Here is a 53,358-nt window from a genome sequence, read left to right on the forward strand (position 1 = left end):
GCCACCAGATGTCCGTACGCCCCCAGATACGGCTGCAGGTCGGTCACCGGCTTACCGTCCTTGCTCACGCTCAGCGTCAGCTTGCTCGCCTGGCCGGGCACGAGATCACCCGCCAGGGAGACCGTGTAGCCGTCCACCTCAGCCGTACGAGCCACCGGGGCAAGAGGCTGCGGCTTGTAATCCCCCGCGACCAGCAGATCCGCACCCAGCGTCAGATTACCGCCGCCCACCGGAGCGAAGTCCGCGAACGCCCGGTACACGCCCGGATCCGCCAGCGTCAGCCGCACCGACCACGCCCCGTCCCCGTCCTGGACGGGGTGCAGGTGCTGGAAGCTCGCCAGATCCCGCGACACCACGATGAAATGCAGCTTCTTGTCATGCTCGACCTGGTAATCGGTCACCGGCCTGCCATCAGGGCCGGTCACCGTGAAGCGGAAGTCGGTCGGCTCGCCGGCCTTGACGGTGGTCAACGGGTTCAGGGTGTAACCGTTCTCGGACACTTGAAGCCCCCTAGGGGTATCGCTCTTCGTCTGTTCGTGCTCGCCTTGCGGGGCCATCCCGGCGTGGTCCTCTTGCGGGGCCATTGCGGCGTGGTCCTCTTGCGGAGCCATTGCGGCGTGGTCCTCGACCTGCGCCGGGGCCGCCGTCGGGCCGACCACCTGGCCCACGCCCAGGGCGCCGCCGAAGACGACGGTCAGCCCCAGGACGTAGGCGCCGAGCTTGGCGGCGGCGTTCATGCCTGGCCCGCCAGCTCGTATCCGGCCTCCTCGACCGCGGCGGCGATCTCCGCGCGGCCGGGGCCTTCGCTGTTGACCGTCAGCAGGCCGCCGGCCAGGTCCACCTCCACGGAGGTGATCCCCGCGACCCCGCTGACCTCTTCCTTCACCGAGCTCACGCAGTGGCCGCAGGTCATGCCCTTGACGATGTAGGTGGTGGTGCTCATGACGTCTCCCTCTTTGTAGTTTAACACCCTACCCCCCTAGGGTATCCAGAAGGGTTTTTGGGGATTCAGCCGACAGGATCGCTCTCGCGTACGGCCGGCCTGCGCATGAGAGCGGCCGTGAGCGCCGCGCCCAGGACGGCCACCACCGCGGCGCCCGTGAAGGCGGCCTGGAAGCCGAGCTGCTCCTGGGAGGTGGCCAGCGCGGTCATGACGGCCAGGCCCAGCGCGGAGCCGACCTGGTAGGTCGTGTTGACGATGCCGGAGGCGAGGCCCGCCTCCTCCGGGCGGGCGCCCGACATGGCCGACATCATCGCCGGGATGTACGCCAGGGACATCCCGACCGCCGCGATCAGGCTCGCGGGGAGCACGTTCGTGGCGAACCCGCCGGTGAAACCGAGCCCGGCCACCCCGGCCGCCAGCACCGCCAGCCCGACCACGATGAGCGGCTTGGCCCCGAACCTACCCAGCAGCCTTGCGGTGATGCCGATCATGAAGATCATGATCGCCACGGTCATCGGCAGCAGCGCCGCGCCACTGGCGAACGCGCCGTACCCGAGGACCTGCTGCAGGTAGAGGTTGAGGAAGTACCACATGGGAATCCAGGCCGCGCCGAGCAGGGCCATGGCCAGGTTGGAGGTGGCCAGGCCGGGCGTGCGCCAGATGGCCAGGGGCATGAGCGGCTCTCTGACCGTACGCTGCACGAACAGGAACAGGGCGAGCAGCGCCGCGCCACCGAGTCCGGCCGGCCAGTTCGCGGCGACGATGGCGTACACGACGAGCGCGATGCCCGCGGTGACGGACGCGGCGCCCACGAGGTCGACGGATCCGCGCTTGCCGCGCACGGCGGGCAGCAGCCTGGTGGCCGCCAGCGTGGCCAGGCCGATCGGGACGTAGATGATGAAGACCCAGGGCCAGCTCAGATACTCGGTGATCACGCCACCGAGGAACACGCCCGCGGTGCCACCCGCCGGGGCGGCGGCGCCGTACAGTGCCATGGCCTTGCCCAGCTCGCGGGCGTTGTGGCCGAAGAGCATCATGAGCAGCGCCATGGCGGCGGGCGCGATCAGCGCCCCGCCGATGCCCTGCACGGCACGCCCGGCCACCTCGACCCAGGCGGTGGTGGCAGCGGCGGCGACCACGGATCCGGCGATCAGGACCGCCCATCCCGTGACGAACACCCTGCGCGCCCCGAACAGGTCGGCCAGCCGTCCGCCGAGCAGCAACAATCCGCCGAAGGCGACCACGTAGGCGTTGAACACCCACTGCAACCCGCCGTCGGAGAAGCCTAAGTCGCGCTGCATGTCGGGGAGCGCGACGCCGATGATGGAGGTATCCATGATCACCATGAACTGTGCCGCCGCGAGCACGATGAGCGCCCACCAGCGTCTTTCGTCAGCCATGACGTGACCCCTTCCTTCCTTACTACCCCCAGGGGGTATATCTGGGAACGGCGAGGAACGTAACACACCCCCCTGGGGTATGTCCAGTTCGAAGTCATGCGCGCCCGGGCGCGATATTTGGCATGATCGAGCTGTTGCCTGACGGGTGGCCCCCTGAGTGGAGGGGGATGGACACGGAGAGGAATCCGAGATGTCGTGGGGGATGGGGTTAACGCGCCTCACCTGGGGCTGACCACTCGTTCTCCGCGCATTCCGCGCATCTGGTCTGTGCGCAACACAGGGAGCGCAGCCATCCCTTGCTAGGCTGCATGTCAACCGTTGGGTCTCACCCCGGCAGGTGAGGCCGTCGAAGAAGTGGGGTCACACCGTGAAGAAGCTGCTCGTTCTGGCGCTGATCGCCCTTGGGGGGTTGCTGATCTGGCGTAAGGTGCAGGCCGACCGCGCAGAGCTCGATCTCTGGACCGAGGCGACCGGCAGCGAGAACTAACCGACCGGCGAGGCGATGAGTGACGTCGTCCCCATCAAGCTGGTGTGCCTGGACCTGGCAGGCACCACAGTCGGTGACATCGCCATGGTCGAGCGCGCCTTTGCCGAGGCGATCGCGACCCAGGGCATAGTGCCCGGGACCGGAGCATACGCGCGTGCCATGGTTCACGTGCACCGGTCCCGGGGCTGCCCCAAGATCGATGTCTTCCGTGGGATCTTCCCCGGGAACGAGGCCCAGGCACAAGCGGCGAACCTGACGTTCGAGCGCTCCTACGAGGGCACTCTGGAGCGGGCGGGTCTCGTCCCCGTGCCCGGAGTTCTGGAGGTCCTCGACAAACTCCGCGGCACCGGCATCAAGCTCGCCCTGATCACCGGCTTCAGCCGCACCACCCTGAGCCGAATCCTGAGCGTCCTCGGCTGGCACGACAAGATCGACCTGGCCATCTCCCCCGAAGACGCCGGCGGCCGCGGCCGCCCCTGGCCGGACATGGTCCTGCACGCGGTGCTGCGCCTCGGGGCGGAGGACGTCCGCCAGGTGGCCGTCATCGGCGACTCCGAAAGCGACATGCTCTGCGGCAGGCGCGCGGGGGCGTCGATCGTGGCGGGGGTGATGACCGGAGTCCACAGCCGGGAGCGCCTTCTGAAGGGCGGCGCGACCCACATCCTTGACTCGATCACCGACTTCCCTAGTTTGGTACTGAGCGATGACCTTGGTACGACGCAGGTAGCTTCGTCCGCCCGGTAAGCTATCTTCGTCGAAGGGGCCTTAGCTCAGTTGGCAGAGCGCCTGCTTTGCAAGCAGGAAGTCAGGAGTTCGAATCTCCTAGGCTCCACTCATATGAAAGCCCAGGTCAACGGCCTGGGCTTTCGATCTTTGTGGGGCCTGGTTTTGGGGCCGTGCCCGTTACGTGCCCGATGGCTTCTTGGCCAGTGCGCCGCGGGCGAGCGCATCAAGCTTGCGCGCCACTTCGCGCTGGCGCTCGTCGGTGGAGTGCTGGTAGACGAGCGCCGCCCGGGTGCTGGAGTGCCCCATGCGGGTCATCAGCTCTCGGGTGGACGCGCCCGTGCTGGCAGCCAGGGTGTTGCCGGTGTGCCGCAGGTCGTGGAAGTGGATCTTCGACACGCCCGCGTCTTCGAGCGCCTTGGCCCAGACGCGGCGGTTGAAGTTGGTGTTGCGGAGCGCCCCGTTGTCGGGTCCGGCGAAGATCAAGCCTTCCGGTCCGTCCTGGGTGAAGTCCTTCACGTGGGCGCGCAGCTCATCAATGATCAGGTCCGGGATGACGACAGTTCGCCTGCCCGCGTGTGACTTCGGCTCGGTGAAGACGAGGCCCTTCCCAGTGATCTGGATCAGCTGGCGTTCGATACGGACCGTTCTGGCGTCGAGGTCGAGGTCCCGCCGCTGAAGTCCGGTCAGCTCGCCCCAGCGCAGGCTGGCGAAGGTGGCCAGCAGGATGAGTGCCCGGTAGCGGTGTTCGATGACATCGACGATGCGGTAGACCTCTTCCACGGTCAGGACAGGCCGTTCGGGAGACCGCTCCTGGCCGGCCCCCTTGATCCGGCAGGGGTTGCGTTTGATGAGCAGGTCATCCACAGCTGTGGACAGAACGGCTTTCAGTAGCCGGTACGCCTTGGCCATGGTTACCTCGCTGACCCCCTGCTCAAGCAGTGCCTTCCGCCAGCGTCGGACGTGCGGTTCCTTGATCGCGTTGAGCCGCTTCTCCCCGAAGGTCGGCGCGATGTGCTGGCGCAGCAAGTACCCGTACAGCTCCACCGTGCGCGGGCGCAGCTTGGGCCGCTCGTCGATCCAGTCTTGCGCGTACTTGCCGAAAGCGATCTTCCCGGCGTCCGGGTCGATCCATTCGTCATCGAGAATCTGCGCCTCGATCTTCGTTAGCCAGACCTCCGCGTCGGTCTTGGTCGCAAAGGTCTCTGGAGCCGGACGGTCCATACCATCCGGGCCGGGATAGCGGGCCTGGAATCGGCCGGACGGCAGCTTGCGCACCCGGCCGAACCGCCTCTTCGGAGGCTTCCGCTTTCGTGCCCGTCGAGGCTCGCCCTCTGGCGTTGCGTCGGTCTTGGCCATCAGGCGACCCTCCTACCTCGTGTCGCGGTGATCGGTTCGACGAGACCGGCGGCGATGAACGCCTCAAGCGCGGCCTCGGGGATGCGGACGTTGCGTCCCACGTGGATGAAGGCGATGCGACGCTCCTCGATCAGCCGCCGAGAGAAGCGGACGGACGTGTTCAGCCGTTTGGCGGCTTCCTCGACCGTGAGCAGTCGGCCCTGTGCGTAGTCGGGCAGCAGGGAGCTGTTCGTCTGTGTCATGCTGCCCTCCCCTCGATTGCCGAAGGATCTTTGCCGTCTGCTTGCGCCTGGAGCATGGCCATATGGGCACGCCAGTGTTGCCGCTCTGCCACCGATCTGAGGAGACGTAGGGCGAGCGGAGCGACGTTGGCGTCACCAGCCGGGGCGGCCTTCCAGACGTACCGGTGCGGGTCGGTCGGCTCACCGGCCTGCCCAAGCGCTTCCAGGACCCAGGTGCGGCGGTCCTGATTGTGTTCGGCGAGGGTCTTGTTGGATCACTTCCGAGACACGAGGACACGACGGCCCGCGTAGCCCAGGTGTTCGGGCTTGTGGGCCTTGGAGCGGCACCGGCCGGGAGCCATGCCGGCCTTGGCGCCCTTGGGCTGCACGCCGTACCGCAGCCAGTTGGAGCAGGCCGGCGAGCAGGGCTCGTAACGCAGGGCCTCGATGAAGCGAGCCGCATGCTCCTGTTGCACTTGCCCATCGAGGGCGTCACCGAGGGGCTTGGTCAGGTACTTGGACAGGTAGCGGATGCACTGGTCCGCGTTCGGAGTGCCCGCGAGCACGCCCTTCACGTCCACCTGATCGCCGAAGCGGAGCATGTGCAGCGGTTCGGCCGTCTCGTCCTGGTCCAGTTCGTCGAGGGCTTGGTCCCATGTCGGCAGAGCTTCACCCGTGATCGGGTCGAGGTAGCCGACGCCGTCTTGCCAGGCGGGCAGGTGCTCGCCATCGAAGCGGACTCGATCGCAGGGCGGCCACCACACTTGGTGATAGGTCGCCGCCGCGATCTGCTTGATCTCTGCACGCGGCAGGGTGCCCCTGATCGCCATGTGCAGATGTGGGGCGAGCCGTTTCTGTGGCTCCACTGTGGCGAAGTACTGCACCTCGTACCCGGCCACACGGCGAAGGTTCTGCACGAACCGATCGACCAGTTTGGAGAAGTGCAGCGCGTCGCGAGCCGCCCGCGCGTAGTCGTAGCTCTCCGGGGCGACCGGCACGCCATCTCGCACCTTGCCGTACGACGGAAGCGTGAGCGTGATGAACAGAGAAGGCCGGTAGACCTTCCCACCGGAAGACTCGAAGGTCCGTCCGAGGGTCGTGTTGGCCATCTTGCGCTTGGGCAGATCAGGAGCGTCCTGCCGCCGTCTGGTCGAACGCACCCGCTTGGACAGTGTTCGGCCGAGCACGTGGCCTCGCAGGCCCATGGCGTTGATCTCTTCATCAAGGCCGACGAGAAGGGCGTCCCAGTCGGAAGTGTCCTCGCCGGCACTTGCCGCCGCATCGCGCCGGGCCTGCATGTCCGCGCGGAACTCGATGAGCCAGCGCTGTTCTTCGGTAGCCGCGCCAGGACTTATGAGGGGCTCTTCACCGAGATGCCAACCTTCCCGGCACTGCGCCATCCGGAGCTGTCGGTTGCGCTTGGCGCAAGAAGGACACTTGCTCTCCAACGTCGCCCCGCACGGGACATCGACGATCTCTTCCTTGCCGGTGACGAGGTCAAGTCGCCGGAGAGGGACAGGCCGGATGCAGACGCCGTACTGCTTGGCGACCTCTTCGGCGACTTCACGGGCGAGCGGTTGAGCCATCCGCAGCGCCCTTGGGGTGGAGCGGCGGGACATCGAGACTTCCGCTTCTCCCCGGACCTCCGTTGGCTGATGTGGACTGTTCAACGGACCTCCATTCCGATCTCGGGGACGACGAGCGTGGAGATTCCGCACTCGGTGCACTCGACCAGGGCGCGAAGCGGGTCGAGTCGCAGGACATGGATGGCACCGCAGTCGCTGCAGCGCAGGCCGTCGAGGAAGTGGGCAAGCGTCATGCGACCTCACCGGCGAACTCGGCGACCATCTCGCGGATGTCTTCGTCGGAGACATAGGCCGCGCGCACCCGGGTCGGATCTGGCGATGTCTCCAGTCGGACGTAGCCGACTCCAGCGCCCAGCTCCGGCCGAGGAGAGATCTGGTCGGCCAGCGCCCCACAGTCCCGGGCCCCCTCGCCGAGGACCATGTCCACCTGTTCCGATTCGTCGAGCCGAAGCGCAATCTTGTCGGGGAACAGGTTCCGGATGTTCATGACCTCCTTGCGCGGGTCCTGCAGCGCCGCCATGACGCCGACTCCGACGGCACGCCCCTGAGTGGTGAGCGTTGCCAGAGCAGCGGAGATGCGCCGCCGCAGATCTTTGTCGGATTGGTATGCGGTGAGGAAGGCCACCTCGTCGACGAGCACCAGGACGAAGGGATCGTCGACGGTCGGCATGTGGGATCGCTGCTGGCCGGCGAAGCGGGCGGCGCGGGCTTGCATGACCTTGACGGCGTCGTCCAGCAGGTCGGCGCAGTCGGCCGGATCAGCGGCGTAGCGTGCCCCGAAGAGAGCCCGCCCGAAGGACAGCTCCATCAGCTTGGGGTCGTGCCTGTCTCGATCCGAGAGATCGTAGGCTGCGCCACCTGTGCCCGTTGCGCGAGATCCTTACCGGTCAGACCCGCATCCCTGCGTAGCCGCCGCAACAGCTCGCCCAGCGCCCTCAGCCGATCCCGTCGCTCTGCCACACGGAGCGTTCTACCACCAGGCCATGCCGAGCATTGCCGAATTGTTCTTATAGGAGATCAAGCGGCGGCGCGGAGCGCCGCCGACGTGGCCCTGCGCTCGGCCGCACGCTGCGCGTGCGGCCTGGGGGCCGTTCTCGCGCACGGCCGTGCTCGGGCCGCTATGAGCTGACTATTCGCCGATGATGCTACTGAGATCGTCCCGGCGCGGAGCTATATGGCTAAACATAATCAGGTATAACGACTGTCCGATATCCAATCGAACGAGATGACGCGCTACCATGCATTGACATATAGTCACACCTTTCCCGTCGGCCACTATTTGGAGCGCTCCATGGACCTCGTTGACGTCAAGAACTTTGGCGCGGTCGACGCAGATGCAGACGGCCTGTGGCGTGACTGTTTCCAGGACCACCCCGCATATCTCTCTGCACTCGGTAGGGAAAAATTCCTCATCCTTGGGCGCAAAGGGTCTGGGAAGACGGCAATCTTCAAAAAGATGATTACCGAGAGCCGCCATGACTACTTTGCTTATGGCCATTCCTTTGATGACTACCCTTGGCAGCATCATGACCTTCAAGCCCAGGTAGGCGTTCCCGAAGAGCGTCGCTATATTCATAGCTGGAAATATTTGATTCTTATCAGCCTGGCCAAGGTTCTTCTTAATAACGACAGCAGCCAGCCATGGAGCGACGACGCGCTGGATGCAATCGGCTCTATAGAGGACTTCGTAGTAGACTCATACGGTTCTCGCGATCCCGACCTTCGGCAACTCTTTAGTCCAGAGAAAGAGCTCCGATTCAAGGGCACTCTCCGGCTTCCATTTCTGCATGTTCAAGGGGATCGCGTACGGGTCCGTGAACTTCCCGTTCACATCCAGGAAGTCAATCGAGCAATACAGGCAAATATTCTCGCCGCGCTGAACCCGCAGAATCATTACTATGTGTGCTTCGATGAGCTCGATCTAGGATTCTCACCCAGTGATCAGAGCTACGCCGATCGACTCATTGGACTGATAATAGCGGCGCGCGATCTCAATGTCGCGGCCAGAGATGCCGGCAAGCGTCTCAATATTGTCGTCTTTCTCAGGGACGACATCTACCAGAATCTTCGATTCGAAGACAAGAATAAAATTACGGAGAACTATTCTGTCCATGTTCGCTGGATTGAGGACGGGAAAGGCCTCACCCTAAAGCAGTTGATGGAGAGTAGGTTCGCTAAGACGCTAGGAGTAGAACAAGGTAGCGTTGCCTGGGAAGATGTATTTGACGAGGTTCGCGAAATGCCCAGCCGGCAGACCAAATATAAGCATCTGTGCGACAGGACTTTTCTGCGCCCTCGCGACATGATCAAATTCTGCAACGAGATACTCGTAGCCCACCACGACACAGGGACTAGTGCTACTAAATTTGAGAACGTGGCTGTCCATACGGCACGTGAGGAGTACTCAAGCTATCTACTCAATGAGCTTGATGACGAGATCTCAAAACATATACCCACATACAAAGAATACCTAGAAGTTATCAAAGTCGTGGGCACCGAAAAGTTCTCTCTCAACGACTTCAAGGTCGCCTGGAACAACAGCTCTGCGTTGAAAGATGTCGAGCCAGTTTCGGCACTGGCGCAACTCTTTGAATATTCTGTTGTCGGCTACCTCAAGCCTGGAGGCAGAGGCGGCGGGTCGGAGTACGTATGGCGTTATCTGGATCCTCGTGCGCGCTTTACGGAGTCTGCTGACACCTATCGCATCCATCCAGGCTTTAAGGAAGCGCTCGGCCTACGGACGCAATCGCGTTCTTGACGTCTAGAAGCAGCTGCCTTTGTCTGAAATGCTTCTCAGCAAGGCATTGGAATCAAGCAATCGAGTTCCATCCTCCACGATCGCCTCAATGTGGCTGGCCACCGTAAATGGCTGGGGGCAATCGAAGGTCCAGGGCTTCGTTCCTCAGCCCCGGCCCATCGGACACTGTGGCTGGCGTGCCCGTTGCGTGCCCGACAGGGCGGGGAAGCAGGGGGAACAGTGGGGAGTCACGGGGCATGCCACACGCATGTTGATCTGCGTCTTCGCTGATGGAGCAAGATCGGCATGCGTCTTTACAAGCAGGTAGTCAGGAGTTCGAATCTCCTAGGCTCCACCTGAGAAGACTCTCCCTCGCCGATCACTGTGAGGCGAGGGAGAGTGACAAACTGTATGGCTACCGCGTCCGTGGTCACGCATCTGTCGCCTGTGGTGACCGCCGTCCTGAAGCGATCGTCCTCCGCGAGCCGCTCACGGTCCCCATGGTCGCGTGCTCGATGGCCTAGCCATGACACGCGAAGTGCAGCAAGCGAACAACCCCCTACCTGGGTGATGGGTATCTCAACTTGGGAACCCGATTTTGTGCCCTGATCGGGGCCTTGCCCCCGCTCAGAAGTTGGACTCTGGGTCGCCACCGCTCACCGAAGCTGACCGCGGCGGATCGCACGCTGGTCGCACACGGCTGGCACTCCTGCGCCGGATCGGCTCCCGGGCGATGGTGGAGGGCGGCCCCGGCTTTCGCCCGGTGTCCTTGGTCGGGCCGGGAGCGAGGGGGCCCGTACGCTGGCCCGGCGGGTCGCGCAGGTTCCTTCCTGCCCGCAAGTGTCCGACCTGGGTCCCCTCGCTTCGGGACCCGGCGCGGCCAAGGTGGGTAAAGCAGGTGGCCCGGCTCCGACCTCGACTGCTTCGTCCCGAAGCCACATCACCGGAGCGTCGACCTGACTCAGCAGGAGGTGGTGGTCTCGGCTATGCAGGAATCGGTGCCCGGCCCGCCGTTAGCGGTGTCGGTGCCCGGCCCGCCCAGGATCCGGTCGTTGCCGGCTTCGCCGTCGAGGGTGTCGTTGCCCTCGTCGCCGCTGATGTCGTCGTCGCCGTTGCCGCCGAAGACGGTGTCGTTGCCGCCACCGGCGGCGACCCGGTCGTTGCCCGCGAAGGAGAGGATGACGTCGTCGCCGCCCAGCGCGGCGATACGGTCGGCGAACGGTGACCCGCAGATGACATCGGCGCCCGAGGTGCCGACGATGGTCTGCCCCGAGGTGGCGGTGCGCCGGTCGATGGTGCAGCCTGGTCCGTTTTGGAGCGTCCCGTCGACACTGTTGGTGTTGAAGAAGCCGCTGCCGGTCTCTGCGGGGTTGTTGGTGAGGACTAGGCCCGTTTCCCCAGTTAGCGCGCGGGTTTCGCCCTGCGCCGACGCCACGTCGTCGTGAAGCAAGATCCGGTCGGAGAAGAGGTACGTGTCGTCGTGTGGTCCCGAGATCTGCGAGCGAACCGACTGAGCCGGGACGGGAGCACCGCGGAAGTTGTAACTTGCGCTCTGCGTCGCGCTCATCCCTGCTTGGTCCATGAGCGCGTAGCCCTGGTAGGAGAACTTGGCGGTGGAAAGCGAGGTCCCCGGCGGCGTATGCACATTCAGCGAGAGCGTGCATTCCTTATTCGAAGCATCACCACCAGATTCGATGAGCGTCTCGTATGAGCTGAATGTAACGGTGAACGACTTCCCGTCGGGGCTGATCGCCGCCTCCCATGTCCCGGGCGGGCACCCGTTTCCGTTCGCACTGACGCTCGAGATGTATGCCTCGGCCGGGTTGGGGACCGTGGATGCCGCGACCGCGGGCGTCATGACTGCTGCGGTGAGGACGGCGGCGGCGAGTGTACGTGCGGCCAGGTTGGGGAGTGTGTTGCGCATGATGAATGGCATAGGGCATTCCTTTCCGTGGTGAGCATTTCCAGCGAGAACGTCAGGTGATTTCCTGAGGCTCGTTGACCTGTGTCAGATCGAGCTCGTGAATGGTGTCGCGGTAGCGCGGATGCCGGAGTTGTTCTTTTTTTCGTATACGCCCACACCGCTGCGATAGTGCGACAAGGGAGATACCCCAGCGTCAATCATGAAAGACGCACGCACGTTTATAAGCGGGCAAATAATCAGCAAGGAGCGAAAAGAGGGAGTGTCCTTGATGTCCGAATATCCGCCATTAAAATGGATATTATGCCCCGCAACCGATCTTGGTGCGGGGCGTTCGTGCCATTAACGTGCGAGCATGGCCAAGGTGATGTGCCGGTGCCAGGCCGTCCAGCCGCGCACCTGGCAGTGGTCCAGCCCGACCTGGCCCTTGGCGGCTTGGAATGACTCCTCGACCACCCATCTGAGACCAGCGATCTTGACTAGGGTCATCAACGACCCTCCGGTCCGACTCATCGGCAGCCTGCGGGATTTCCTCGGTAAGTTTCAGCGCGGCCGAGGCAAGCTCGCTGAGCGTCCCGTTCGCTGCCACAAGGCGCAGCCTGAAGAGGGCCGAGGTGGCATCGGCTCGCTTCTGGTACGACGAATCCCGTGCCACGATGAACGCCTGGCTTTGCGGGTTTTCCTGCTCGATATGCCACCGGTCGTTCTGGCTCTGCCGGAAGTCGGTCAACGCGCCGGCAAAGGCGCTGTAGGAAACTAATCGCTCCTGCCAGAGTCTCTCTTCTCGCGCGGCCTGGCGGGCCTGCTTCGCCGCACGAGCCTGGAACACGTACGTGACGGTGGCCCCGAGCAACGTTCCTACGACCGCGATGATGCTCGTTATCGCGCTTGCCATCTAACCAGTGGAACACAGGTGCCTCCAGCCGGTCATCGGCTGTGCGCCACCGGACGGACGGTGTGGCCCATCGGTGCTGGCGGCGTGGAGGCATGCAAGGAGATGTCGCTGGCATCCGATTGGATAAGGTTCATGACTGCTCACGATGTGGCCCGTCTGCTGCCCGATATTCCGCAGCTCCGTGATCTGTGTCGCTCCATGGCGGTGCTGGAGGCCGTTCTGAGCCTGGAATGGTCCAGCCGCTACCACTCCTTTGACACAGGCTGGGGCCCTGGGGAGGAGATGGCCTCGATGCGCAACGGCTCGGGAGACGAATACTCCATCGTCTTCTCTGCCGCGGGTGCGTACATCCGCGGATTCGCTCACGAGGCGGTGATGAGCCCCTACGGCAACGACGGACCGTGGACGGGGGTGCTCGACCCCGTCCCCGAAATCTTCCGCCACTGTGTGCAGGAGCCCGCATTCTGCGACGAGGACGGTATGCCGGTCGTGACCGCCTGCCTGTGGCGTGAGGCCGGTGATGACTGCTGGCGGGTGGGTGAGATCGACTACCCGAACGACGTGAGCGATCCCGATGGGACGGCATATCTGTTCGCGCGGCTCGTTGATCCGTCTCCGGAGGCGTTCCGGCGGTTCGCGGAGGACTACTACGAGGTACCCGTGGACCTCGATGCGGTGCGACACGTCTATGCCCTCCGTCCGCTGACGCAGACGGTGGTCACCACGCTGAACGCTGACCTTTCTATAGAAGACCTCGCCGACGATCTAGCGGCAGCCCGATATCCGTCCGTTGCCGGCTGAGAAGCTACGCCGCCTCACGCAATCTCATCGCATCGACCCATATCCACCGTGTTGAACAGAACGATCAGGGCGGTTGGTCCGCCTGATAAGCGGGCTCGTGCTGGACACCGAGGAAGCTATCTCCGCATGAAAGGGGCGTCGTAGGCAGGCGGTTGGCCGTTCATCAACTCGGCCAGATCATCATCGGTGAGTGCAAGCTCGAAGGCGTTGCCTGCTTGCTGCGGATTCCAACCGCTACCGAGCGCCATGCGTATGGTCGCCGTCACGAGCGCTGGCCGTATGGCCATCGTCCGTTCTCCCCACCACGCGTCCGGTCGCGAGCAGGGGAGCGCCACCAGAAGGACACGACCCGATGCGTCGGCCAGTTCTACGGCGAACGTCATCGGGCCCCAGCTGTTCCCCTGGCAATACGTGGGCTTACGACGGACGTGCCAGCGGAATACAGTGCCGTCGACGGTGATGAGCCGCGAACCCTTCTTCGGGATCGCCATAAGCAACCTCCTGCCCTGTTCCGTGGGATGGCCGAGAACAGCGCGAAACGACGAGATCCAGCCGCAACAGTCACTCCTGGTCAGGCTCCTGATCGACAGGTTTCCGCAGGTGGCCACGGAGGGCATCGGAGATCACCCAAATCTACGAGGGGTCGCTCTGGCGTTCGCCGGTCAGTGGCCCGGATGCTTGAGTGGAGACATGAGCAGGCCTATCACAGACAGCGAGCTACGAGAGGCTGACTGCCGTGCGCAAGCAGCAACGCCTGCTCCCTGGCATGTGCGGTTCCTTGACGACGACGTGGGGGCTACCGGTCGACGGGTTCTGCGAACCGCAAGTACTCAGCATCGGAGTACTGACTCCGTATGCAGCAGTCTCATCGAAGTGCGAAAAGTCGCAGCAACTCCGCTTGCTCCGGGTTTACCGTAAGCAGTGGGTTATTTGCGCCCGGGTAAATCTCAGCTGCTGTCCATTGCGCGGCTCGGACACTAGAGGCAGTCCCGATCCTTACTCCGCGCGTACGGAGCTCCGCCAGCAACTGACTAGCGTCAAACAAGTACACCGACTCGATACACCAAGGACGAGTGCTGCCTCGCGACGAAGCCGCTGGTGGCGCGGGCCCCGTCAGCACGAGGTAGTAGTCCGGCTTCGTCCGCACCGTAATATCCAGTAGGCCCTCGCGCTTGAGATACCACTTCACGTTGACGGTCTGACCACGCAATGGGCCAGACGTGAACCGACCGTCGACTGCGGCGGCCACGGCGGATGTTTCCAACTCGATTCCAAAGACTTGCGCCACGATCCATTCGCCCAGATGGCCCGCGGCCATGGGCCGCTGAATAATCGCTGCGATCTTCTCGTCAATACCGTTCCGCTCCCTCAGCAACGCGGCAATCCGCTCTATGTCGACGTCGCTCATGCCGCCCCGCCTTCCGCTCCCCGGCCTACAGGCCGATGTGTTCCGCCTACCGAAAGACCGGTGAGTCAGCAAAGTGCCGGTCGCACACAGCCCACCAACTCTCTCCGCCGGCATCACGCACCAGGACACTTCGGGTAGCTCGGTTTGGGCAAGGTGCTCCCCATGTGCATTCGCCGCGCCGCGCTGGGCTTTGGGCGCCGTGCACGCTGGCATCCCACTCACGTTCCTCTAAAAGCTCCACGCCTTCAACCTAGCTTTTGCGTCTTCGCCGTCTCTAGTCTTGGTCTGGTCTGGGCTTTGCTCCCACCGAGGATGACGACATCCGGGATGCCAACGCCGAACGTCGGGTGACCGACAGGCAACGAACTGTGCTGAGCGAGGTCCTTGGGCCGCCCTGTATTGAGTCGCAGCCACCTGCAATGCTTTCCGAGTCTTCCTTCGGCATGGTGACCACTGGCTACCGGCTTGTGATGCTGGTCATGCTGACTCCGCTGCTAACATCCGGCCCTGGACATTTTTGGACCGGCCCCACAGTTGCTGTACAGCAGCCTGGTACAGCAACGCCGACGCACACGGGCACGCGTCACCAGCCGCTCGGCTCCACCAGCAAAAACACCCCGCCACAGATCATGTGACGGGGTGTTCGTGCCATTAACGTGCCATTAGCTCGCGGGGACCAGCGCGCCCGCGCTGCCGTCGTCATCTTCCCTCTTGCGCTTCTTCTCCGCCTTCTTCCGATCGGCCTTCACCCGCGCACTGAGCGCATCGGCGATCCTCTGGTGCGCGTCTCGGGTGGCGTGCTGGTAGATCAGCGCCGCACGGTCGCTGTCGTGCCCCATACGCGCTTTGAGATCAGCGAGGAATCCCCCCGGATTGCGCAGCCAGCGTGTTCCCCGTGTGCCGGAGATCATGAGAGTGCAAGCCCAGGAGACCCATTTCCTTAAGCGCGTCCGCCCATCGGGCCTCACGCCGGAAGTTGCCACCCCGCAGGAACGCGCCCCGCTTGCCGAGGAACACGAAACTGTCTTCTGCCTCGTCGACGAACAATACGAAGTGCTCGACCAGCGAGGGGACGACGACTGAGGGGATGCTGATGGTCCGCCGGCCAGCCTGATCTTCCCGTCGCCATCGCCCCCAGGACAAGCCCGAGCAGACCAGGGGGCAGGGGCGAAGGTCGTTCTTCCAGCGGGGAGCTCCACCTCCACCCCCGCCCTCTGGCCCGCTCCCCTGACGGGTGGGACGATCAGGGAAGGGGCCGAATGATAGGTATGCCTGTACCGGACTTTCTCGGTTTCCTTGTAGATGGCGTGAGGTCCAACGGGGGCCGAGCGAGGACGAAACACGTTATAGCGGCCAGAATCCAGAGAGCGCCAAGGCCGATGCCCATCCATCCACTAATGATCAGGGACTCATAGGACGCATCAGCGTGCGGTGTGCTTCCGAAATACTGGTGCTCTCGCATCAGCGTCCAGAGTTCGCTAGATCTTGCCCTCTCTCTGGCATCCTGTGCATATCGTTCGAGAAGGATGCTTGGAACGAGAACCAGGCAGCCGATCCACATCAGAACGAATCGCGCACGCCTTACGGTCACTTGCCGCCTCCCTGCTTCAAGGTGGAATGAGAGTAGTTGAGCGCCTGAAACGACCACAATGAGGGCCTACGGCGTGCCCGATCGGACGGGAAACCAGAGGGAACAGCGGGGAGTAACGGGGGACACGATCAGCCCCCTGAGCAGGGTCTACGCAGATCACTCAAGATCGTCGTAGCTATTTGCGAGCAGGAAGTCAGGAGCTCGAATCTCCTAGGCTCCACAGGAGGTCAAAGGCCACTACTCGTGATCGGGAAGTAGCCTTTTCGATCTTTTACAACTGCAGAGTACAGCTACGGCTCCGCTTTCCGCCGAAGTCTGATCTAGCCGATGAGGGCCTCGGTGATCTGACGGGTGGTCTGCGCGGCGACCCTCGGGTTGACGGCGGCATAGGCGGTGTAGGCGTTCAGACCGGTGGCAAGGGCCCAGCCGCGACCCCGGGTCCAGGTGGCGTCGTCTACATCGAGCGCGGCGCGGAAGGCGGCCCGGCTGTCGGCCGACATCAGCGTGTAGGCGATGGTCAGGTCACAGGCCGGATCGCCGATGCCGAGCCCGCCGAAGTCGATGACCGCGCTGAGACGGCCGCCGACGGTCAGCAGGTTGCCGGTGTGGAAGTCGCCGTGGAACCAGACCGGAGGGCGATCCCATCCGGGGGCGCTCAGGGCCGCGTTCCACAGTTCGGTCATGGCGGTAGTGTCGAACACGCCGTCGGCCTTTGCGATGGCGACCCGCGTCGCGCGATCCCGGCCCCCCAACGGCTGGTCAGCGAGGTCCTCGCGGGCCTCCATGGCCTGAACGTCCTCGGACCTGAACTGCTGCAGGGCGACCAGGAACTCCGCCAGTTGGACGGCGGCCGCGGACGAGTCGGCCAGCGCCTCGACGGTCGCCACCTCGCCCTCCAGCCAGCGGGACACCGCCCACCGCCACGGATAGCCGAAGTCGGGCTCACCCACTCCCACCGGTACCGGGATGGCCAGGGGCAGTCGTGGGGCGAGCCGGGGCAGCCACTCAAGTTCCTTCTCGGCCTGTCCGATGGCGCCGTCGTGGCGGGGCAGCCGGACGGACAGTTGCTCGCCCAGCCGGTAGATCACATGGTCCGAGCCGGCCGGATCGAGCAGTTCCAGAGGCAACGCGGCCCACTGTGGGAACTGCGTTTCGACCAGCCTCCTGACCAGTGAGGCATTGATCGTGGGGCGGATGTCCGCGGTTCTCACGGTTGCCAAGAGCACCTCCTGCGATCGGCCCGCTTCGTGCGGCGGGGGCTGGACTATCACAGTGCACTGTGGCTTGCCTGTCGACCGGATTTCCCCCGACCGGACTGGCTGGCCCGAAGACGCCCAATCCAGGCGCAGGCTCCGCCTGCGCAACCCCGCCTGACCCGATCATCAAATGAAGCCAAGCTCTCATGAGGCAAGAGGGCATGATGGGCCCAGGGCAGGCCTGTCAAGGATGGCTGTGCACGTAGAACAACCGCTCACCACGGACGGTCACCGGATGAGGTAACACGCGAAGCCGTGCTTGACAGAACCCGCCTGACAGTCCCGGAGGTGGGCAGCCCGCGGCGGCAGAGGGGAGGATGGCGTCACATCACAACGATTGGGGTAGATACCAATGGCGTCTGCTCGTTGATCCACTTCGTGTACGCGTGGGCGGCTCCGGCCGCCGCATCGGCCAGGGCTGGCCACCGCGCTTCGCTCAGCTTGCGGTCGGGCAGAAATCCCACGGCTGTGAACCGATAGCACCCCAGCTCAGCGACATATCCGGCAGTCGCAACCAGCTTCTTGCCGTTGATATGCACCTGGGCGCCGCGCTGATCGTAGTGGATCGAGTAGGGGTAGCTCCCGAGCGTACTGGTGACCTTGATGCCCCGCGCTACGCCTTGCGCGTCCCACCAGATCTGCACCCTCTCCACCATCCGACCCCTTCTGGATCTTCACTTCATCATGCTGGGTAACGAGACAGCTCGGGTAAAAGTTCCGACGGTCGCCGCCTGGGGGCAGGATCCCCAGGCTGAGTAGAAGATCCTGGGCAGCCACTTCCTATGGTCAGGAAGCGGCGTTTTCGATCTTGTACAGCTATACGCTCTGGTGAGATAGCACAGCAACCAACCAGTCCACAATCATGTGTACGTGGCGATGCTCCGGTTACTGGCGATCGGCCTTCTCAGCGGTGTCGTAGCGGTGCCGTTTTGGTCCGTGCCACGGGGCGACGGTTTCGAGCACGCGCGGTTCGCCGTACTCACGGCCCTGGGCATGGGCCAATTCCTGACGGTTCCCGTCGGGTTGGCGGTCGGGTTCGTGCTGGCCGTCATGGGCTCGTGGACGCGTCCTCCTAGCCATGTCCTGGGTGCGATCACGACTGCGTTCGGAGCGATCGTCGCCACCCAGGCCTGGCCCGTGATGAGCTGGATCGACGGACGACCGTCCGGACTCGGCGATCCAGACGGCGAGTCCGTCATAGCGTTTCTGGCCTTCGCTTCTGGTGTGGTCACAATCCTCGTCGGCCTTTCCATCGTCTTGACTCGATGGTCTGGCTACGAACCGCAAGCCACCACAGGGCGTCAACGGGGTCCGCGTAGATATGGCAGGACGAGACGTCGGCGTCTGCCCCACTCGGAAGGCCATTCCCCATGATCGAGGGAATGGCCTCGTTGGCCTTCGCCGGTGCTGGACGCTGCTACGACTCCAACTGATCACCGAGCTTCTTGAGCGCTCGGCGCGTCTCTGCGGACGAGACCTCGCTGTATAACCGCTGTGACGTCGGCATACACCTTGCCTTGCGGTCAGCGCTTGCCTTCGGGGTCGGAGTGTTCGGCTTGACGGACCTGCGTGATCAGGGCTTGAGGGCCATGCTCGGCGAGGAGGTTGAGGGCCTGGCGCAGGGGGTCCTGTCGAACCATGCCACGGTCAGCTCGATCGGGTTGCGGTGAGTACGGCGATGTCACGGTCGAAGCAGACGATGATGTGGCCTTGTGAGGTGGCAGCGACGGCGTTGACCGAGTCGAGGAATTCGATGTCAGGGCTGATCTTGTCAAAGGTGGTGAGGCTCCATGCCGCTACCGTTCTGTGGCTGGCGGCGACTGCGATGGGGTGGCCGTCGATCGTGGTGGCGGCGAGTGCGACCACGGTTCCCAGGGAAAGCTGACCGATCTGCTGAGCGGTGGCGACGTCCCATACCTTCATCGGTGGGTCGCGCCAGTCGTCGTTCGTGGTGATGGCGATGGGTCGTCCGTCCACGACGGTGGCGGCCACGAGGCGTACCGGTTTACCGTTGCTACCGGTGGTCTGGAGTCCGGTGTCGCGGTTTGCGGTGAGGTCACGGACCCGGAAGCCGCCGCCCCACCGTCCGAGGACGGCGACGGGCTGGTCGTCGAGCGTGGTGGTGGTGAGGTCTTGTACCCATCGATGGTCGCTCTTGCGGGGGTTTCCGGTCTCTTCGCCGGTGCGGAGATCCCATACCCGGATGGTCTTGTCGTCGCTGGCGGTGATGGCCCGGGGTGGGTCGCCCGTGTTGTCGGCCGCGACCGCGGTTATCGGGCGGCGGTGGGTGGTCAACGGTGCTCTCGCCGCTTTCCCCAGTGCGAGGTCCCAGAGGTGGACTTTGCTGTCCTTGCCTCCGGTGATCGCCACCGCGCGACCGTCCACTTGGGTCGCGGCCACGGCAGTGACGGCGCCGGTGTGGTCCGTGAGTGGCCGGCACACCTGATCGCCGGTGTCCAGATCCCATACTCGTACGGTTTCGTCATCGCTGCCGGTAACCGCCACCGGTCGGCCGGCCACTGACGTGGTGGCCACCGCCGTGATCGCGGCGTCGTGGCGAACTGGCTTGTCGGCCGGTTGACCGACGACCAGATCGGACACCCGGACCGACCCACCGTCGCAACTCGACACCACCACCTGCCGGCCGTCCACCACTGCCGTCGCCACCGCATGCACCGTGCGGCGATGCTGAGGGAACAGCTCCCCGACCAGCTCGGCTGTTTGCAGGTCCCACACCTGGATGGTCGGCTCATTGGAGGTGCAGGTGATCGCCACCAGCCGGCCGTGTACGACCGTGGTCGTCACAGCCTCCAAGTCCGCAGATCGGGGGAGGTCACCGACCGGCAGTCCGGTGGCCAGGTCCGACACGCGTGTGGTCGTCTGGTAGCCACCAGAGACGACCACCAGATGGCCGGCGGTCAGCTCCGCGACCGCAACCGCGCTCACGTATCCACTGTGGCCGGTGAACGGGCTGCCCACCGGATCGCCGATATCCAGGTCCCATACCCGGACCGTTCGGTCGCCGCCCGTGACGGCCACCCAGCGGCCGTCCAGCATCGCGGTCGCCACGGCGTACACCGGACCGGTGTGGCCGCGGATCGGTGCCATCACCTCCTGCCGCGTTTCCAGGTCCCACACCCGTACCGTCGTGTCGTAGCAACCGGTGACCACCACCTGGCGGCCATGGCGTTCCGCGATCGCGAGGGCCTGCACGCTGTCAGCCTGAAGGTGGAACGGCTCGCCCACCGGCCTACCGGACGCGAGTTCCCACACCCGTACGGTGCCGTCGTCACCACCGCTGACCACAACGGGGCGACCGTCCAGAACGGACATCGCCAGCGCCCGCACCGCGTTCGTGTGACCAGTCCACGGGGCGCCGACCCGCTCGCCGGTTGACAGATCCCAACCCCGTACCGTGTCGTCGCCGCCCCCGGTGACCGCTACGGCACGGCCGTCGAAGACCGCGGTCGTCACCGCCGCCACCCAATTGGTGTGGCCGTCGGTGGTGCCCAGCGGCGGGCATGACTTCACGCCCTTCGGCAGCAGACTGGTCCAAGTTGGCTGCACACGCCAGGCAGCAGGACGAATAGCCGGTACCTCATGGCGGGACGGAGACGACATGCCGCGCATATTAGTTGCCGGCACCGCGACGCGTCTCCAAGAAACCTGGGGCGGCCGTCTTAACCGGGTGGCGGCGCGTGGCTGGAGCTGGCGGGGCTCACATGGACAACGTGGGACGGTCCTTCCTGAGCTGCTTATACGGTTTGGTGAGTGGTATGCACCGCATTGATACGCCCCTCACGGTCGCCTGTACGTGGCCTGGGCGATCGATGGTCCATGGCTTCGCTCTTCAGCCTCCGCCCACTGGGCGGTGTCGGACCCAGGGCCGTTGGAGGAGACGTATTTTTGGCGTGATCGCCGTGCCATTAACGTGCTATAAGGGGCGGTCAATCACGCTCACTTGCGGGCGCCCGTTGAAGCACATCGAGGGCTACATCCTTCAAGACCAAACCGATTTGCAAGCAGGAAGTCAGGAGTTCGAATCTCCTAGGCTCTACTACAGGTCGAAGGCCACTCCCCGTGATCGAGAAGTAGCCTTTTCGATCTTGCCCTGCGGCCCCGGGAGCGGGAGTTGACAAATGTCTCAGCTTTGACCGGGCTCATGTCCTCAGCGCTTCGTTCCGGCAATGACCTTCTACAGCTCCAGAACCCGAGGGCGGGCTTCAGCACGACCGTAGGCAAGGATGTGGCGCAGTCCTTGCCGAAACCGTTCGAGGGACTGCTCGTCTACATCGAGAACCGCCTCAATCTCGGCCTCGGCAAGACCAAGCGTCTCCAAAGCGTCGAGGTCGAGGACAACATGCAGCACGTTGTCCCGCAGAGTGAGCTCCTGGACGGCTCCATAGGCGGTGCCCTGGTTGGCGGTAACAACACAGTGGGTGTCGAAGCCCAGGGCAATGTCTTGATCGTCAGGCTCATAGGTACAGCACTGGAAGGTAAGCACCATGCCATCGCCATGCTCGGTTTCGCTCACACCGACGGACATGGGGGCGGTCCCGGCCGCCAGCAGCTCGGTCCGCTGTCATATCGCCGCCCCACCTTGCCGACGAGACGCCCGACTACAGCTCATCAGGCGCTTCCGTATTCCGCCGAGCCTCGCGCTCCGCCCATTCACGACGCTGAGCCTCGCGTTCCGCTGTCACACGCTCGTGCAGGCTCGGCACCCGTCGCCCTTCATGCCTGATCGCCAGCCGGACCGCCCAGTAAATGAGGAAGAAGAGCACCACTGCGGGAACGACCCAGATCACCAAAAGAATCAGGGCCTCAGCTGGTCCAACCGCCGACATCTGATCCTCCAATAGGGGGACGACAAGTGTGCCCGAACTGTCATTCAACGTCTACCAACCGCTCTGGACCGTATCTCTGCTGAGCTGGGCATTGGCGAGAGTTCTTCGATGCCTCCGGCGGAGGCTCGGCTCTGGGCGGTGCCGTTCTGGTCGCTGTCACGTGGCGGCGGTTTCGAGCACGCGCGGTTCGCCGTACTCACAGCCCTGGGCATCAGCCAATTCCTGACGGTTCCCGTCGGGTTGGCGGTCGGGTTCGTGCTGGCCAGTGAACCGGAACCCAGTAGGGCGCTCCACCGTGACCCTCGGCCTTTGGCCTGTTCGCCCCACGGGTGGACGAGGCAGACGGGAAAAGTGGGATACAGAGGGGATTATGGCCGTAGTAGCTTCACCTCATGACCTCTGTCGAGATCTCGATGACCCTTGCTCTTGTAGCCGTGGCCATCACGCTGATCGCAAGAGTACGGCGGCCAGGTCGGAACGATCAGGAGCGCAAGCAGGCTCGCACGATAGTAGCCATGATGTTTACCTTCTGGTTCGGCGGGATCCTTGTGGGAAAGATCGTTCTCTGGACGAGCTGATACGAAGCCGTGCCATTAAGGGCGGTCAATCACAGTCACTCAGGACCGGTTCGTTGCCCAGCTCAGCACCCAGCGGGCCGTGATGGCTGCAATTCCCAAGCTGACAGTCTTCAATGCGGCGGGCGTTGCAGCCTGGGATAGTACAGCACTTCTACGAACACGATTCTCTCCTCGACAACATCAAGGATGAGATAACCTTCTGCCGGAGCCAGCATCACATTCCTGTGCCCAGGACCATATGCCCCAGGTGGACGTTCAGCCGTATAGAAGCTCTGGCAGAAGTCATCACCACATCCGCAGTCCTCGTACCACCGGATGTCCCAGGCAGAGATGGCGAGGTACTCCTCCCCATCTTCTCTCAGGCACGCGATCAGCTCCGTCACGAGGCCGGGAAACAACTCTCGTACGAGCGGCTGCTCCTTCTTGCTCACACCGTCGAGTCTCCCAGCCTGGTTACTGGGCCGCCATCAAGATACGGATTATGCACGGATCATCCTCGCCCGGCCAGGAGGACAAGACGCACGAAGGGCCGGGTGAGCAGTCCGAGAAGACCGAAAACATCTTCCACTTTCAATCCGTAAGTTCCGGTTCCGGGCCTCGGGAGTCCAAGTGAATCCGACCTCAAGCTCTGTGAGACGATCCGAGCAGGGAACCACTGCGAACGCTCGTGGAAGCCGGGGAGTCCAGCGTGTTACTCGCCATGATCCTTGTGTACGCAATACCCGTCGTTATCGTGGCGGTATCGCTCTTTGTGATGTCCTGTAGCCCGCGCCGCACGATCCTCAATTTGTTCTTCACTCTCGCTGCCATGATCCTCGTGCTCGTGATCGCCTGGACATCGGGGCGGGATGCATGGGGGTTCTGGCTCTTCTTCGTTCTTCCAGCCGCGCTCCTCACCGCGATACGGCTGATCGTCGCCATCGTCCTGGCTTCCTCGGACGCCGCAGATGACTTGCCTCAGAGTTGCAATTCGGGTTGAAATACAGAGCCGTCCGAGGACGTTCAGGACGGATCGCGCACACCCTTCCACCTGCATTCAACTGCCTGGGACCATGATCGGCCGGGCCTTTAATCCGCAGGTTCCTGCGTCAGCTCGCTCCCCGGCGTGCAGGGTGACGGCCTCCGGTGCTGTCCAGCATCCCCGGCGTCGTGCCCGATCGCCTACTGGTTGGCTTGCCAAGCTGTACCCATGCGGGGAGGCGCGGTGCAATGCCGAAGACCGTCCCAGCGAGGGTATCGCCATGCCCGTCGCGTGCCCGGCCGGGCGGGAAGCGACGGGGTGCAGCGGGGTCATAGTGAAGGCGATCAGTGCGCTGAACTGCGCGCGCGTTGCGGGCCGGAGATCAATGCTGCTCGATCGCTGTCATGGCCTTGAGGTCCGCCGGACTGAACCGGGAGCGTGTTTCCCGGTGTGCCAGGGATCATGGGGATGCGGGCCCTGAAGCCAGGTAGTCCGCCATCAGCCACCCGACCTCCTCGGGACAATCGGTCGTCAGCGCGTGGCCGCAGCCGTCGAGTTCGCGCACCTGCACGGCGGGCATCCGGCGAGCGTACTCCTGGGCCTGCCGCACCGGGTTGACGGTGTCCTGGCGGCCCCAGATCACCAAGGTGGGAGTGGTGGTGGACGGCATGGCGGCCAGGGTTTCACGCCAGTCCAGGCCGCGTTCGAGCAGGACCTGGCTCTCCAGGTTGTCGGGGAAGGTGCCGGGTGCCCAGAACGCGTCGACGTCCTGCTCGAGGATCCTGCTTCGGTTGACGTGGATGCGGTCGAGCGCGGCGCGGGAGCTGGACCTGTCGGCGTAGTACCAGTTGTTCCACAACTCCCCGATGACCGGGTACTTCATGAGTTCATATACCCAGGTATCGCGGGTGGCGGCGCCGGAGGGGGACAGCAGGAGCAGGCTGCTGACGCGTTCGGGGTGGCGCTGGGCGTAGGCCAGCGCCCAGCCTCCGCTCCACGAGAGCCCTCCGAGCGCGGGACGCTCGATGCCCGCCGCGTTCAGGAACACGCCGATCGCCGTGGTCATCCCCCTCAGGTCCCAGGTGAAGTCGCGGTCCTTCAGCCGGGTGAATCCCTGGCCGGGGAGGTCCACGACGTAGACCGTGTGGTCGCGGGCGAGCTCCGGCACCTGACGGCGCCAGCCGTACGTCCATGAAGCCCCGGGCGACAGCAGCACGACGGGGGTGCCGGAGCCCTCCTTGACGTAGTGGAAGCGAGCGAGTGGGGTGTCGAGGAACCGCGCGTTCGCCGGCGGCCGGTAGTCGGCCACCGCTGGGCGATAGCCGTACGCGCCATAAAGAACGGCGCCGACGGCCAGGGTGAGGATCAGGCTCAGGACCGCGAGCGTGCGAGGTCTCATGGGTGCTCTCCGTTCTGTGGGATTCCATCAGAAGGAGGCGAACGAGCCTCACGAGGTTCCTCACGACTGCCAGGCTTTGCGGAAGCTCCGGCGGGCGCGGTGCAGGCGCGATTTGACCGTCCCCTCCGGTACGTGCAGGAGCCGTGCGGCCTCATCCTCCGGCAACCCCTCCAGGTCACGCAGGACCAGCACCGCCCGGTGTTCGGGTGACAGGCGCTCGAGCACGTCGCGGATGTCCACCGCGCTCTCGACGTCCTGCCTCGACGGGAGTTCGGCGAGCTCCACCGCGTGGTGCCGCCGTTTCGCGATCCTGACTGCTTCCCGTACGGCTATCGCCCGGGCCCAGCCGTGGAGCGCCTGCGGATCGCGCAGGCTCCCCAGGTTCCGGAAGATCGCGATCAGCGACTCCTGGACGGCGTCGGGCCCGTTGTCGAGCGCGATGGGCCCGCAGATCCGGCCGAGGTAGGGCGTCAGCTCGCTCAGCAGGTCGTTCATGGCCATCGTGTCGCCGCCCTGCGCGGCGCGCACCAGGTCGGCGCTCATCGACGCACGACCCTCGCCTCGAGCCTGGCCAGCGCCTTCTCTCCCGCGACCCGCACGCCCAGGGGCACCAGCGCCGCCCGGCCGGGAACGCGGATTCCTCCCGTCTGGGCGACCAGGGTTCCTCCCGGTACGGCTGCCGCCGCGACGCCGATGATCAGGAACCTGCTCTGCATCCAGCACCAGCCGGGCCGCAGCTCGACGTCGAACCTCGCACGCATGCCGTACCTGCTTCGCGCCTTGGCCACCAGGCGCTCGCTCCCGTGCCCGGACACGATGGTCACGCGGCGCATGTCCGGCTCGAAGGTGCCGAACTCCTCTTCCAGGGCACTCACCACGGACCAGACGTCCTCGAACGGGGCGGGGATGAGGCGTTCCGCCATGTACGCCCCGGGGATGGCGGAGGCGAGCACCCGCAGCCTCCGTACCGGGTCCAGATCAGCAACAGGCCAAGTCATATCCATCCAGAGGCGTCGACCGTGGAGAAGGTTCCATGGAACCACCGGCGATTTCCGCGCCTCCTGCCGGGCATGAGAATCTCACTCCCAGCGGCCTTCGTCGCCGCCGTCCTGCTGCTCGACGCGTTCCTTCACCTTTCCTGGCTGGTACGGCCGGCGGCGGACCCGCGAACGCTCTCCCTGGCGTTGCTCAACTTCGACACGCCCTTCACGGCGCGCATCCTCGTTCCCCTGATCGTCGTGCTCACCGTCGCCGCCCTCGCGGTGCTCGCCGTCTCCCGCGGGCGGGGCGGTCGGCTCGCCAGGGCGGTCGCTCTCGCTCTGGGCGGCGGGCTGCTCGCGCGTGCGGAGCTCGGCCTCGCCTGGGCCTTCGGGCTGGGCACGGACACCAGCACCCCGTTCTACTGGCTCAACCTGCTGCTCTACACCCCGTTGTGCGTGGCGCTGGCGTTCGCGACCGGTGCCGTGCTGATGCGGGCCTTCTCCCCGGGGGTTTGAGCCGGGACAGTGTTGCCGGTATGCCGGGAGATCGTTGGCTGGCGGTGCACTTCGTAGCCGGCGTGAGGGACCGTGAAGAGGAATGGGGGGTTCGCCGAACTAGGGGTGTTCCGAGGTAATCGCCTGAAAGGCCGGCATGCATGACAGCTCCCCCCCAAGATTCGGCGCCTCCCAGCGAGGGCACCGACGCGCAGGTGATAGAGGCGTCGTGGCGTCACCCTGATCGCTTCGGCGCCGTCTTCGATCGCTATTTCGCATCCATCCACCGCTATGTTCACCTGCGCCTGGGTGAGGCGGCCGCGGATGACCTCGCGGCGGAAACCTTTCTGCGCGCCTTCCGTAGCCGGGACCGTTTTGACCTCACCTGCCCCAGCGCCCGGCCCTGGCTGTACGGCATCGCCTCCAACCTGGTCGCCGAGCACCGTCGCGGTGAGGCGCGCAGGTATCGGGCGCTGGCCAGGAGCGCCGATGCCACGGAGATCGCCAGTCACGACGAGCGCGTGGTGCAGCGGGTCTCCGCTGCGGTCATGCAACCGCGGCTGGCCGCCGGTCTCGCCCGGCTCTCGTCCGGGGACAGGGACGTCCTGCTGCTGGTCGCCTGCGCGCAACTCAGCTACGAGGAGGTGGCCGAGGCTCTCGGCATACCTCAGGGAACGGTGGGATCACGTCTCAACCGCGCCCGCAAGAAGCTCCGCAAGATCATCGGTCCCGCCGGGGAGGCACTGTGATGAACGAACTCGAAGCGATCAAGGCCCACCACGACAGCCTGCCCGGACCCGCGCCCGAGGTGACCGCGCGCGCATGGGTGCTGGTGGCCGAAGAGATCGAGGCCGAGCGGACCGGGAGCGGCCACCGTCAGCCGGCGCGGCCACGTCGGCGGTCTCTTCGCGGTTTCCCGGCCGGCTGGTGGGCGATGAGGGCCGGCGTGGCCGTGGGGCTCGCGGCGGCGGTGACCGCGGGACTGGTCGTGGTGCGTGGCGGTCACGACTCCGCTCCATTCGGGACCCCTCCGGCCAGCGCCGCCGAGTTGCTCCGTCATGCGGCCTCGGTCGCGGCGCGGGAGGACGTACGGCCCGGGCCGGGGCAGTTCGTCTACGTCGACCAGAAGAACGTCACGTTCGCCAGCGGTTCCGAGGGAGAGTACACCCAGGACGTGCGCCGAGAGGTATGGATGCCCGCCGGGGATCCCGGCAAGGCCCTGACGCGCTCGACGTACGGGCAGACACACGCCACCAGCGGGCGCCCTGAGCACGTGCAATCCCCCGGAACGGTGGAGTATGAGCGCGCGGGGCAGTGCCCCAGGCGCTCCCTGAGCCTGCCGTTCCAGGCCGCCGATCTTCCCGCCGATCCTGATCAGGTTCTGGCGAAGATCCGCCAGGGCGCGGAGACGTTCGTCCAGTCGGACCAGCGCAGACGAGGGGAGAAGGACCTGGGCGAGGACGAGATCAACATGCGGGTCGAGAAGGTCGTCGCGAGCTCGTTGCTCGGGCTGGCACAGGACCCGCTCACCTCCTCCCAGACCAGGGCCACGGTCTTCGGCGCGCTGTCGAAGCTGCCGACCGTGACCGTCGTCCCGGACCTCACCGACCCCGCCGGACGACACGGGGTGGGCGCCTCGCTCAAGTTCGAGAGCCCCGGCGGCTGGGAACGTGGGGAGCTCATCTTCGAGCCGGACACCTACCGGTTCCTCGGCTACCGGACCTGGATCGGACGGCAGGAGGGCGGACAGGTCAGGGAGACTCCGGGCGCCAGTACGGCGGTGATGACGGTGAAGGTCGTCGACTCCATGCCGGAGGTCCCGAAGGATGCCGGCAAGCCGATGTTCTGCTGACGGTGTTTTGGGGCAGAAGGTAATGAAGTACAGCACAATTGACGCATGGGACACCCTCGGCAACCCGGTCCGCGGGAATACCCCGGTGTTGTTTCTGCTCTGGTCGTGATCCTGGCAGTGCTTCTGCCGGGCGGCTTCACGTTCAGCGTGTACAGGTACCTCAGCGCCCCCGACCCGAGCACCGCCGCGGCCTCGCCGACCACGGAGCCCACACCCGCGCCCAAGGAGCCGGGCCCCAGCGAGAACGAGCGCCGCCCGGACTCTCCGATCGACGCCGACGCGTACGGCGACTGGAACTTCCGTCTGGGCGGCGTCACGTTCAAGGCCGAGAAGGTGGGCGGCTGGACGTACGACTCCTGCGCGCCGGTGGACAGGAACGGCGTGCTGGCCAGGAACAAGTGCGAGCGCGTCGTTCAACTGGCCTACAAGGCCTACCGTGGGCATCTCACGGCGGTCCAGGTCATCATGTCCTTCCCCACCGTGAAGGCGGCCAAGGCCACGGCCGTCCACCTGGCGGGCTCCTCCCGGGCGGTGAAGTGGCACCGGGACAAGATGCTCGACAGGTACGTCTACGCCAAGCAGCGGGTGGCCGTGACCAAGAGGTACGTCCTCCTCACGATCGTCACCGCCGACAGGACGGCCCAGGCGAAGGCCACGCGGTTCCACCACTACCTGCACACGGATCGTTCGAACAGCTTCCTCTTCCGCGACTCGACCGCTTCAGACTGAGCGGTCACGCCGCTCTCGTCTGACTCGTCCGTAAGCTGAGGGTGTGTCCCCCGCTCTGGTCCTGCTCGACGGCGTCCGCTGGCACGGTGTGCGCGTGGTCGGCGATCGTGCGCAGACCCTGCTGTCCGTGCTCGCCCTGCACGGGCGTGCAGGGGTCAGTGACGAGCACCTGGTCGAGGAGCTGTGGCCCGATGAGGCGCCGGCCAATCCGACGAAGGCGCTGCAGGTGGTCGTCTCGCGGACCAGGGCGGCGACCGGTGCTGATGTCGTGGTCCGGATCCCGCGTGGTTACCGGCTCGGGCTGGCCGCCGATCAGGTGGACGCGCTGCTGGTCGGCGCGCTGGTGACGGAGGCGCGGGCCGCACTGGGTGAGGACGACGTGGCGCTCGCGCGTCGCCGCGCCGAAGAGGCCATGGGTCTCGTGGCCGGCGGCTCGGACGGTGCCACGGGCGCGCTCGCCGAGCTGAGGGGCATGGCGGCGAAGTGGGTGGCCGAGGCCCGGCGGGTGGCGGCGATCGCGCGGGGCCGGAGCGGCGCGCACGAGGCCGCGCTGCCGCTGCTGGAGGAGGCCGCGGCCGACGGGCCGCACGACGAGGAGCTGCTGGCCTGCCTGCTGCGGAGCGAGGCCGCCGTACGAGGTGCCGCCGCCGCTCTGGAGCGCTACGAACGGTATCGCGCGGGCCTGGTGGCGCGGCTCGGCACCGAACCGGGGCCTGAGCTCGCCCGCGTGTACGCCGAACTCCTCGTCGCGGACCGGCCGGTGCGTGCGGGCATCCTGTTCGACGGCTCCTCGTTGCTCGGCCGCGATGACGACATCCGCGCGGTGCACGCCCTGTTGCGGAGCAACCGGGTGGTCTCCGTCATCGGCCCTGGCGGGCTGGGCAAGACGCGGCTGGCGCATGTCGTCGGCAGAGACGTCGCGCAGCCCGTCGCTCACTTCGTCGAGCTCGTCGGCGTGTCCTCGCCCGAAGGCGTGGTGGGGGAGGTGGGCTCGGCACTCGGGGTTCGGGATTCGGTCAGCGGGCGTCGTGTGCTGACCGCCGAGCAGCGCTCGGACGTTCGCGCCCGGATCGCCCAGCATCTCGATCAGGCTCCGGCGCTGCTGATCCTGGACAACTGCGAGCACGTGATCGAGGCCGTCGCCGACCTGGTGGCGTTCCTGACCGTGACGACCCGCGACCTGCGGGTGCTCACGACCTCGCGCGCCCCCTTGTCGATCCCCGCCGAACGTGTCTACCCGCTCGGCGAGCTGCCCACGGGCGACGCGGTGGAGTTGTTCCGCCAGCGCGCCACGGCCGCTCGCCCGGGTGTGCGGATCGACGAGGGAGTGGTCGAGGAGATCGTCGCCCGCCTTGACGGGCTGCCGCTCGCGATCGAGCTGGCGGCGGCCAAGGTACGGGCGATGTCGGTGGAGGAGATCGCCCGGCGCCTGGCGGACCGGTTCGCCCTGCTGCGCGGCGGGAACCGGACGGCCCCCGATCGGCACCAGACGCTGCTCGCGGTCATCGAGTGGTCGTGGAATCTGCTGGACGAGCCGGAACGGCTGGCGTTGCGGTGGATGTCGCTGTTCGGCGACGGTTTCACGCTGACCGCGGCCGAGGACGTACTGGGCTCGGACGCCCTGTACGTGGTGAACGCGCTGACCGAGCAGTCGATGCTGAGCGTCCGCGAGACGTCGTACGGCCTGCGCTACCGGATGCTGGAGACCGTCAGGGAGTTCGGGCGGATGCGGCTGAAGGAGGCCGGCGAAGAGGCGTCCGCTCGGGCGGCGCAGCGGGCCTGGGCGACGGCGTACACCCTCGAACACGGCTCCAAGCTGTTCGGCCCGGGGCAGTTCGCGGCGGCCGACGCGTTGCACGCGGAAGAGAGCAACCTCGCCGATCTGCTCCGGCAGGCTCTCGGCGAGCCCGATCCCGTCACGATGGTCCAGCTGCTGGCCGGCGTCGGCGCGCTGTGGTCGATCCGCGGCGACCACTCCCGGATTCTCGTTCACCGCGACGCGATCGCCCAGGTGGTCAGCGGCTGGCTGCCGCCGCCGCAGCTCGTCGAGGTGGCCAGGGGCGCCATGCTGATCACGCTCATGAACAGCCTGAACTTCACCGACCGCGGCAGCGGTCCGATGCGCGACCTCCTCCGTAGGCTGCCCACCGGTGACGCGACGGATCACCGGATGGCGGCGATGGCCACGGTGCTGCTCGCGTGCGACGCGGACGACGGCGCCGACGTGCGCCGTCGGCTGGAGGAGCTGTCCCGGAGCACCGACCGCAACGTGGTCTGGGCGGCGACGCAGATGACCGCCCAGGTCCTGGAGAACACGGGAGACGTCACCGGGGCGATCGAGGCCGCCGAGCGCACCCTGACGATGGTCCGCGAGGACGAGGGGCCGTGGTTCGCCGCGATCATGCACGCCATGCTGGCCCACTTGGTCATGCAGCACGGCGACCGACGGCGGGCGGTCGGACACGCGCGTACCGCCATCCCGGTGCTGAGCCGGATCGGCGCCGCCGACGACGAGGTTCAGCTCCGCGCGCTGCTGCTGATCTCCGCTCTCGCCGACGGCGACCTCGACGCCGCGGAGGCCGAACTCGCCGGGATCATCCGGATCAACGACAGCGAGACCGTGCTCGGCGGGGTGGCGATGGCCTCGTTGTGCGCGGCCGAGCTCGCCCTCGCCCGCGGCAGGACGGCCGCCGCGCTCGCGGAATACCGCCTGGCCGTCCAGCGGGCGCACAACCTGCGGCTGCCCGGGGTGCTGCGCGCGGAGGTCACGCCGTGGACGATCATGGCGGAGTCGGTCACTCTGACGGCGTACGCGTACCACGCGCCGCCGGAAGACTCCCGGTACGGCGAGGAACTGTTCTCCACCGTCCGGGGCTACGACCTGCTGGCCACGGACAGCCCGATCCTCGACTTTCCGCTGTGCGGCTCGATGCTCTTCGCGCTCGGCGCGTGGGGGGTGCTGCGCGGAGCCATGGCCCCGCGCGACGCGATCGGGTTGCTGGTGCTGGCCGAACGGTTCGCGTACAACACCAGCATGCCCAGCATGGCTTTCGAGCGGATCGAACCGTACGCGGAGCGGGCCGCGCCCGGGATGATCGCCGCCCTGCGGGCCGAGTACGGCGATCGGCGCGGCTCCGACCTGCTCGACGAGGCGCGCAGTCTCGTCGAGCGGGTCTCCGGCCGTGACGGGCACACGTCACATGTGCCGCTTGTAGCTGCGTACCGACAGCGGCGCGAAGATCGCGATGACGATCAGGCACGCCAGCAGCGTCCAGGCCACCTCTCCGCTGACGAGGCCGCTGTTGGCGAGGTCGCGGGTGGCCGTGACCAGGTGTGAGACCGGGTTGAAGCGGACGAACGCGGCCAGCCAGCCGGGCAGGGTCTCGACGGGGACGAACGCGTTCGACAGGAACGTCAGCGGGAACAGGATCATCATGGAGATGCCCTGCACCGCCTGGGCGCTGCGGGCTATGGTGCCGACCCAGGTGAAAACCCACGCCAGCGACCAGCCCGTGAAGATCGCCAGCAGGATCGCGGCGAGCACGCCGCCCGCTCCACCACCCGGGCGGTAGCCCATCACCAGGCCCATGCCGAAGGTCAGCGTGGCCGCGATCGTGTAGCGCACCAGGTCGGCCACCATAGGGCCGGCGAGCGGCGCGATCCGGGCGATCGGCAACGACTTGAACCGGTCGAAGACGCCCTTCTCCATGTCCTCGCGCAGTTGCGTGCCCGTGGCCATGCACGTCGTCAGCACGGTCTGGGCGAGGATGCCGGGGATCATCAGGGGGAGGTAGCTCTCCACATTGCCGGCGATGGCGCCGCCGAAGATGAAGGCGAACATCGCGGTGAACAGGATGGGCTGCAGCGTCACGTCGAAGAACTGCTCCGGGTTGCGGCGCATCTTCTTGAGCGCCCGCCAGGCCATCGTCAGGGTCTGACCGATCGTCTCCCCCATGGAGACGCGCCGCCGGGCGGCCTCCACACGGTCGGCGGCCCGTACGGCCTCGCGGGCGGGTGCGATCACGGTGCTCATCGGTTCTCCTTCGTGCCGGCCCCATCGGACCCATTCGTCTCGTGACCGGTGAGGGCGAGGAACACCTCGTCCAGGCTGGGCTTGGCCACGCTCACCGAGGAGATCGACACCCCGGCGGTGCGCAGCGCGATCAGTACGTCCGCGGCCAGGTCGGCCTGGTCGAGGGCGACGTTGAGGCGGCCCTGCTCCGGGCTGAGTACCGGGTCGTCGCCGAGGACGCGCCGTACGACCTCCACAGCGGTGGGTACCTCGCCCGGGTCGGCGAGCAGCAGCTGGAGTGTGGAGTTGCCGACCTCGGTCTTCAGCTCGTCGGGCGTGCCCTCGGCGACTTTGCGGCCGTGGTCGATGACGGCGACACGATCGGCGAGCTGATCGGCCTCGTCCAGATATTGCGTGGTCAGCAGCACCGTGCAGCCGTCGGCGACCAGACCGCGGATGGTGTCCCACATCTGGCCGCGGGTGCGCGGATCGAGACCGGTGGTCGGCTCGTCGAGGAAGATCAGCGGTGGCCTGGTGATCAGGCTGGCCGCCAGGTCGAGGCGCCGGCGCATGCCTCCGGAGAAGTGCGAGATCGCCTTGTCGGCGGCCTCTTCCAGGCCGAACTGGCCCAGCAGTTCGGTGGCGATGCGCCGGGCGCGCGGCGCGGCGATGCCCTGCAGGCGGCCGAAGAGCCAGAGGTTCTCGCGGGCCGTCAGGTTCTCGTCGACCGACGCGTATTGTCCGGTGACGCCGACCAACTGGCGGATCATGTGCGGGTTGCCGGCCACGTCGACCCCGAAGATCTCGGCGCGGCCCGCGTCGATCGTCAGCAGGGTGGCCAGCATCCGTATCGTGGTGGTCTTGCCGGCGCCGTTCGGGCCGAGGACTCCGAAGATCTCACCGGGGCGTACCTCCAGGTCGATCCCGTCGACGGCGCGGTGCTCGCCGAACGTCTTCACCAGCCCTTGCGCGCGTACGGCCAGATCGGCGCCCCCGCCGAGGACGGGGCGGCCCTCGGTACGTCCGAGTTCTGTGATGCTCATGGCTTCACTTTCGGCGGTGCCGGTTTCACGGTGCCCTCGACCGGGTTTCACCGGTCGCCGCGAGCGAACCGGACCCTGCCGATCGGGGACGTTCACTCCTGATCCTTGCCGTTGTCACGTGTGGTGTAAGTGAGGCGCAAGTGACGATCAAGGGTTGATCCATATGTTCCTCTCGTCAGGAAAAATGCTTTCGCCTATAACCCAAGACGCACCTGGAGAATCGACGTGAAGAGCATCAAGAGAATCGCCCTTGTCTGCGCCGTCTCTGCCTCCCTCGTCGCAATCATGGGCGGTGCCGCCAACGCCTCGACGGCCGAGGACGCCGGCTCGACGTACGTGGCCTACGAGGGGCCGGGCTTCACCGGCCAGACTCAGGTCATCGACAAGTGCGGCGTGACCAACCTCCGCTACCGCGGGTCGTACAAGTGGTACGGCTCCGGCCAGGCCGGCCGGATGCACAACCAGATCAACACCAGAGGGCCGGTGCACTTCACGCTGCCCGCCATGGGCAACGCGAAGCAGGGGACGGGCGTCGGTTGGAAGAGCATCTTCGTGGAGTGCTGACGCCCGCCCGCCCGGTGTCGTTCAGCTGGCCAGCTTGTCGGTCACGGTCTTGGGATTCGGCGCCTTGACCGACACCTTGCTTCCCCAGCCGGTGTAGCGGGTGTCGACGATGAAGGTGCTGCCCTCGTAATCGGAGTAGTCGTCCGGGACGCCCTTGGCCGTGAACGAACTCCACAGCTTACTGACCAGGCCGGCCGAGGTCAGCGTCAGCGTGTATTCGACCTGCGTACCGCCGGGCCAGGAGCTGACCTCCGAGCGGGAGAACCATGGCGAGACCTTGTCCAGCTCCTTGAAGGTGATCTTTCCGGTGACCTTGTTCCCGGCCGTCGTGCCCTTCTTGAGCAGCGCGGACAGCGTCGCCGACTCGGTGGGATTGAGGATCTGCCCGTACAGGTACGGCATCCCGCCGCCGCCCTTGTACTTGAACCAGGCCTTGCCCTTGGGCAGCGTCTCCGCGAGGGCCCCGGAGAGGTATGTGGTCTTGTCGAGGTAGATGACGCGATCCTTCTCCTCGTCCCAAGCGGTGCTCGCGATGTCGTAGGCGGCCAGCCCCTTCGCGTCGAACTGCAAGACGCCCTTGTTGATGTACGCCTGCTCCGTGTCGGTGCCGTCGGACCAGTCGGCCTTCTCGGTGAAACGCACGCCGTGCCCGGCGACCAGCTTGGCCTTCAGCGCACGTACGGGATCTTGGGGAGCCGCCTGAGCAGGCGCCGCAGCCACCAGGAAGGCTCCGCACACCAACGCAACAGTGATCATCTTCTTCATGGCAGGCGATCATGCCGCAGCCGGATCACATCCGGAGCACGAGCCCTATATTCGATCTGCATCGCAGAGGCGCCGGGGTTGTGTCACCCCCGGGCCAACAGCGCCCGGCTCGTCATTCCGGGTGGACGCCGGTTCGAGCCCGGTCGGCGAAGCCCGCTTCAGCACCGTTCGAGCGTGAGGAGCGGCTCGGAGAATACGGGCGCCGGTGCGTCGGGATCTGCGGCGACGGCCTGCTCCAGGCGGCGGAAGCCGGACTCCAGCTCGTCGGGACTGAGCTGGGCGAAGAACGAGAGGGTGCGCAGGCGCAGCCGTTCGAGCATGTCAGCGCGGGTGCCGACGGACGGCTCGGTGACCGTGCCGAAGCCGGCTACGCGCCAGCCGGCCGACGTGAACATCGCGATGACCTCGTGCAGCGGCTGAAACAGCGAGGCGTCCGCCTCGAAGCCGCGGGGGAAGTGCTCCAGCCACCACGGCCTGGGATGGTGGTCGCTGAAATTCGCGCGCAGCAGTAGCCGCCCAGAGGGCTTGAGCACCCTGGCCAGTTCTCGGACCGCCTGCGGCTTGTCCTGGACGTGGTGCCAGGACAGGAACATGAGAGCGTAGTCGGCGCTGCCGGACGGCGCTGGTATGTCCTCGGCGGAGCCTGCCAGATACCGCGCCCCGGGATGCCGGGACTGCGCCTGCGCCACTTCGCGCATGCGGACCGACGGCTCGACGCCGGTCACCGGCCCGAATGTTCGTGCCAGCGCGGGGGTGTACCTGCCGGTCCCCGATCCGACGTCCAGCCCCGTCAGCGGACGCCGCTCGGGCAGCACCGCTTCGAAGGCGCTGATCCATGTCCGCAGCTGCTGCTCGGAGAGAGCGCGGCCACGTGCGTAGTCCTGGTACTGCTCCGTGTCGTAGTCGATCCGCCTCATCGCAGCTCCCGCGTCAGCCGGGCTACGGCTAACCGTCAGCCCGATATATCGACTTGATACATCGGCACGATACGTAGTGTCGCGTCATGCCGCAAGAGGGCATGGGGGTCGGACGTACCTGCACGGCGGTGGTGGGGAGATGGAGGGCGCACTAAGGTCACTTCGTGCTGCCTCTCTCGTCTGCGGATCCGGGCCAGATCAGCGCCTTCCGGCTGCGCGGCGTACTCGGCCGGGGTGGGCAGGGGTCGGTGTATTCAGGGGAGGACGCCGCCGGGGCGAAGGTGGCGGTGAAGGTGCTGCACGCGTACATGGGGGATGCGGAGACGCACCGGCGGTTCCTGCGGGAGGCGGAGGCGGCGCGGCGGGTGGCGCCGTTCTGCACGGCTCGGGTGCTGGAGGTCGGGGTCGCCGACGGCCGGCCGTACATCGTGAGCGAGTTCATCACCGGGCCCTCGCTGGAACGGCTGGTGAGAGGCGAGGGGGTACGGTTCGGCAGCGGGCTGGAACGGCTGGCGGTGACCACCTTGACCGCGCTGGCCGGTTCACGCTCGGCGCCTGGTGCGCGCTGCTGGGCTTCATGCTCGTGCTGCGGGCCGTACAGAGCAGAAACGCATCAGGCCACTACTGATCGTCCTGCCGGCGCACCATCTCGGCGATCCAGGTGGGCGCGAACGGAGACGTGCAGCCCGGGGAGGTCGGGTAGTCCTTGAGCACCTCCAGGCGCTCACCGATGTCGATCGCACGGGCGCGGTGCTCGGCGTGCTCGATCCCGATCTGGGCCAGGCAGTGGTTCATCGCCCACTGCAGGCGATCCGGGGCGTCCTTCATCTCCACCTCGATGACGTCGAGCAGCCCTGAGAGGTCAAGGACCTCGGGCTTCTTCGCCACGCGTTCGGTGGTCAGCGCCCAGCCGGCACTCGCGGCCGCTGGATCCGGATCGGCGGACCAGGCCAGGCGCAGCTCTTCGGCGTGCGGATTCTTCTTCACCACGTAGTTCACGAGCCAGTCGTGCACCTTGGGTGCGCGGGCCTCGCGCACCATGACGTCCAACTCGTCACGCTCGAACGCCTTCGGCCGGCAGATCAGGATCGCCAGCAGCCTCGCCGCGGTGTCATCCGTCTTCCAGAGCCGGCACGCGAGTTCCTGCTGCGTCTTCAGCCGCTTCGCGAGCGCGCGCAGCTTGCCGAGGTTCACACCGTGATCGTCACCGTGTCTCTCGTTCACCGCGCGTGCCTTCGGGTCCTCGAGTTCGGCCAGCTCGGCCATCACCTCGGCCACCGTCGTCTCGGCCACCTCAGCCTCCTGTCCGTTACGTGCGGGATTCAGCCTACGACGGGTCATCGGCGAGCGTTTTGTCCTGGCCGGTATCTCAAATTCCGCCAGGCTGCAACCCGTTGACCGTGGTGTGAACGCCATGTATACATACGCAATACCTGATGGATCCCCAACCCAACGACTCAGCGCCAGGCCCTGACGAGGCGGAGATGTCATGGCAGTGATCAGCAGGCGAGGATTTCTCGCCGGAAGCGTAGCCACGCTGGGGGCATCTGCCCTGACGGCCTGCGGCAGCCCAGAGACCTTGCCCCTATCGATGCAGGAAATCCGCTCAGGCGAGGGTGGCGGTGGACCGAACCGCGGCGGGGTGCTGTATTTCGGTCTCTCCACCGACCCGGCCAACCTCGACCCCCACCTCACCAGCGGCAGCGCCTCCGACTACCTGCGCCAGCTCGCCTACAACGGGCTGGTCCAGTACAACGGGGCCGGAGAGATCGTCGGTGATCTCGCGAGCGAGTTCGGCTGGGCCGACGAGCTGACGTACAAGGTCAGGCTGCGCCCCGGGGTCGGCTTCCACGACGGGTCCACGATGACCGCCGACGACGTGGTCTTCTCCTTCCGCCGCATGATGGACAAGGCGACCGCGGCGGCGTCGGCCCCGCTGCTCGACCAGGTGGCCTCCGTCGAGGCGCCCGACGCCACCACCGTGGTGTTCCGGTTCAAGCAGCCCGACGTGGCCTTCCCGTTCGCCCTGGCCGCGCCCACCACCAACATCGTCTCCAGGAAGTGGATCGAGTCGGGAGCGAACACCAAGACGCAGGTCATGGGCACCGGACCGTTCCGGTTCGTGGAGCGCATCCCGGGGGTGAGCACCACATACGTCCGGTTCGAGAACTACTTCGAGGACGGCCTGCCGTACCTCAACGGGATCGTCTTCCAGCCGATGGGCGACGACTATGCCCGCGTGACGGCGCTGCGCACGGCGACCGTGGACATGATCGACTACGTCCCCGCCACCCACGTCGGCGTCATCTCCGAGAACCCGCGGCTGCGGTTCGTCTCGGACAAGACCTTCGGGTTCGGCTTCGTGGGCTTCGTGACCAGCCGGCGTCCCTTCGACGACGTACGCGTCCGCAAGGCCATCGCGATGTCGATCAACAGGCAGTCCGTCCTGGACACCGCGCTGCTGGGGCACGGCAAGCCGATGGACGGCGCCCTGATGTCGGAGACCTTCGCCCCGTACGCGCCCCAGCTCGCCGGCTCCATGCCTTACGACCCGGAACAGGCCAGATTCCTGCTCAAGCAGGCCGGGCAGGAGGGCCTGACGCTGCCGGTCGTGACCACCAGCTCGTACTCGGTCATCGCCAGGCCGGCGCAGGCGATGCTGCCCGGCCTGCGCGCCGCGGGACTGAACGTGAACCTCACCCAGCAGGAGTGGCTGACCTTCCGCTCCAGCGTGTCGACCAAGGTCTTCCCCGTCCATTCCTGGGGGACGGCGCCGAAGTTCGGTGATCCCGCCTCGCTCGGCGACTTCATCGGCAGCACCGGCGCCTTCGCCAAATACCTCGACTTCGCCGACGACAAGATCGACGAGCTGCTGACCCAGGCACGCAGGAGCTCCGACCAGAGCCTGCGCAACGAGATCTACCTGGACGTCGAGAAACGGGCCCTGGAGCTGGTCCCGATGACGTACACGATCCGCCGCGAGCAGGGCGAGGCCCACTACAACCACGTCAAGGGCTACGAGCACCCCCCGAAGGGCGCCTGGACCGCCACGGCCCTGCGCCGGACCTGGATGGAGAAGACGGCGTGAGGCGTTTCCTGGCCAAGCGGTTCGCCCAGGCGATCCTGCAGTTGCTCCTCGTCGGAACCATCGTGTTCTTCCTCGTACGGCTCATCCCCGGCGATCCGGCCAGGGCGGTGCTCGGCGACGCGGCCACCGACGAGCAGGTCGCCGCCACCCGGGCCGCGATGCACCTCGAAGAGCCGTTCTTCAGCCAGTTCGTCGGGTTCTGGACCCGGTTGTTCCAGGGCGACCTCGGCACCTCGCTGATCAGCGGCCGCCCGGTGATGCAGGACCTGCCGTCCCGGATCGGCAACTCGCTGGAGCTCGTCCTCATCGCGCTGGCGATCTCGCTGGTGGTCGGCATCGCGCTGGGCCGGATCGCCGCCACGCGCGCCGACAAACCGGCCGACCACGCGCTGGTCGCCGGGTCGATCTTCGGGATCTCGCTGCCCGTGTTCGTGATCGGCACCTTGTTGCTGCTGGTGTTCGCGTTCTTCATCCCGATCCTGCCGCCGCGCCGGTTCGCCTCGCCGTTCGACGATCCGCTCGCCCACCTGCAGATCCTCATCCTGCCCGTGGCCACGTTGACGGCGGCCTCGTGCGCGGTGGTGACGAGGATGACCAGGGCGTCGATGCTGGAGACGCTCAACGCCGACTACGTCCGCACGGCACGGGCGAAGGGCCTGGTCGAGAAGCACGTCATCAACCGGCACGCGCTGCGTACGGCGCTGCTCGCCGTCGTCTCCGCGACGACGGTCGAGCTGACGACGCTGATCGGGAGCACGGTCCTGGTCGAGACCATCTTCGGGTGGCCGGGGATGAGCTCCCTGCTCATGAACGCCGTGGGACAGCGCGACTATCCCGTCATCCAGGCCGTCGTCCTCGCCGCGGCCACCATCGTCATCCTGGTCAACCTGGTCGGAGACCTGGTCGCCAGGGCACTCGACCCCCGGGCGGAGGATAACTGATCATGGCCACCGTGCTGTCAGGCGCGCCTGCGATCGAGAGCGCCGGCAGGAGGACCTTCCTCCGGCGCATGCTGTCCAACCGCAGGACGTCCGTCGCGGGCGCTTTCCTGCTGCTGATCGCGATCGTCACGCTGTTCGCCAGGCTGATCGCGCCGTACGACTACCGAGACATCGTCGGCAAGCCGTTGACCTCGGCCTCCGTGCTCGGCATCGACGACTTCGGGCGGGACGTCCTGTCGCGCCTGCTGGTCGGGCTCCAGGTGTCGCTCGGGGTGGCGCTGTCGGCGGTGCTGGTGGCGGCGGTCATCGGGGTCGCGCTCGGGCTCGTGGCCGGGTACGTCGGCCGCTGGGCTTCGACGATCATCATGCGCGGCATCGACGTCCTGCTGAGCTTCCCCCCGATCGTGCTGGCCATCGCGGTGGTGGCGATCATGGGCCCGGCCCTGGTGAACGTCGTCCTGGTGATCGGCGTCCTGTACATCCCGAGGTTCACCAGGATCGTCTACACCCAGGTTCTGGCCATCCGGAACCTGGAGTACGTCGAAGCCTCGAAGATCATGGGCGCGCGGCCCGCGGGAATCCTCGTCGGGACGATCCTGCCGAACGTGGCGGCGCCCATCATCGTCCAGCTGAGCCTGTCGGTGAGCTTCGCCATCCAGATGGAGGCCGGGCTGAGCTTCCTCGGCCTCGGCGCGCAGCCGCCACTGCCCTCGCTCGGGACGATGGTCGGCTCGGGCCGCGACTTCCTGGAGGTCCAGCCGACGCTGCTGCTCTATCCGTCCGTGCTCATCATCCTCGTCGTCCTCGCGCTCAACGTGTTCGGGGACGGCATCCGCGACCTGCTCGACCCGCGGCGCCGTGGCACCAACTGAAAGGAACGCATTCATGACCCTCCCTTCCACCCACAGGCTCGGCGAGCTGTCCTGGACCCAGGTCAAGGAGCTGGCGGAACGGGACCCGATCATCCTGCTGCCGATCGGCGCAGTCGAGCAGCACGGCCCGCACCTGCCGATCCACGAGGACTCCATCGTGGCGGAATGGGTGGCCGACAAGCTGGCGAAGGAGAACGGGTGCTATGTCGCGCCCGCCCTCCACTACGGGCACTCCGGGGTCTTCCGCGGCTTCAACGGCAACCTCTCACTGAGCCCGGCGACACTGCGCGCCGTCACGTACGAGATCATCGAGGCGCTCGTGCAGTCCGGCTTCCGTCGCGTGATCATCGTCAACAACAACGGCGGCAACGTCGGGCCCGTCATCGACGCCGGCCTCCAGGCACGTCATGACCTGGGCGTTCTCGTCGGCCACCTGTACCCGTGGCAGCTCGGCTACGCGCTCATGCGGGACGTCTACGACGATCCGGCCACGGCGTACGGCCACGGCGCGGAGCCCGAGCACTCCGCGATGCTCGCGATGTTCCCCGACCAGGTCCAGAGCGAGCTGGCCGTCTCGGGCGGCCTGGCGTCGGGCAGCGGCTGGACCCCGACGAGCTACACGGAGGCGGCGATCCCGGGGCACGACGTGCGCGGGACCGTCCTGTGGGACTTCTCCGAGGTGAGCGCGACCGGCTGCACCGGCGACGTGAGTCTCGGCAACGCGAAGACGGGCGAGATCTGGATCGAGCGGGTGATCGGTTTCTGCTCCGCCTACATACAGGAATACGACCGGAACACCTCGAGGGACGCATGACAACCGGCACGAGTTCCGCAGAGCCGATCCTCTCAGTCGAGGGGCTCTCGGTGGACTTCCAGATCGCGGGCACGTGGGTGCCCGCCGTCAAGAACGTCAGCTTCACGGTCGCCAAGGGCGAGGTGGTGGCGCTCGTCGGTGAGTCCGGCTCGGGCAAGTCGGTCAGCTCGATGTCGGTGCTCGGGCTGCTGGCCAAGAACGCGCGCCGTCGCGGCAGCATCCGGTACGGCGACACCGAGCTGCTCGACCTCGGCGAGGAGGCCCTGCGCGACATCCGGGGCAAGCGGATCGCGATGATCTTCCAGGAGCCGATGACCGCGCTGAACCCGGTCTACACCATCGGCGAGCAGATCATCGAGGCGATCCAGTGCCACGAGCGCGTACCGGCCGCCGAGGCCCGCTCACGTACGTTGGAGCTGCTGAGGAAGGTCGGTATCCCGGAGCCGGAGTCGCGGATCGACAGCTACCCGCACCAGCTCTCCGGCGGCCAGCGGCAGCGCGCGATGATCGCGATGGCGATCGCCTGGTCACCCGAGGTCATCATCGCCGATGAGCCGACCACGGCCCTCGACGTCACGGTGCAGGCGGAGATCCTGGAGCTGCTGCGCCGCCTGCAGAAGGACCTCGGCTCGGCGGTCGTGGTCATCACCCATGACATGGGCGTGGTCGCCGACCTGGCCGACCGGGTGGTGGTGATGAAGCAGGGCGAGGTCGTGGAGGAGGCCCCGGTCGCCCGGTTGTTCGCCGAACCCCGGCACGAGTACACCACCAAGCTGCTGTCCGCGGTGCCCCGGCGCGGCCAGGCCGAGCCGGCGCCGTCCGGCGGCGACACGCCGGGGGGCGCCACGCTGCGGGTCGCCGGCCTCCAGGTCGAGTACCCGGGGCGGCTGGGCCGCAAAGGGTTCAAAGCGGTGCACGACATCAGCTTCGAGATCGGGAAGGGGAAGGTCCTCGGCCTGGTGGGCGAGTCGGGCTCGGGCAAGTCCACGATCGGCCGGGCCATCGTCGGGCTGGTCCGCGCCACGTCCGGCACGATCGAGATCTGCGGACGTGACGTGACCGGGCTCGGCGCCAGGGAACTGCGCGGGTTCCGCAGGAAGTACTCGATGGTCTTCCAGGACCCGGGGTCCTCGCTCGACCCGCGCCGGTCGATCGGCGACTCCATCGCGGCCCCGATGATCATCAACCGGTACGCGGGCCGCACGGCCGTCCACAAGCGGGTGCTGGAGCTGCTCGACCAGGTGGAGCTGCCCAGGAACTGGGCCGGCAGGTTCCCGCACGAGCTGTCGGGCGGCCAGCGGCAGCGCGTCGGGATCGCCCGCGCGCTGGCGCTGGAGCCCGAGCTGCTCATCGCCGACGAGCCCACCTCGGCGCTGGACGTCTCTGTGCAGGCCACGGTGCTGCGGTTGTTCCAGGAGCTGCAGGACAGGCTCGGTTTCTCCTGCCTGTTCATCAGCCACGACCTGGGCGTGGTCGAGCTGCTCTCGCACGACGTCGCCGTGCTGCAGCAGGGGCGGCTGGTCGAACACGGCCCGGCCCGCGAGGTGCTGAACGATCCCCAGACGGATTACACCCGGAGGCTGGTCGCGGCGGCGCCGGTGCCCGACCCCGCCGAGCAGGCCGAGCGCCGCGAGCTGTGGCGGGCGATCGCCAGGTGATCACCTCAGGTGGGAGACCACCCGCTCGTCGGGCCGCAGGTGGTTGCGCAGGGTGCGTTCGGCGGTGTCGAAGTCGTGCATAGTCAGGGCTGCGAGCAGGGTGCGGTGCTCGGGGTTGATGACCGCCAGCCGGTCGGGGCGCGCGGCCACGGCGCTGACCCCGATCCGCTGGTGCCGTGGCTGGAGGCTGCTGAACAGGTCGGTCAGTACGGTGTTGCCCGTCGCCCTGACGAACGCGAAGTGGAAGAAGAAGTCCATCTTGGCGTGCTCGGCGATCGCGTCGCGGTCGCCCGCCCTGCACCGCGCCACCATGTCCGGATCCTCCATCAGGTCCAGGTGCGCCGACAGCTCCTGCGGGATGTCGGTCTTCTTGTCGCACAGGATCCGGAAGCCGTGGATCTCGAGCACAAGCCGCATCTCGTACGTCTCGAACAACTCGGCAGCCGTCACGCTGCGCACCTGCGCGCCGCGCCTGGGCAGGAGGTCGATGTACTTCTCGGCCGCCAGGCGGTGGAACGCCTCACGGACGGGAGTGCGCGACACGCCGGCCTCGTCGCAGACCAGCTTCTCCTCCAGGAAGGATCCCTCGGGAAACCGGCCGCCGAGAATCGCCTCGCGCGTCCATCGGTAGGCGCGCTCGCCCGCGGTAGCCGCCGGTGCGATGTCCGGTTCCCAGTTCATGCCACCCCCACGTTCGTGTGTATACACAGCGTATATTAACCGTGAGAAGGAGTATCCGTTGCAGCGGAGATACGCCGCCTGGCTGTCCGGTCCGAGTTTCGCCGCCGCCGAGATCGTGGCCGACCTGGGCTACGGCGCGGTGGTGCTCGATATCGAACACGGTTCTTTCGACCTGGCCGACCTCGAACGCTTCATCCCGTTCCTTCGTGGTCTCGGCCTGGAGGTGCTGGCCAAGGTGCTCGGGCCCGAGCGGGGGCCGATCCAGCAGGCCCTCGACTTCGGCGCCACCGCCGTCGTCGTGCCCCACATCGAGGGCGCCGCGCACGCGGCCGCCGTCTGCGCCTTCGGGAAGTTCCCCCCTCGGGGCGACAGAAGCTTCGCGGGCGGACGGACGGCGCGGTACGGCGGGTTCGACGACGAGTGGATCGTACGCCAAGATCGCGAGACCCGCGTCTACCCGATGATCGAGGACGCGGGCGCCATCGAGCAGATCGACGACATCCTCGCGCTCGACACGGTCGACGGCGTCTTCATCGGCCCCAGCGACCTGTCCATCCGCCGCGGCCGGGGCGCCTACTCCCGCTCGGAGGGGGACTTCGCCGACCTCAAGATCGTGGCGGACGCGGCCCGCGCCGCGGGCAAACCCTGGGTGCTGCCCGCGTGGTCGCCGGAGGAGAAGGCGTTCGCCCTGGAGAACGGCGCCGACCAGCTCGTCCTGACCATGGAGCACGGCGCCATCATGGCCGGTTTCAAGGCCGCGCTCGACCAGACCCACGAACTCACCCACTAGGAGACCCTGCATGCTCGTCACCGTCGGACAGTTCAGCGCCACCACCGACAAGTCCGCCAACCTCGGCGCCGCCACGGGGCTGATCGAGCAGGCGGCGGCCCAAGGGGCGCGGCTCGTCGTCCTGCCGGAGAACGCCATGTACTCCAACCCGGACGTGACGGCCGACATCGTCCCCGACTCGGAGCCCCTCGACGGGCCCTTCGCGACCGCCATCGGCGCGCTGGCGAAGAAGCACGGCATCGCCGTCGTCGCCGGCATGACCGAGGCGCCCGCCGGGGACCGCGGCAAGCCCAGCAACACCGTGCTCGCCGTGGACGCGGGCGGCGACCCGCTCGGCGTCTACCGCAAGGTGCACCTCTACGACGCCTTCGGCTACCGCGAGTCCGACCGGGTGCAGGCGCACGCGCCGGAACCGCTCGTCTTCACCCTGGACGACCTCACTTTCGGCGTCCTGACCTGCTACGACCTCCGTTTCCCGGAGATGGCCCGGTTCCTGGTCGACGCCGGAGCCGAGGCCTTCGTCGTACCCGCCGCGTGGGTCGCCGGGCCCGCCAAGGAGGACCACTGGATCACGTTGGTCCGCGCCCGCGCGATCGAGAACACCGCGTACGTCCTGGCCAGCGGCCAGACCGGCCCCGTCTGCACCGGGCAGAGCGCGGTCGTGGACCCGATGGGCACGGTGGTGGCGTCGGCGGGCGAGGCCCCCGGGGTCGCGTCGGCCGTCATCGGCGCGGAGCGGCTGCGCGCCGTACGCGCCAAGAACCCGAGCCTGGTCAACCGTCGCTTCAAGGTGCTCCCCGCCTGAGCCGGTCTCAGGAGATCGGACCAGGGAAGAGATGTCACTCGGTTTCGGCGCCACAGCCGTGCGCCGAACCGCTGTGTCAGGAGTCGCGTCGCAGCGACGACAGCCCCCACAGCTCGGCGATCCGTCCGTCGCACACGCGGAAGATCTCCAGCATGGTCGGTGGTTGCCGCCCGGGAATGCCGTGCACACTCGTACGGACGGCGGCCGTGTCCCCTTCGACGACCATGTCCTCGACGACGACCTGGGCATCCGGGAAGGTCTCGTGGAACCGTTGCCACGACCGGGTGACGCTCTCGGGGCCGGTCGTGTCCAGAGGGTGGCTGTAGAAGTCCGCGGTGAAGATCTCCGCCGTGGCGGCGTGGTCGTGGGCGTTGAACGCCGCATACATGCGCCGGGCAGCGGCCCGTACGTCTTCGGTCATCGACTCTCCTGCTCGATCATGTTCGCGCGGATGCGGCGTAGAACGCCCAGCACGATCTCCTGCTGTTGCGGGGTGACGCCGTCGAGAAGCCGTTCCTGGTACGCCTGGTGCGATCGCTCCAGATCGGCCGCGACGCGCTCGCCGGCGGAGGTCAGCGCGGACAGGGTGTAGCGGTTGTCCGCCGGGTCCAGGCGGCGACCGACCAGCCCTTCGGCCTCGAACTCCTTGACCAGCCGGGTGACGCTCGCACCGTCGATGCCCAGGGTCCGGCGCAGGTCGCTGTGGCTGGTCTCGCCGTCACGCCACAGCCGGACGAGCAGCTGTACGCGGTGGGGGCTCATGCCCACGTGCCGGGCGAATGCCTGCCGCAGCTCGGCGCAGGCCCCTCCGAGCTCACGGAAGAACGTGTCCTCCGACGTCTCTTCATGCACCATCTCTTTATAGCCTCAACTCTTGATGTTATCAAGAGACAGTTGGGACTTCGGACGGCGCTGCGTAACCGGTTGTTCTACGGATGGTGAGGGGGCGGCTTTACTCATGATTCGGACGACCGGTATGGTGCTTTTGTCAAGATCTATTTACCTTCATGAGGTTGAAGCATGACTCGCAAGAAGCTCGTATCCGTTCTCCTCGGCTCCGCCGCCACGGCCGCTCTGCTGCTGTCCTCGGCACCGGCAAGCGCGGCCTCCACCGCGACCAAGGCTGGTACGGCGTCGGCCCGAGCCGGGATCGAGCGCGACAGCGTCAGTTGCTCCAAGCCCAGGGGCAAGTGGGCCAACTACTCCTGGGGCGAGGGGAACACGACCGCGACCATCTACTTCAACAACCACTGCAGCCACAAGGTCAGTGTCAAGATCATGTTCGTCAGGAAGGGCTCGGTCGGCGACAAGGCCGCCAAGTACCGCTGCATGACCGTCAACGCCCACACCAAGGGCAAGAAGAAGTTCTACGCCGCCGCCTACAAGCCGTACTCCGTGAGCCGGGTCGCGCGCTGCAGCTGAGCCGAGGCAGCGCCGCTTCTCGGGAAGCGGCGCTGCACGCGCTGCGGTTCTGGCAGTCGAGGTGGCCGCCGCCGGCCGGCTGTCGGATCTACTGTCTGCGCATCAGCAGACGGCCTTGGCGGAACTGCCGCTCGTCTTCTTGGGGCTCGCGCAGCATTCGTCCCACCTCGACGAACCCTGCCTCGCGCGCCAGTTCGGCGAGGCCGTCGATCGGCCAGCGATAGGCAAGCGTCACCTTGTGATCGAATTCCATCACCGGCCCGCCCTCGGAGTCGAAGAAGCCGATCAGGAGGTAGCCTCCCGGGGCCAGCACTCTGCGGAACTCGGCGAAGTACGGCGACAGTTCCTGCGGTGGAGTGTGGATGATGGAATACCAGGACAGGATGCCGCCCAGCTCCCCGTCAGCCAGGTCGAGGGCGTCCATCGAACCGACCTCGAAACGCAGGTCAGGGTGGGCCTCACGGGCAAGGTTGATCATCACTGGGGACAGGTCGATGCCGAAGGCGTCCAGCCCCAAGTCCCGGAGGTGCGCTGTCATGTGCCCGGGGCCGCATCCGACCTCGGCGACCGAGGTCCCGGCACCGCCGGTTCGCACGAGCTCCGCGAACGGGGCGAGCGCCGCGCGGTCCAGGGGCTGGCGGTCGAGCGCATCATGGAAAAGCTCGGCGTACAGGACGGCGACGGCGTCGTAGGCCTCCGCCGTCGTGGTCAGATAGGAGGGGGTTTCGGTCACGGTGGACGACTCTAGACCCTGACCGGCGCCGTCGTACGAACCCGATCCTCGGCACCCCGACCGGCCCGGATCAGCGGGGTGCGGCTTGCGGGGTGTCCCAGTCGAGAGGGACGCCGAAGGTCTCGTGCAGGCCGGTGCGGCCCGCGTCGGTGAGCTGGACGACCCGGCGGGCCCGGCCGCGGCGCAGCCAGTCCAGCGCGAACAACCGGGTCGCGATGGCCGCGCCGAGCGCGCCCGCAAGATGGTGGCGGCCCTCGCCCCAGTCGACGCAGTAGCGGATCGCCGGTCGCCGCCGGGAGAACTCCTCGACGTCGATCCCGAACTCCCCCAGCCTGCCGAGGCCCGTCGGGGTGATCCGGTAGCCGTTCGCGGCGGTGGCGAGCACGCCGCCGTCCACCAGCGCGGCCAGCAGCACCACCCCGAGCCGCCCGGCGAGGTGGTCGTAGCAGAGCCGGGCGCGCAGCAGCGCCTGGTTGCGGACGTCCTCCCGCAGCGACGTGACCGGCAGCGGCCGGGCGATCCTGGCCAGCTCCTCCAGCGCCCGCGCCACGTCGGTGCTGGCCAGGCGGTAATAGCGGTGCCGGCCGTCGTGCTCGACGGTGAGCAGCTTGGCCTCGCGCAGCTTGGTCAGGTGGCCGCTGATCGTGGACATGCTCACCCCGGCCTCGGCGGCCAGCGCGCTGGCGGGCAGCCCGCCGCCGTCGGCGAGGGCGCGCAGCACCTTGGTCCGGGTCGGATCGCCGATGGCCGCCGCGACGTGCGCGATGTCGGCCTCCGTGGCGGTCTTCCACATGGGGCCAGTCTAGGACGACGACAGTTCGGCGTTCGCCGTAGTAGTTCCGTTCCAGACTGAAGGCATGACGCGTACAACGAGAGAGCCGACCGCGTCCCTCTCGCGGACCGCGGGCTGGTCACCGCTGATCGCGCTCTGTCTCGGATATTTCCTGGTCATCCTGGACGTCACCGTGGTCACCGTGGCGATCCCGGTGATCGGCGCCAGGTTGCCCGCCGGGCTGACCGAGCTGCAGTGGGTCGTCGACGGCTACACGCTGGCGTTCGCCGGGCTGCTGCTGTTCTGTGGCGGGCTCAACGACCGGCTCGGCGGGAAGCCGGTTTTCCTGGCCGGGCTGGCGGTGTTCACCGTGGCCTCGGCCTGGTGCGGGCTGGCGACGTCGGCCGGTGCGCTGATCGGGGCCCGGCTGGTGCAGGGCGCCGGTGCCGCGGCCATGGTGCCGGCCTCGCTGGCGCTGCTGCGTGACGCGTACCCGGAGCGGGAGGCGCGGGCGCGGGCGTTCGGCGTGTGGGGCATGGTCGCGGGGATCGCCGCCTGCACGGGGCCGGTGCTCGGCGGCGTGCTGGTGTCCGCGATCGGCTGGCGGGCGGTGTTCTTCGTGAACATCCCGTTCGGCCTGCTCGGCGTCCTGCTCACCGTCCGGCACGTCCCCGGCCGGGCAGGGCGGGGTACGGGGCGCAGGGGGCTGGACGTGCCTGCGCAGGTGGCCGGGGCGTTGTGCCTGGCCGGGCTGACCGCGGCGTTGATCGAGGCCGGGGCGAGCGGCTGGACCTCGCCGGTGGTGCTGGGCGGGCTGGCTCTGTTCGTGCTCGCGCTGCCGGCGTTCCTGCTGCTCGAACGCCGGGCGAGCGCGCCGATGCTACCGCTGGAGCTGTTCGCGAGCCGCCGCTTCTCCGCCTCGGCCGCCATCGGCGTGCTGCTCAACCTCGGCTTCTACGGCCTGCTGTTCGTCGTGCCGCTGTACTTCCAGCAGGTACGCCACCTCGACGCGATGGCGACCGGGCTGGCGATGCTGCCGATGGCCCTGATGCCGCCGATCGCCTCGCCGCTGAGCGGCTGGGTCGCCGCGCGCACCGGGCCGCGCCCGCCGATGGCGTACGGGCTGATCATCGGCGGGATCGGCCTGCTGAGCTGGCTGCCGGCCGACGCCGGCACGAGCTACTGGGCGCTGGTCGTACCGCTGATGCTCACCGGCTTCGGGACCGGTTTCACGATGCCCGCCGCCACCGCGGCAATCATGGAGGCGGCGCCGCCCGAGCTCGGCGGGGCGGCCTCCGCGGTGTTCAACGCCGCCCGTCAGACCGGCAGCGCGATCGGGGTGGCGCTGGTCGGCACGCTGGTCGCGGGCGGCGGTCTCGTGGCGGGCCTGCACGCCGACGTCGCCGTCGGCGGCCTCGGTTTCCTGATCGCCGCCGCGCTGGCCGTCTTCGCCCTCCGCCCCGCACATTGATCCGGGCGGTCAGTGGCGGAGCAGCGTCAGGCTCGACTCGGTGTCGGTGACGGCGAGCCGGGCCTGGCCGCCGATCGGGAAGGTGGCCAGGGGGTTGGTGTGGCCGACGTCGATGTTGGCCAGGACGGGGACGCGGCTCAACACCGGTGGGGTGGCGATGATCTGTTCCAGCAGCGGCCGGGACATGCGGCTGGCGTTCTGGAACCGTCCGACGGCCAGTCCTCGGATCTTCGGGGCGTCGGGAAGCTGCAGCAGTGAGGTCAGGTCACGGGCGAACTTCGCCGGGTGCGACTCGAAGTCGTCCTCGACGATCAGGATCGCGCCGTCGAGGGATGGCATGTACGGGGTGCCCGCCAGCAGGTTCAGTGTGCACAGATTGCCGCCGACGATGCGTCCCTCGGCGGTGCCGGGCCGCAGCGGCCACCATCCCTCGTTGGGGATCGGTGCGCGCTTGTCCTGGTCGAGGAACCAGAGATCGTCGCTCCACCGCGCCGCCGGGGTCAGCGAGACCGGAGCGGTGTCGAACATGACCGAGGTGAACCAGCGCAGGGTCTCCTCGAAGTGATCCCGCATCCCGAACGTCGACCAGTGCGGACCGGAGTAGGTGACCAGCCCGGTGCGAGCGAGGATGGCGTTCTGCAGGGCGGTGATGTCGGAGTAGCCGCACAAGATCTTCGGGTTGGCGCGGATCAGCTCCCAGTCCAGGTACGGCAGGAGTTCGTTGCAGTTGAAGCCGCCGATGACCGTCAGGATCGCCGCCACCGACGGGTCCGCGAAGGCCTCGTGCAGATCGGCGATCCGCGAGGCGACGCTGGACGAGTCGAACGCGTCCCGCTCATCGACATGGGTGCCGTAGGAGAGCGTCAGGCCGAACTCGGCGAACCGGGACCTGATGAGGTCGGTGTGGTCGTGCTCCATGACCATCGCGCGGGACATGGCCGGTGCCACCACTCGTACGACGTCGCCTGCGTTCAGCTTGGGAGGAGAGATCACATCCATACGACCGAAGCCTAACGCCGAGTTCGGCGTCGGGAACAATGGAATAAACCGCTCCATTGTTCCTCGACGCCGATATCGTCCACCGTCACCGAGCAGGCGCGAACGATTCTCACCTGGCGCCGGCCGCGGTGTCAGCGGAAGGACCCCTCACTCCGCCGAGGTGTCTTCCGACCACTCCGGGGTCTCGGTGGCGGAGTTGTCGGTCCAGGTGCCATCGTTCTTGTGGTTGTCCTGGTGCTCGTGGTGGCGGTGCTCACGCCGGCGCTCGTGCCTGTTGAGGTTGCGGTTGCGGTTCTCCACGTCGACGAAGACGCGCTCGCGCCCCTGCCGGATGGGCCGAGGAATGAAGACGGGCTTCTCGTGGCTGACGACCCTCGGCGCGGCCTGCTGCACCACGCGGGTCACCTTACGCGGTGCCGGCGGGCCGCCGGCCGCGCTCGCGGAGGCCACCCCCTGGCCCAGTGGAAGGAGCATGACACCGGCGACCGCGCCGGTGATAGCTAGTGCTGCGAGCCGCCCTTGCGTCCGCCGACTGTTGGTGTTCACGTGTCTCGTTTCCGTTCATGGATAGATCGGTCCGGAACCTGGCATCCGCCGTTTCAGCGGACACTCAGATGGAACCGGACATACCCATACAGATATTCTCAGTTACCTCGTTAATCGCAAATAGCACGTCAAAGCCCAAGCGTCATATGTAATCACGATTTTTGTGTTTGAGCGCATCCGTCACAGCAGCCCCGAGCGATCTACCGATCGTTGCCGAAGAAACGGATGAAAGTTTCTCCTCCGACCGGTTCCCCGAGTTACCGAGCCCCAGGTCAGCGGGGATCCGGAATTGAGGGGAGCCGGGCTCGTTGACTAATCGCTCCCCGCCGAGGACCGTCGGCTCGACCACCTCTCGGAGAATGGGAAAACACCAGTGCGACATGTCAGCTCTTTCCGCCGACGGTGGAAACTGTCGGCCGCGGCCGTCGCGGCGCTGTTGACGGCCGGTGTTGGTTTGGCCGGAACGCACGTCGCGTCGGCCGTCGCAGCCGGTTGCCAGGTCACCTACACGGTGACCAACCAGTGGCCCGGCGGCTTCGGCGCAAATGTTAGCGTTAACAATCTGGGTGACCCGATCAACGGCTGGAAGCTCACCTGGGCGTTCCCCGCCGGACAGACCATCACCCAGCTGTGGAACGGCACCTACACCCAGTCCGGCTCCCAGGTCACGGTGTCCAACGTCAGCTACAACGCCGGCATCCCCAGCGGCGGCAGCACCGGCTTCGGGTTCAACGGGGCGTACAGCGGCTCCAACCCGGTGCCGACGAGCTTCGCCCTCAACGGCGTCACCTGCACCGGCGGCGTCTCCACCCCCACTCCCACTCCCACCCCCACCGTCACGCCGCCGCCGTCGTCGAACCAGCCGTGCGACATCTACGCCGCGGGCGGCACGCCGTGCGTGGCGGCGCACAGCACGACCCGCGCCCTGTACGCCTCCTACAACGGCTCGCTCTACCAGGTACGGCGCTCCTCGGACAACGCCACCCAGAACATCGGCGTGCTGAGCGCGGGCGGGTCCGCCAACGCCGCCACGCAGGATTCGTTCTGCGCCGGCACGACCTGCCTCATCACCGTCATTTACGACCAGTCCGGCCGCGGCAACCACCTCACCCAGGCGCCTCCCGGCGGGTTCCCGGGCCCGGCTCCGGGCGGGTACGACAACCTCGCGAACGCGACCGCGGCGCCGACCACGGTCAACGGCCACAAGGCGTACGGCGTGTTCGTGGCCCCCGGCACCGGCTACCGCAACAACAACACCAACGGCGTGGCCAGGGGAGACCAGCCGGAAGGCATGTA

55 protein-coding genes, 2 tRNA genes and 3 pseudogenes are annotated in these 53,358 nt (G+C 66.8%); 26 read left to right on the top strand and 34 right to left on the bottom strand.

The window, feature by feature from the left end; all coding sequences use genetic code 11:
* From ABZX61_RS63015 to ABZX61_RS63025, 3 genes are all read right to left on the bottom strand, one after another.
* On the bottom strand, nucleotides 1–737 hold a 737-nt coding region (locus ABZX61_RS63015; protein WP_355212195.1), incomplete at its 3' end, for a hypothetical protein.
* Nucleotides 734–943, bottom strand: coding sequence for a heavy-metal-associated domain-containing protein (locus ABZX61_RS63020; RefSeq protein WP_355212198.1), 210 nt, complete (start codon nucleotides 941–943; stop codon nucleotides 734–736). The genes ABZX61_RS63015 and ABZX61_RS63020, both read right to left, overlap by 4 nt.
* Before the next feature lie 65 nt (nucleotides 944–1,008).
* Complete coding sequence (locus ABZX61_RS63025) at nucleotides 1,009–2,343, bottom strand: MFS transporter (protein WP_350743270.1); 1,335 nt, start codon at nucleotides 2,341–2,343, stop codon at nucleotides 1,009–1,011.
* 367 nt (nucleotides 2,344–2,710) lie between these two features.
* Here ABZX61_RS63025 and ABZX61_RS63030 point away from each other — a divergent pair, with 367 nt between their 5' ends.
* The 3 genes from ABZX61_RS63030 to ABZX61_RS63040 all read left to right on the top strand — a co-directional run bounded on the left by ABZX61_RS63030 (nucleotide 2,711) and on the right by ABZX61_RS63040 (nucleotide 3,662).
* Nucleotides 2,711–2,830 carry a DLW-39 family protein gene (locus ABZX61_RS63030; protein WP_020542320.1) on the top strand — a complete coding sequence of 40 codons (120 nt, stop codon included), beginning with the start codon at nucleotides 2,711–2,713 and terminating at the stop codon, nucleotides 2,828–2,830.
* 15 nt (nucleotides 2,831–2,845) lie between these two features.
* A complete protein-coding gene (locus ABZX61_RS63035) occupies nucleotides 2,846–3,574 on the top strand; it encodes an HAD-IA family hydrolase (RefSeq protein ID WP_355212203.1) in 729 nt (242 codons plus the stop codon).
* Between the two features lie 15 nt (nucleotides 3,575–3,589).
* Nucleotides 3,590–3,662: transfer RNA gene (locus tag ABZX61_RS63040), tRNA-Ala, on the top strand.
* Nucleotides 3,663–3,733: 71 nt separating this feature from the next.
* On the opposite strand, the gene ABZX61_RS63045 is transcribed toward ABZX61_RS63040, so the two are convergent.
* From ABZX61_RS63045 to ABZX61_RS63070, 6 genes and pseudogenes are all read right to left on the bottom strand, one after another.
* Nucleotides 3,734–4,912: a site-specific integrase gene (locus ABZX61_RS63045; RefSeq protein ID WP_355212206.1), complete on the bottom strand. Its 1,179-nt coding sequence runs from the start codon at nucleotides 4,910–4,912 to the stop codon at nucleotides 3,734–3,736.
* Nucleotides 4,912–5,154, bottom strand: a complete 243-nt coding sequence (locus ABZX61_RS63050; protein WP_355212209.1) for an excisionase family DNA-binding protein — start codon at nucleotides 5,152–5,154, stop codon at nucleotides 4,912–4,914. The genes ABZX61_RS63045 and ABZX61_RS63050 overlap by 1 nt, the downstream gene beginning before the upstream one ends.
* A gap of 254 nt (nucleotides 5,155–5,408) precedes the next feature.
* Nucleotides 5,409–6,719 carry a replication initiator gene (locus tag ABZX61_RS63055; protein ID WP_355212212.1) on the bottom strand — a complete coding sequence of 437 codons (1,311 nt, stop codon included), beginning with the start codon at nucleotides 6,717–6,719 and terminating at the stop codon, nucleotides 5,409–5,411.
* 80 nt (nucleotides 6,720–6,799) lie between these two features.
* A complete protein-coding gene (locus ABZX61_RS63060; RefSeq protein ID WP_355212215.1) occupies nucleotides 6,800–6,952 on the bottom strand; it encodes a hypothetical protein in 153 nt (50 codons plus the stop codon).
* Nucleotides 6,949–7,539 (bottom strand): annotated as a pseudogene (locus ABZX61_RS63065) (cell division protein FtsK); the annotation flags it as partial. The pseudogene ABZX61_RS63065 and the gene ABZX61_RS63060, both read right to left, overlap by 4 nt.
* Nucleotides 7,527–7,679 carry a helix-turn-helix domain-containing protein gene (locus ABZX61_RS63070; RefSeq protein WP_355212218.1) on the bottom strand — a complete coding sequence of 51 codons (153 nt, stop codon included), beginning with the start codon at nucleotides 7,677–7,679 and terminating at the stop codon, nucleotides 7,527–7,529. The pseudogene ABZX61_RS63065 and the gene ABZX61_RS63070, both read right to left, overlap by 13 nt.
* A 331-nt stretch (nucleotides 7,680–8,010) precedes the next feature.
* Between ABZX61_RS63070 and ABZX61_RS63075 the strand changes: the two genes are divergently transcribed.
* Nucleotides 8,011–9,477 carry a hypothetical protein gene (locus tag ABZX61_RS63075; protein ID WP_355212220.1) on the top strand — a complete coding sequence of 489 codons (1,467 nt, stop codon included), beginning with the start codon at nucleotides 8,011–8,013 and terminating at the stop codon, nucleotides 9,475–9,477.
* Between the two features lie 271 nt (nucleotides 9,478–9,748).
* A tRNA-Ser gene (locus tag ABZX61_RS63080) sits at nucleotides 9,749–9,811 on the top strand.
* A 606-nt stretch (nucleotides 9,812–10,417) separates the two neighbouring features.
* Here ABZX61_RS63080 and ABZX61_RS63085 read toward each other — a convergent pair.
* Nucleotides 10,418–11,392 carry a DUF4360 domain-containing protein gene (locus ABZX61_RS63085; protein ID WP_355212223.1) on the bottom strand — a complete coding sequence of 325 codons (975 nt, stop codon included), beginning with the start codon at nucleotides 11,390–11,392 and terminating at the stop codon, nucleotides 10,418–10,420.
* Between the two features lie 327 nt (nucleotides 11,393–11,719).
* Nucleotides 11,720–11,860 (bottom strand): annotated as a pseudogene (locus ABZX61_RS63090) (transposase); the annotation flags it as partial.
* Between the two features lie 544 nt (nucleotides 11,861–12,404).
* On the opposite strand from ABZX61_RS63090, the gene ABZX61_RS63095 reads away from it, so the two are divergent.
* Nucleotides 12,405–13,073: a hypothetical protein gene (locus ABZX61_RS63095; RefSeq protein WP_355212226.1), complete on the top strand. Its 669-nt coding sequence runs from the start codon at nucleotides 12,405–12,407 to the stop codon at nucleotides 13,071–13,073.
* A 116-nt stretch (nucleotides 13,074–13,189) separates the two neighbouring features.
* Here ABZX61_RS63095 and ABZX61_RS63100 read toward each other — a convergent pair whose 3' ends face one another.
* The 3 genes from ABZX61_RS63100 to ABZX61_RS63110 form a co-directional block, all read right to left on the bottom strand.
* Nucleotides 13,190–13,564, bottom strand: coding sequence for a hypothetical protein (locus ABZX61_RS63100; protein ID WP_355212229.1), 375 nt, complete (start codon nucleotides 13,562–13,564; stop codon nucleotides 13,190–13,192).
* Between the two features lie 374 nt (nucleotides 13,565–13,938).
* A complete protein-coding gene (locus ABZX61_RS63105; RefSeq protein ID WP_355212232.1) occupies nucleotides 13,939–14,481 on the bottom strand; it encodes a hypothetical protein in 543 nt (180 codons plus the stop codon).
* A gap of 662 nt (nucleotides 14,482–15,143) precedes the next feature.
* On the bottom strand, nucleotides 15,144–15,320 hold the full coding sequence (locus tag ABZX61_RS63110; protein WP_355212235.1) for a hypothetical protein: 177 nt from the start codon (nucleotides 15,318–15,320) through the stop codon (nucleotides 15,144–15,146).
* A 58-nt stretch (nucleotides 15,321–15,378) separates the two neighbouring features.
* Here ABZX61_RS63110 and ABZX61_RS63115 point away from each other — a divergent pair, with 58 nt between their 5' ends.
* Nucleotides 15,379–15,564: a hypothetical protein gene (locus ABZX61_RS63115; RefSeq protein WP_355212238.1), complete on the top strand. Its 186-nt coding sequence runs from the start codon at nucleotides 15,379–15,381 to the stop codon at nucleotides 15,562–15,564.
* 828 nt (nucleotides 15,565–16,392) lie between these two features.
* Here the strand turns inward: ABZX61_RS63115 and ABZX61_RS63120 are convergent.
* The 4 genes from ABZX61_RS63120 to ABZX61_RS63135 form a co-directional block, all read right to left on the bottom strand.
* Nucleotides 16,393–17,283 (bottom strand): aminoglycoside phosphotransferase family protein, encoded by an 891-nt coding sequence (locus ABZX61_RS63120; RefSeq protein ID WP_355212329.1) that lies wholly within the window; start codon nucleotides 17,281–17,283, stop codon nucleotides 16,393–16,395.
* A gap of 368 nt (nucleotides 17,284–17,651) precedes the next feature.
* The gene (locus ABZX61_RS63125) at nucleotides 17,652–17,972 is read right to left on the bottom strand and encodes a hypothetical protein (protein ID WP_355212241.1); all 321 of its coding nucleotides are present in this window, start codon (nucleotides 17,970–17,972) and stop codon (nucleotides 17,652–17,654) included.
* A 1,003-nt stretch (nucleotides 17,973–18,975) separates the two neighbouring features.
* Nucleotides 18,976–20,949: a WD40 repeat domain-containing protein gene (locus ABZX61_RS63130; RefSeq protein ID WP_355212244.1), complete on the bottom strand. Its 1,974-nt coding sequence runs from the start codon at nucleotides 20,947–20,949 to the stop codon at nucleotides 18,976–18,978.
* A gap of 574 nt (nucleotides 20,950–21,523) precedes the next feature.
* On the bottom strand, nucleotides 21,524–21,862 hold the full coding sequence (locus ABZX61_RS63135) for an Imm10 family immunity protein (protein ID WP_355212247.1): 339 nt from the start codon (nucleotides 21,860–21,862) through the stop codon (nucleotides 21,524–21,526).
* A 705-nt stretch (nucleotides 21,863–22,567) separates the two neighbouring features.
* Between ABZX61_RS63135 and ABZX61_RS63140 the strand changes: the two genes are divergently transcribed.
* Nucleotides 22,568–22,753 carry a hypothetical protein gene (locus ABZX61_RS63140; RefSeq protein WP_355212250.1) on the top strand — a complete coding sequence of 62 codons (186 nt, stop codon included), beginning with the start codon at nucleotides 22,568–22,570 and terminating at the stop codon, nucleotides 22,751–22,753.
* 110 nt (nucleotides 22,754–22,863) lie between these two features.
* Here ABZX61_RS63140 and ABZX61_RS63145 read toward each other — a convergent pair whose 3' ends face one another.
* Complete coding sequence (locus tag ABZX61_RS63145; RefSeq protein WP_355212253.1) at nucleotides 22,864–23,184, bottom strand: hypothetical protein; 321 nt, start codon at nucleotides 23,182–23,184, stop codon at nucleotides 22,864–22,866.
* A 257-nt stretch (nucleotides 23,185–23,441) separates the two neighbouring features.
* Between ABZX61_RS63145 and ABZX61_RS63150 the strand changes: the two genes are divergently transcribed.
* Nucleotides 23,442–23,732, top strand: a complete 291-nt coding sequence (locus ABZX61_RS63150; RefSeq protein WP_355212256.1) for a hypothetical protein — start codon at nucleotides 23,442–23,444, stop codon at nucleotides 23,730–23,732.
* 442 nt (nucleotides 23,733–24,174) lie between these two features.
* On the opposite strand, the gene ABZX61_RS63155 is transcribed toward ABZX61_RS63150, so the two are convergent.
* The 3 genes from ABZX61_RS63155 to ABZX61_RS63165 are packed head-to-tail and all read right to left on the bottom strand — an operon-like array spanning nucleotide 24,175 to nucleotide 26,111.
* A complete protein-coding gene (locus ABZX61_RS63155) occupies nucleotides 24,175–25,113 on the bottom strand; it encodes an alpha/beta hydrolase (protein WP_355212259.1) in 939 nt (312 codons plus the stop codon).
* Between the two features lie 60 nt (nucleotides 25,114–25,173).
* A complete protein-coding gene (locus ABZX61_RS63160; RefSeq protein WP_355212262.1) occupies nucleotides 25,174–25,656 on the bottom strand; it encodes an RNA polymerase sigma factor in 483 nt (160 codons plus the stop codon).
* Nucleotides 25,653–26,111, bottom strand: a complete 459-nt coding sequence (locus tag ABZX61_RS63165; protein WP_355212265.1) for a hypothetical protein — start codon at nucleotides 26,109–26,111, stop codon at nucleotides 25,653–25,655. The genes ABZX61_RS63160 and ABZX61_RS63165 overlap by 4 nt, the downstream gene beginning before the upstream one ends.
* 72 nt (nucleotides 26,112–26,183) lie before the next feature.
* Between ABZX61_RS63165 and ABZX61_RS63170 the strand changes: the two genes are divergently transcribed.
* The 5 genes and pseudogenes from ABZX61_RS63170 to ABZX61_RS63190 form a co-directional block, all read left to right on the top strand.
* Nucleotides 26,184–26,609 carry a hypothetical protein gene (locus tag ABZX61_RS63170; protein WP_355212268.1) on the top strand — a complete coding sequence of 142 codons (426 nt, stop codon included), beginning with the start codon at nucleotides 26,184–26,186 and terminating at the stop codon, nucleotides 26,607–26,609.
* Between the two features lie 140 nt (nucleotides 26,610–26,749).
* Nucleotides 26,750–27,337: an RNA polymerase sigma factor gene (locus tag ABZX61_RS63175; RefSeq protein ID WP_355212271.1), complete on the top strand. Its 588-nt coding sequence runs from the start codon at nucleotides 26,750–26,752 to the stop codon at nucleotides 27,335–27,337.
* Nucleotides 27,337–28,440, top strand: coding sequence for a CU044_5270 family protein (locus ABZX61_RS63180; protein WP_355212274.1), 1,104 nt, complete (start codon nucleotides 27,337–27,339; stop codon nucleotides 28,438–28,440). Before ABZX61_RS63175 ends, ABZX61_RS63180 begins: the two co-directional genes overlap by 1 nt.
* Before the next feature lie 105 nt (nucleotides 28,441–28,545).
* Nucleotides 28,546–29,169: a hypothetical protein gene (locus ABZX61_RS63185; RefSeq protein WP_355212277.1), complete on the top strand. Its 624-nt coding sequence runs from the start codon at nucleotides 28,546–28,548 to the stop codon at nucleotides 29,167–29,169.
* 316 nt (nucleotides 29,170–29,485) lie between these two features.
* Nucleotides 29,486–30,679: pseudogene (locus tag ABZX61_RS63190) on the top strand (BTAD domain-containing putative transcriptional regulator); the annotation flags it as partial.
* 1,686 nt (nucleotides 30,680–32,365) lie between these two features.
* On the opposite strand, the gene ABZX61_RS63195 reads toward ABZX61_RS63190, so the two are convergent.
* Together ABZX61_RS63195 and ABZX61_RS63200 are read right to left on the bottom strand one after the other, a co-directional pair.
* Nucleotides 32,366–33,202 (bottom strand): ABC transporter permease, encoded by an 837-nt coding sequence (locus tag ABZX61_RS63195; RefSeq protein ID WP_355212280.1) that lies wholly within the window; start codon nucleotides 33,200–33,202, stop codon nucleotides 32,366–32,368.
* The gene (locus ABZX61_RS63200; protein ID WP_355212283.1) at nucleotides 33,199–34,224 is read right to left on the bottom strand and encodes an ATP-binding cassette domain-containing protein; all 1,026 of its coding nucleotides are present in this window, start codon (nucleotides 34,222–34,224) and stop codon (nucleotides 33,199–33,201) included. The genes ABZX61_RS63195 and ABZX61_RS63200 overlap by 4 nt, the downstream gene beginning before the upstream one ends.
* Before the next feature lie 285 nt (nucleotides 34,225–34,509).
* Between ABZX61_RS63200 and ABZX61_RS63205 the strand changes: the two genes are divergently transcribed.
* Nucleotides 34,510–34,788 (top strand): MiAMP1 family antimicrobial peptide, encoded by a 279-nt coding sequence (locus tag ABZX61_RS63205; protein ID WP_355212286.1) that lies wholly within the window; start codon nucleotides 34,510–34,512, stop codon nucleotides 34,786–34,788.
* Between the two features lie 21 nt (nucleotides 34,789–34,809).
* Here ABZX61_RS63205 and ABZX61_RS63210 read toward each other — a convergent pair whose 3' ends face one another.
* Together ABZX61_RS63210 and ABZX61_RS63215 are read right to left on the bottom strand one after the other, a co-directional pair.
* The gene (locus ABZX61_RS63210) at nucleotides 34,810–35,553 is read right to left on the bottom strand and encodes a hypothetical protein (protein ID WP_355212289.1); all 744 of its coding nucleotides are present in this window, start codon (nucleotides 35,551–35,553) and stop codon (nucleotides 34,810–34,812) included.
* A 158-nt stretch (nucleotides 35,554–35,711) separates the two neighbouring features.
* Nucleotides 35,712–36,470: a class I SAM-dependent methyltransferase gene (locus ABZX61_RS63215; RefSeq protein ID WP_355212292.1), complete on the bottom strand. Its 759-nt coding sequence runs from the start codon at nucleotides 36,468–36,470 to the stop codon at nucleotides 35,712–35,714.
* Between the two features lie 248 nt (nucleotides 36,471–36,718).
* On the opposite strand from ABZX61_RS63215, the gene ABZX61_RS63220 reads away from it, so the two are divergent.
* The gene (locus tag ABZX61_RS63220; RefSeq protein WP_355212332.1) at nucleotides 36,719–37,180 is read left to right on the top strand and encodes a hypothetical protein; all 462 of its coding nucleotides are present in this window, start codon (nucleotides 36,719–36,721) and stop codon (nucleotides 37,178–37,180) included.
* On the opposite strand, the gene ABZX61_RS63225 is transcribed toward ABZX61_RS63220, so the two are convergent.
* On the bottom strand, nucleotides 37,092–37,736 hold the full coding sequence (locus ABZX61_RS63225; protein WP_355212335.1) for a DNA alkylation repair protein: 645 nt from the start codon (nucleotides 37,734–37,736) through the stop codon (nucleotides 37,092–37,094). The two genes, ABZX61_RS63220 and ABZX61_RS63225, sit on opposite strands and share 89 nt — an antisense overlap.
* Nucleotides 37,737–38,112: 376 nt before the next feature.
* On the opposite strand from ABZX61_RS63225, the gene ABZX61_RS63230 reads away from it, so the two are divergent.
* The 5 genes from ABZX61_RS63230 to ABZX61_RS63250 are packed head-to-tail and all read left to right on the top strand — an operon-like array spanning nucleotide 38,113 to nucleotide 43,843.
* Nucleotides 38,113–39,558, top strand: coding sequence for an ABC transporter substrate-binding protein (locus ABZX61_RS63230; RefSeq protein ID WP_355212295.1), 1,446 nt, complete (start codon nucleotides 38,113–38,115; stop codon nucleotides 39,556–39,558).
* On the top strand, nucleotides 39,555–40,499 hold the full coding sequence (locus ABZX61_RS63235) for an ABC transporter permease (protein WP_350742198.1): 945 nt from the start codon (nucleotides 39,555–39,557) through the stop codon (nucleotides 40,497–40,499). Before ABZX61_RS63230 ends, ABZX61_RS63235 begins: the two co-directional genes overlap by 4 nt.
* 2 nt (nucleotides 40,500–40,501) lie before the next feature.
* Nucleotides 40,502–41,371: an ABC transporter permease gene (locus ABZX61_RS63240; RefSeq protein WP_350742199.1), complete on the top strand. Its 870-nt coding sequence runs from the start codon at nucleotides 40,502–40,504 to the stop codon at nucleotides 41,369–41,371.
* A 13-nt stretch (nucleotides 41,372–41,384) separates the two neighbouring features.
* The gene (locus tag ABZX61_RS63245) at nucleotides 41,385–42,185 is read left to right on the top strand and encodes a creatininase family protein (protein WP_350742201.1); all 801 of its coding nucleotides are present in this window, start codon (nucleotides 41,385–41,387) and stop codon (nucleotides 42,183–42,185) included.
* A gap of 50 nt (nucleotides 42,186–42,235) precedes the next feature.
* Nucleotides 42,236–43,843: an ABC transporter ATP-binding protein gene (locus ABZX61_RS63250; protein WP_355212300.1), complete on the top strand. Its 1,608-nt coding sequence runs from the start codon at nucleotides 42,236–42,238 to the stop codon at nucleotides 43,841–43,843.
* Here ABZX61_RS63250 and ABZX61_RS63255 read toward each other — a convergent pair whose 3' ends face one another.
* Nucleotides 43,844–44,524, bottom strand: a complete 681-nt coding sequence (locus ABZX61_RS63255) for a GntR family transcriptional regulator (RefSeq protein ID WP_185069639.1) — start codon at nucleotides 44,522–44,524, stop codon at nucleotides 43,844–43,846.
* 58 nt (nucleotides 44,525–44,582) lie between these two features.
* Between ABZX61_RS63255 and ABZX61_RS63260 the strand changes: the two genes are divergently transcribed.
* The gene (locus ABZX61_RS63260; RefSeq protein WP_350742205.1) at nucleotides 44,583–45,314 is read left to right on the top strand and encodes an aldolase/citrate lyase family protein; all 732 of its coding nucleotides are present in this window, start codon (nucleotides 44,583–44,585) and stop codon (nucleotides 45,312–45,314) included.
* A gap of 10 nt (nucleotides 45,315–45,324) precedes the next feature.
* Nucleotides 45,325–46,119, top strand: a complete 795-nt coding sequence (locus ABZX61_RS63265; RefSeq protein ID WP_355212304.1) for a carbon-nitrogen hydrolase family protein — start codon at nucleotides 45,325–45,327, stop codon at nucleotides 46,117–46,119.
* Nucleotides 46,120–46,195: 76 nt separating this feature from the next.
* Here ABZX61_RS63265 and ABZX61_RS63270 read toward each other — a convergent pair whose 3' ends face one another.
* Nucleotides 46,196–46,540, bottom strand: a complete 345-nt coding sequence (locus ABZX61_RS63270) for a nuclear transport factor 2 family protein (protein ID WP_355212307.1) — start codon at nucleotides 46,538–46,540, stop codon at nucleotides 46,196–46,198.
* The gene (locus tag ABZX61_RS63275) at nucleotides 46,537–46,974 is read right to left on the bottom strand and encodes a MarR family winged helix-turn-helix transcriptional regulator (protein WP_355212310.1); all 438 of its coding nucleotides are present in this window, start codon (nucleotides 46,972–46,974) and stop codon (nucleotides 46,537–46,539) included. The genes ABZX61_RS63270 and ABZX61_RS63275 overlap by 4 nt, the downstream gene beginning before the upstream one ends.
* Nucleotides 46,975–47,139: 165 nt before the next feature.
* On the opposite strand from ABZX61_RS63275, the gene ABZX61_RS63280 reads away from it, so the two are divergent.
* Complete coding sequence (locus tag ABZX61_RS63280; protein WP_355212313.1) at nucleotides 47,140–47,541, top strand: hypothetical protein; 402 nt, start codon at nucleotides 47,140–47,142, stop codon at nucleotides 47,539–47,541.
* Between the two features lie 88 nt (nucleotides 47,542–47,629).
* Here ABZX61_RS63280 and ABZX61_RS63285 read toward each other — a convergent pair whose 3' ends face one another.
* Nucleotides 47,630–48,274 (bottom strand): class I SAM-dependent methyltransferase, encoded by a 645-nt coding sequence (locus ABZX61_RS63285; protein ID WP_355212316.1) that lies wholly within the window; start codon nucleotides 48,272–48,274, stop codon nucleotides 47,630–47,632.
* Nucleotides 48,275–48,344: 70 nt separating this feature from the next.
* Nucleotides 48,345–49,067, bottom strand: coding sequence for a helix-turn-helix transcriptional regulator (locus ABZX61_RS63290; protein ID WP_355212319.1), 723 nt, complete (start codon nucleotides 49,065–49,067; stop codon nucleotides 48,345–48,347).
* Nucleotides 49,068–49,131: 64 nt separating this feature from the next.
* On the opposite strand from ABZX61_RS63290, the gene ABZX61_RS63295 reads away from it, so the two are divergent.
* Nucleotides 49,132–50,517, top strand: a complete 1,386-nt coding sequence (locus tag ABZX61_RS63295; RefSeq protein ID WP_355212321.1) for a DHA2 family efflux MFS transporter permease subunit — start codon at nucleotides 49,132–49,134, stop codon at nucleotides 50,515–50,517.
* A 9-nt stretch (nucleotides 50,518–50,526) separates the two neighbouring features.
* Here ABZX61_RS63295 and ABZX61_RS63300 read toward each other — a convergent pair whose 3' ends face one another.
* Together ABZX61_RS63300 and ABZX61_RS63305 are read right to left on the bottom strand one after the other, a co-directional pair.
* Nucleotides 50,527–51,516, bottom strand: a complete 990-nt coding sequence (locus ABZX61_RS63300; RefSeq protein WP_355212324.1) for a S66 peptidase family protein — start codon at nucleotides 51,514–51,516, stop codon at nucleotides 50,527–50,529.
* A 147-nt stretch (nucleotides 51,517–51,663) separates the two neighbouring features.
* Entirely contained in the window at nucleotides 51,664–51,990 is a 327-nt protein-coding gene (locus tag ABZX61_RS63305; protein WP_350742223.1) for a hypothetical protein, read from the bottom strand.
* 526 nt (nucleotides 51,991–52,516) lie between these two features.
* Between ABZX61_RS63305 and ABZX61_RS63310 the strand changes: the two genes are divergently transcribed.
* Nucleotides 52,517–53,358 (top strand): arabinofuranosidase catalytic domain-containing protein (locus ABZX61_RS63310; protein WP_355212327.1); only part of this gene is annotated, 842 nt, incomplete at its 3' end.

The organism is Nonomuraea sp. NPDC003709 (assembly GCF_040610775.1).
In the GTDB taxonomy this organism is placed as follows: domain Bacteria; phylum Actinomycetota; class Actinomycetes; order Streptosporangiales; family Streptosporangiaceae; genus Nonomuraea; species Nonomuraea angiospora_A.

What these genes read in the sequence shown, in the direction of transcription:
- ABZX61_RS63020 (WP_355212198.1), bottom strand. Translation starts at nt 943, where the DNA reads ATGAGCACCACCACCTACATCGTCAAGGGCATGACCTGCGGCCACTGC.
- ABZX61_RS63025 (WP_350743270.1), bottom strand. Translation starts at nt 2,343, where the DNA reads ATGGCTGACGAAAGACGCTGGTGGGCGCTCATCGTGCTCGCGGCGGCA.
- ABZX61_RS63035 (WP_355212203.1), top strand. Translation starts at nt 2,846, where the DNA reads ATGAGTGACGTCGTCCCCATCAAGCTGGTGTGCCTGGACCTGGCAGGC.
- ABZX61_RS63045 (WP_355212206.1), bottom strand. Translation starts at nt 4,912, where the DNA reads ATGGCCAAGACCGACGCAACGCCAGAGGGCGAGCCTCGACGGGCACGA.
- ABZX61_RS63050 (WP_355212209.1), bottom strand. Translation starts at nt 5,154, where the DNA reads ATGACACAGACGAACAGCTCCCTGCTGCCCGACTACGCACAGGGCCGA.
- ABZX61_RS63055 (WP_355212212.1), bottom strand. Translation starts at nt 6,719, where the DNA reads ATGGCTCAACCGCTCGCCCGTGAAGTCGCCGAAGAGGTCGCCAAGCAG.
- ABZX61_RS63060 (WP_355212215.1), bottom strand. Translation starts at nt 6,952, where the DNA reads ATGACGCTTGCCCACTTCCTCGACGGCCTGCGCTGCAGCGACTGCGGT.
- ABZX61_RS63075 (WP_355212220.1), top strand. Translation starts at nt 8,011, where the DNA reads ATGGACCTCGTTGACGTCAAGAACTTTGGCGCGGTCGACGCAGATGCA.
- ABZX61_RS63085 (WP_355212223.1), bottom strand. Translation starts at nt 11,392, where the DNA reads ATGCCATTCATCATGCGCAACACACTCCCCAACCTGGCCGCACGTACA.
- ABZX61_RS63095 (WP_355212226.1), top strand. Translation starts at nt 12,405, where the DNA reads ATGACTGCTCACGATGTGGCCCGTCTGCTGCCCGATATTCCGCAGCTC.
- ABZX61_RS63100 (WP_355212229.1), bottom strand. Translation starts at nt 13,564, where the DNA reads ATGGCGATCCCGAAGAAGGGTTCGCGGCTCATCACCGTCGACGGCACT.
- ABZX61_RS63105 (WP_355212232.1), bottom strand. Translation starts at nt 14,481, where the DNA reads ATGAGCGACGTCGACATAGAGCGGATTGCCGCGTTGCTGAGGGAGCGG.
- ABZX61_RS63110 (WP_355212235.1), bottom strand. Translation starts at nt 15,320, where the DNA reads ATGGGGCACGACAGCGACCGTGCGGCGCTGATCTACCAGCACGCCACC.
- ABZX61_RS63130 (WP_355212244.1), bottom strand. Translation starts at nt 20,949, where the DNA reads ATGTCGTCTCCGTCCCGCCATGAGGTACCGGCTATTCGTCCTGCTGCC.
- ABZX61_RS63140 (WP_355212250.1), top strand. Translation starts at nt 22,568, where the DNA reads ATGACCTCTGTCGAGATCTCGATGACCCTTGCTCTTGTAGCCGTGGCC.
- ABZX61_RS63155 (WP_355212259.1), bottom strand. Translation starts at nt 25,113, where the DNA reads ATGAGACCTCGCACGCTCGCGGTCCTGAGCCTGATCCTCACCCTGGCC.
- ABZX61_RS63160 (WP_355212262.1), bottom strand. Translation starts at nt 25,656, where the DNA reads ATGAGCGCCGACCTGGTGCGCGCCGCGCAGGGCGGCGACACGATGGCC.
- ABZX61_RS63165 (WP_355212265.1), bottom strand. Translation starts at nt 26,111, where the DNA reads ATGACTTGGCCTGTTGCTGATCTGGACCCGGTACGGAGGCTGCGGGTG.
- ABZX61_RS63170 (WP_355212268.1), top strand. Translation starts at nt 26,184, where the DNA reads ATGAGAATCTCACTCCCAGCGGCCTTCGTCGCCGCCGTCCTGCTGCTC.
- ABZX61_RS63175 (WP_355212271.1), top strand. Translation starts at nt 26,750, where the DNA reads ATGACAGCTCCCCCCCAAGATTCGGCGCCTCCCAGCGAGGGCACCGAC.
- ABZX61_RS63180 (WP_355212274.1), top strand. Translation starts at nt 27,337, where the DNA reads ATGAACGAACTCGAAGCGATCAAGGCCCACCACGACAGCCTGCCCGGA.
- ABZX61_RS63195 (WP_355212280.1), bottom strand. Translation starts at nt 33,202, where the DNA reads ATGAGCACCGTGATCGCACCCGCCCGCGAGGCCGTACGGGCCGCCGAC.
- ABZX61_RS63200 (WP_355212283.1), bottom strand. Translation starts at nt 34,224, where the DNA reads ATGAGCATCACAGAACTCGGACGTACCGAGGGCCGCCCCGTCCTCGGC.
- ABZX61_RS63205 (WP_355212286.1), top strand. Translation starts at nt 34,510, where the DNA reads ATGGGCGGTGCCGCCAACGCCTCGACGGCCGAGGACGCCGGCTCGACG.
- ABZX61_RS63210 (WP_355212289.1), bottom strand. Translation starts at nt 35,553, where the DNA reads ATGAAGAAGATGATCACTGTTGCGTTGGTGTGCGGAGCCTTCCTGGTG.
- ABZX61_RS63215 (WP_355212292.1), bottom strand. Translation starts at nt 36,470, where the DNA reads ATGAGGCGGATCGACTACGACACGGAGCAGTACCAGGACTACGCACGT.
- ABZX61_RS63225 (WP_355212335.1), bottom strand. Translation starts at nt 37,736, where the DNA reads ATGGCCGAGCTGGCCGAACTCGAGGACCCGAAGGCACGCGCGGTGAAC.
- ABZX61_RS63240 (WP_350742199.1), top strand. Translation starts at nt 40,502, where the DNA reads ATGGCCACCGTGCTGTCAGGCGCGCCTGCGATCGAGAGCGCCGGCAGG.
- ABZX61_RS63245 (WP_350742201.1), top strand. Translation starts at nt 41,385, where the DNA reads ATGACCCTCCCTTCCACCCACAGGCTCGGCGAGCTGTCCTGGACCCAG.
- ABZX61_RS63255 (WP_185069639.1), bottom strand. Translation starts at nt 44,524, where the DNA reads ATGAACTGGGAACCGGACATCGCACCGGCGGCTACCGCGGGCGAGCGC.
- ABZX61_RS63265 (WP_355212304.1), top strand. Translation starts at nt 45,325, where the DNA reads ATGCTCGTCACCGTCGGACAGTTCAGCGCCACCACCGACAAGTCCGCC.
- ABZX61_RS63270 (WP_355212307.1), bottom strand. Translation starts at nt 46,540, where the DNA reads ATGACCGAAGACGTACGGGCCGCTGCCCGGCGCATGTATGCGGCGTTC.
- ABZX61_RS63275 (WP_355212310.1), bottom strand. Translation starts at nt 46,974, where the DNA reads ATGGTGCATGAAGAGACGTCGGAGGACACGTTCTTCCGTGAGCTCGGA.
- ABZX61_RS63280 (WP_355212313.1), top strand. Translation starts at nt 47,140, where the DNA reads ATGACTCGCAAGAAGCTCGTATCCGTTCTCCTCGGCTCCGCCGCCACG.
- ABZX61_RS63290 (WP_355212319.1), bottom strand. Translation starts at nt 49,067, where the DNA reads ATGTGGAAGACCGCCACGGAGGCCGACATCGCGCACGTCGCGGCGGCC.
- ABZX61_RS63295 (WP_355212321.1), top strand. Translation starts at nt 49,132, where the DNA reads ATGACGCGTACAACGAGAGAGCCGACCGCGTCCCTCTCGCGGACCGCG.
- ABZX61_RS63300 (WP_355212324.1), bottom strand. Translation starts at nt 51,516, where the DNA reads ATGGATGTGATCTCTCCTCCCAAGCTGAACGCAGGCGACGTCGTACGA.
- ABZX61_RS63305 (WP_350742223.1), bottom strand. Translation starts at nt 51,990, where the DNA reads ATGCTCCTTCCACTGGGCCAGGGGGTGGCCTCCGCGAGCGCGGCCGGC.